A 56,146-nucleotide genomic window follows, 5' to 3' on the forward strand; every position below is an offset into this window, starting at 1 on the left:
CCGGCGGATCATCGCGGGCGCGGACCAGGGAGTCATCGACGCGCGGACCGGCAAGCGGCTGGTGGAGCCGTCCTCCGACATGATCGCGGGTCTGGCGCTGAGCGGGGACGGGCTGCTCGCCGCGGAGGAGAACTCGAAGATCTCGCTCTGGGACGGCAGCACGCTGACCCGCCGCCACGACCTCGGCAAGACGACCGCGACGGCGTTCTCACCCGACGGGCGGCTGCTCGCCGGGAGCGACGGTCAAGGGACCATCCGGTTGTGGGACCACGCGAACAGGCGCCCTTTCGGACCGCCGCTGACCGGCCGTAAAGCCCCGTACAGCACCGGGGCGATCGAGACACTGGCCTTCGCACCGGACGGATCGTCCATTCTCGCTGTGGACGACGCCGGTTACCTCCGCGCCCACCTCATCGACCCGGCCAGAATCAAGACCGAGCTCTGCAAGAGCTTCGGCCCCTTGTCCAAGGCGAATTGGAAGAAGCACATCCCGGAGGTTCCCTATCGCAGGACCTGCTGACGCCTTTCCGTCAGCAGGTGGGTTGCTGGGGCTGACCGGTGCGGAGGGAATTGGCGAAGTTGAGGGACGTTTCGAAGGACGCGTGGATGCTGCCCCTGTGGTCGGCGCCGTCGAACGTCCGGTAGGTGATGTTCGGGTAGCGCTTGCAGAGGTCGTTGACGACGTTCTGCGTCGCGGCGGGGGTGACCGAGGTGTCGGCGGTGCCCTGGGCGACGAGCGTCGGGACCTTCAGGTTGAGGCCGAGCGCCTCCTGCGAGTTGAAGTAGCGCTCGAAGCGGGTGAGGTCGGCGTCCGGGCGGAACACCTTGTTCAGGGGGAGGTTCGCGCCGAGTTGCCGCAGTTGGGCCAGGCAGGCGTTCGTCCGTCCGGCCTTGGCCAGCGGCGCGGCGTCGTCGGTCAGCAGGTCCTCGGGGACGAAGGACGGGTCGGCGGCGTGCGCGCCGTTGAGCAGGACGAACAGGAACGGCAGCGCGGCCTCGGCGCCCGGGTACTGGGCCTTGACGTAGGCGGCGGTCTGGCTCATGTTCGAGCCGGGCGCGATCGACACGGCGCCCTTCAGCCGGACGTCCCGCGGGGTCTGGCCGGCGGCGGCCGTGTAGAACGTCGCCTGGCCGCCCTGGCTGTGACCGGCGACGAACCAGTCGCGTCCGATGCGGCGGTCGGTCTTGCGGGCGGCGCGGACGATGTCGAGGACGGTGTTCGCCTCGCTGACGCCGTGCATGTACGGATGTCCGCCCGGCGTGCCGAGGCCCTCGTAGTCGGTCTGCACGACGGCGAAGCCGTTCGACACCCACTTGTCCAGGTAGGACTCGGTGATCGACAGGTAGTCGTGGGCCGGTCCGGTGGCGGTGTCGGCGGACGGGGCGCACACGTCCGCGGTGCCGGTGGTGCCGTGCGCCCAGCTCAGCACGGGCCAGCCGCCGCGCGGCGGCGTGCCCTTCGGGACGGCGACGGTGCCCGTCACGACGATCCGCTTCCCGCCCACGCCCTCCGACGTGTAGGTGATCTTCCGGTTGGCGGCCGCGGCGGGCAGCGCCGCCGCGTTCGTCAGCGGGCTCACGGAGATCAGCCTGCCGCGCTGATCCGGAGCCGCCGTCGCCTGGGCCGGGGCGATCAGAGCCGTCCCGGCGGTTCCGGCGCAGGTGATGGCCGCGACGGCGATTCCCGCCGTGCGCCGCGTCCTAGTTGAGCTCACGAGTGGTTCCTCCTCATAGCCTGGACGGCGCGGTAGGCGAACGCCATCGCCGTTCCTATCGGAATGCCAGGGCCCGGATAGACGGGTCCGGTGAACGATGCGCTGGTGTTGCCGGCGGCGTACAGCCCGGGGATCGGACGGTCCGCGCCGGAGAGGACGCGGCCGTCCGGGTCGGTGCGGAGCCCGCCCTTCGTCCCGAGGTCGCTCAGGACGATCTCCGCCGCGATGAACGGCGGCCGGTCCACCGGCACGAGGCACGGCTTGCCGCCGGTGAAGTAGAGGTCGTAGGGGTCCTCGCCGCGGTGGAAGTCCTCGTCCAGGTTCTTGGCGGCGAAGCCGTTGAAGCGCTCGACGGTCGAGGCGAGGGCGCCGGCGGGCAGGCCGGTCTTCGCGGCCAGGCCGGCGAGCGTGTCCGCCCGGTGCCAGCGGCCCGCGGCTAGCTGCTCCTCCGGCGCCGCCGTCGGGATCGAGATGGCGGGCAGCCCGTCCGACCGGGAGTCGAAGATCAGGTAGAAGGGGCCGTCGGCGGCGGCGAGGCGGCGTCCCATCCGGTCGTAGGGCAGGGACTCGTTGGCGAACCGGAGTCCCGTCCCGTCGACGATCAGCCCGCCGCGGAAGCCGAGCGTGAACGCGGCCCGCCCGTCCGGCATCGCCAGGCCGGGGCAGAACCACGCCTGGTCGAGCAGGCCCGTGGACGCGCCGATCCGCATGGCGGCGGCGATCGCGTCGCCGGTGTTCGCGCCGTCCGGGGCCATCGTCCAGCCCGCGCCGCCCGGCACGCCATGCGACGCCCGCAGCTCCGCCGACGACTCGAACCCGCCCGCCGCCAGCAGCACCCCGCGTGACGCGCGCAGCCGCACGGGCCCGTCCGCCGTCATCGCCGCCACGCCCACAACTCGCCCGTCCTCGACGATCAGTTCCGTCAGCGCGGTGCCGGTGCGGATGTCGCCATTGCCGGTCGCGGTGATCGCCAGCAGGAGCCGTCCGATCAGCGAACGCCCCTGCGCCAGCGGCCTCCCGGCCGCGTGCCCCCGCCCCGCCCGGTCACGATCCACCGGCGGACGGACGATCCCCGCCAGCTCCCCAAGCCTTTCCAGCGGCAGCTCAAGCGGAACGAACGAACGCCCCATGTCGATGCGTCCCGGCGCGTCGAAATAGTCGGGGAAAGCACGCCATTCGAACTCGACAGCCGGGTCCCGCTCCAGAAACTCCACCAGTTCCGGAGCCGTTTCCAGAAACGCCTCCCGATGCGCGGCATTGCCGTCGTCGCCGAGCAGCGCCCGCAGATAGGCGCGTGCCGAGTCGGTCGAATCGCCGATCCCCGCCCGCTCCTGGACGCGCGTCCCCGGCAGCCAGATCGCCGAACCCGAGTACGCGGACGTCCCGCCGACCAGCGCGGTCTTCTCCAGGACGGCCGTCCGCAACCCGCCCGAGGCCCCCGCGGGCGCGTCCGAGGTCGCCGCCGCGGGCTCGTTCGAGGCGGCGGCGAGCGCGCCCGCCAGCGCCCCGGCCCCCGACCCGGCGACCACCACGTCGTATTCGTCGTCCCACGCCACGTGACTTCCCCTTCAGGTCCGCCGTCCTCGCGCGCCGACAACGTAAACGGGGCGTGCGGCGCGGCGGGGCGGCCCGTCCCACTGACCGGTATCGACGATCGCCGGGGAAGCCGCGACTCCGGATATCGTTCCTTGTCAACACCGGAATGGACCGTGGGGGAGGACCGTGGCGAGGATCGCGTCGGCGAGGCTGTCCGCCGAGCCGAGCTCACCCGAGCAGCACGACCGCCGGCGGCGCATCCTCCGCGCGGCGGCGCGCATCGGCGCGGAGAAATCGCTCGAACGCGTCCAGATGCACGAGGTGGCGAAGGAGGCCGGGGTCGCGATCGGCACCCTGTACCGGTACTTCCCGTCGAAGGTCCACCTCTTCACCGCGGTCATGGCGGCGCAGGTCGACCGGCTCCGCGACCAGGTCCACGAGCCCGCGCCCGGCACCAGCGCCGAGGACGCCGTCGCCGACCTGCTGGTGCAGGCCAGCCGCTATCTGATGGCGCAGCCCGTCCTGTCGACGTCGATGCTGCACGCGTCCAACACCGCCCATGTCGCGACGGTCGCCGACACCGTCCACATCGACAACACCTTCCGCGAGATCCTGCTGCGGACCGTCGGCATCGAGGACCCGACCGTGCAGGACGTGACGCTCGTCCGGCTGCTGATGCAGTGCTGGTACGGGGTGCTGCAGTCGAGCCTGAACGGCCGCGCGTCCATGGCCGACGTCGAGAGCGACATCCGCCTGGCCTGCAAGCTCATCCTCGCGCCCCGCTCCAACGCGCCGAAGCGCTGACGCCGTCCTCCCGGTGATCGGGACGGCGCGGGCGGACGGCGCGGGCCCGCGGCTAGCGTGCCGCCATGAACCGCTTCGACGGCGTGAAAGTGCTGCTCACCGGGGCGGCGTCGGGCATCGGACGGGCCACCGCCCGCCGCCTCGCCGCCGAGGGCGCGGCGATCTACGCGGTGGACGTCTCCGAGCAGGGCCTGGCGGAAACAGCCGCGCAGGCGGCCGCCCAGACCAACGCTCCCGGCGCCATCACGACCCGGGTCGCGGACGTGACCGACGAGCCCGCCGTGATCGCCGCCGCGGCGGACGCGGCCGACACGCTCGGCGGCATCGACGTGCTGGTCAACGTGGCCGGCGTTCACAAGACGACCCCCATCGAGACGCTGACCGTGGACGACCTGAACCGCCTCTTCTCCGTCAACCTCGTCGGAACGGCCCTCTTCTGCCGCGAGGCGCTGAAATTCCTCCCGGACGGCACCGGCGTGATCGTCAACACGGCCTCGCTCGCGGCGACGCAGGGCAACCCGTACATGACGGCGTACGCGGCGTCCAAGGGGGCGGTGCTGGCGTTCTCGCTGAGCCTCGCCGCCGAGCTGACCGGCCGCCGCGTCCGCGTCGTCCCGATCTCGCCCGGCGCCGTCGACACCCCGCTGACCAGGGCCCCGGACATGTTCCCCGACGGCCTCGACGTCGGCTACTTCACCAAGATCCGCTCGTACTTCGGGGCGGCGGACCCGGAGCAGATCGCCTCCGCGATAGCGTTCGCCGCCTCGTCCGACGCGGCCTACTTCACCGGCGCCGACCTCCGCGTCGACGGCGGCGCGCACACCTAGGAAGGGCAAGGATGGCACGCACCATCGCCGTGAGCGGGTCCGCGTCCGGCATCGGCGAATCGCTCGCCGGCCTGCTGCGCGACCAGGGCGACAAGATCATCGGCGTCGACCTGAAGGACGCCGAGGTATGCGCCGACCTGGCCGGCCCCGAAGGGCGGGCGCGGGCGGTCGCGGAGGTCCTCGACCTCTCCGGCGGGACGCTGGACGGCGTCGTCGCCTGCGCGGGCGTCTCCGCCTTCACCGACCTCACCGTCAAGGTCAACTACTTCGGCGCGACCGCCCTGCTGGACGGCCTCCGCCCGGCCCTGGCCCGCGCCGAGCGTCCCCGCGCCGCCGTGGTCGGCTCGATCTCCGGGACGCAGCCGGTGGACGGCGCCGTCGTCCGCGCCTGCCTGGAAGGCGACGAACCCGCCGCGCTCGAAGCATCCGCGCGTGTCGTCAAAGCGGGCGCGGGGAACAAGCTGTACCCGTCGTCGAAGTCGGCGCTCGCGCAATGGCTGCGCCGCGCGTCCGTCACCCCAGACTGGGCGGGCGCGGGCATCCCGCTGAACGCGATCGCGCCAGGCGTCGTCCGGACGCCGATGAGCGCGCCATTGTTCGAGGACGAGCGCATGTTCAAGGCCATGAACGACGCCGTCCCGATGCCGCTGAACGGCTACGCCGACGCGGAGGTGATCGCCGAGGCGCTCCGCTGGCTGATCTCCCCGGCGAACTCCCACATGACGGGCCAGATCATCTACATCGACGGCGGCGCCGAACCGACCCTCCGAGGCCCAGAAGCCTTCTGAACCTTCTGAACCGAAATGGCCGCCCTCTTTCTGCGAAGGGCGGCCATTTCGAATTTCGGGGCTCACATTTGGGTGGTGCCAGTGTTGTCGAGTGCGGCGACGTTGTAGGCCGCATACGTCCGGCGAGGGTCCCGTTCCTCGAAGTAGGGCGTGATCTGCGCGCCGAACTCCTCCGCCGAGAAGACGCCGTCCGCCGCCGTGAACTTCTGCTCCACGGTCGGCGCGGCCAGCAGCGCGACCATGTCGCCGTAGACGACGAACACCTGCCCGCTGATCTTCTCGGACGCGGGCGACGCCAGATAGCTCACGAACGTCCCGACCCGCTCGGGCGCCATCACGTCCAGCCCGCCGGGCGAGGTGCCCGCGGCGAACGACGCCTCGGTCATCGCGGTGCGGGCGCGCGGGCAGATGGCGTTGGCGCGGACCCCGTACCGGGCCAGCCCGGCGGACGTCGACAGCGTCAGCGCCACGATCCCCGCCTTCGCCGCCGAGTAGTTCGCCTGCCCGGCCGATCCGAACAGGAACGCCTCCGACGCGGTGTTGATCACCCGTCCGTACACCGGCCCGCCGGCCGCCTTGCTCGCGCCGCGCCAGTACGCCGCCGCGGCGCGCGACACGGCCGCATGCCCCTTCAGATGGACGTGGACGACGTCGTCCCAATCGGACTCGGACAGGTTGAACAGCATCTTGTCGCGCAGCACGCCCGCGTTGTTGACCACGACGTCCAGCGATCCGAACGTGTCGACGGCGGCCGACACCAGCGTGTCGCCCATCGACCAGTCGCCGACGTCCCCGGTCACCGCGACGGCCTGCCCGCCCGCCTTCGTGATCTCCGCGACGACGTCGTCCGCGGCCGGTCCCATGTCGTTGACCACGACGTTCGCGCCGTTCGCGGCCAGGGCGAGCGCCTCGGCCCGGCCCAGTCCGGCCCCCGCGCCGGTGACGACGGCGGTGCGGCCCGCCAGGGACAGATCAGCGTTCATCGGAGCCTCCGGGTCGGTGTTCTGGACGGCCCGACGGAGGCTAGTACGCATTCTGGCCCGCCCATCCGCCTCGTCCCGCTGAGCGGATGGCGCACGTGAGACGGCCACTGAAACCGCTGAGTGAGACACGCCATGCCCACCTACCAGAATGAATTCTAGTGTTGTCCAGGTTGTCGAGGTCGCGCGGGTTGTCGAGGTCGCGCGGGTCGGCAGGGGCGCGAGGGTCCGAGATGTGTGAAGGAGAGGTGTGATGGCCGAGGCCGTGATCGTTGACGCCGTCCGGACGCCGGTCGGCAAGCGGTACGGGGCGCTGTCGGGCCTGCACCCGGCCCAGTTGCTGGGCCTGACGCAGCGCGCCCTGCTGGACCGGGCCGGAATCGAGCCGGACACGGTCGGGCAGGTCGTCGGCGGATGCGTGACGCAGGCGGGAGAGCAGTCGAACAATGTCACTCGCAACGCGTGGCTCTACGCCGGTCTGCCCTACCGGACGGCGTGCACGACGATCGACTGCGCGTGCGGGTCGTCGCAGCAGGCCGTGCACCTGGTGGCGGGGCTGATCGCGTCCGGGACGATCCACACCGGCATCGGCTGCGGCGTCGAGGCCATGAGCCGCGTGTTCCTCGGCCAGGCGCTCACCCCCGAGACCGGCAGCCCGGTCCCGGACGACTGGACCATCGACTACCCCGACCAGTTCACCGCCGCCGAGCGCATCGCGAAGAAGCGCGGCATCACCCGCGAGGACGCCGACGCGTTCGGCCTGTCGTCGCAGCTCAAGGCGAAGGCGGCCTGGGACGGCGACCGGTTCGCGGGCCAGCTCGTCGAGGTCGAGGCGCCGGTCATGGCGAAGGACGGCCCGACCGGCGAGACCGCCGTCGTCACCCGTGACCAGGGCCTGCGTGACACGTCCGCCTCGGCGCTGGCGGGGTTGAAGCCGGTCGTGCCGGACGGCGTCCACACCGCGGGCAACTCGTCCCAGATCAGCGACGGGGCCGCGGCGGTCCTGCTGATGAGCGCCGACCGGGCCGCTGAGCTGGGGCTTCGTCCCCGGGCCCGGATCGTCGCGGCCGGCATGGTCGGGTCCGACCCGTACTACCACCTGGACGGGCCGATCGAGTCGACCCGGCACGTGCTCGACGCGGCCGGGATGAAGCTTTCCGATATCGACCTGGTCGAGATCAATGAGGCGTTCGCGTCGGTCGTCCTGTCCTGGGCGCGGGTGCACGGCGCCGACATGGACAAGGTCAACGTCAACGGCGGCGCCATCGCCCTCGGGCACGCGGTCGGCTCCACCGGCGCCCGCCTGATCACGCAGGCCGTCAACGAACTGGAACGGTCGGACGCCTCCACCGCGCTCGTCACGATGTGCGCGGGCGGCGCGCACTCCACGGCCACCATCATCGAACGGATCTGAGGGACACATGACCATCGGGCTGACCGAGGAGCATCGCGACCTGCGCGACGCGGTGCGCGCCTTCGCGTCCCGGCAGGTGACGCAGGCGGTCGTCCGCGCGGCCGTGGACGCCGAACGCGAGGAGGCGCCGCCGTTCTGGGACGATCTGGCCGCGCAGGGCCTGCTCGGCCTGCACCTCCCGGAAAGCGTTGGAGGCGCGGGCTACGGTCTGGTCGAACTGGCCGTCGTCCTGGAGGAGTTGGGACGAGCCCTCACCCCGGGCCCGTTCCTGCCGACCGTCCTGGCAAGCGCCGTGCTGCATCGCGCCGGGCACGCCGAGCACCTCCCCGCCCTCGCCGACGGGACGAAGATCGGCGCGGTGGCCCTGGCCACGGGAAGCCTGACCCTCACCCGCTCAGCCGGGACGATCACGGTGACCGGCACGACGCCCCCGATCCTGGGCGCTCCGCTGGCGGACATCCTCGTCCTCCCGGCAAGGCTCGTCCTCCCGGCAAGAGAGGCGGACGCGACCGCCTGGCTGGTCCTGCCCCGGACGGCCGTCACCGTGGAAGAACTCCCCAGCCACGACCTGACACGCCGCCTGGCCAGGATCGAGTTGGAAAACACAACGCTCCCCCCGGAGTCAGTTCTGAAACTCGACTCACAGGAGGTCCACGACCTGGCCGCGGCGTTGTTCGCCGCCGAAGCCTCCGGCCTGGCCGACTGGACGACGTCCACCGCCGCCGAATACGCAAAGGTCCGCGAGCAATTCGGCCGTCCGATCGGACAGTTCCAGGGCGTCAAACACCGCTGCGCCCGAATGCTCGCCCACGCCGAACAAGCCCGCGCCTGCGCCTGGGACGCCGCCCGCGCACAGGACGACTCGACCACCGACCCGCAGGAGATTTCCCTCGCCGCCGCCGTCGCGGCAGCAACCAGCGTGCAAGCCGCATTCCAAACTGCCAAGGACTGCATTCAGACGCTCGGCGGCATCGGCTTCACCTGGGAACACGACGCCGGCCTTTATCTGCGCCGCGCGCAGTCGCTCCGCGTCCTTCTCGGCTCCAAAGGGAAATGGCGACGCCGCGTCGCGCGCCTCACCCTGGACGGCGTCCGCCGCGAACTCCGTGTCGACCTCCCGCCCGAGGCCGACCAGATCCGTGCCGAAATCCGCGCGGAACTGCAACCCGCCCGAGCGCTCGACGGCAAGGAGCGCACCACCTACCTGGCCGACCGCGGCTACACGTCCCCGCACCTCCCGGCGCCCTGGGGCAAGGGCGCCGACGCCGTGACCCAGCTCGTCATCGCCGAGGAGCTGCGGTCCGCCGCCCTCCGCCCCCACGACATGATCATCGGCAACTGGGTCGTCCCGACGCTGATCGCGCACGGCTCGCCCGCGCAGCACGAGCGCTTCTTGCCCCCATCCCTACGTGGCGACATCCGTTGGTGCCAGCTGTTCTCCGAGCCCGGCGCCGGCTCCGACCTCGCCGCACTCACCACCCGCGCCGGAAAGGTCGAAGGCGGCTGGCGGATCACCGGCCAGAAGGTCTGGACGTCCATGGCGCGCGAGGCGGACTGGGGCATCCTGCTCGCCCGCACCGACCCGTCCGCCCAAAAACACAAGGGACTGTCGTATTTCCTGCTCGACATGAAATCGCCCGGCATAGACATCCGCCCACTGCGCGAACTCACCGGCGACACCCTCTTCAACGAGGTCTTCCTAGACGGCGTCTTCATTTCAGACGACCTGCTAGTCGCCGCCCCGGGTGACGGCTGGAAACTCGCCCGCACCACCCTCGCGAACGAACGCGTGTCGCTCTCCAACGACTCGTCCCTCGGCAGCGGCGGCGAGGCCCTGCTCCGCATCATCGAGGACGGCGCGGACGACGAGCGCCTCACCACTCTCGGCGGCATCCTGTGCGACGCCCAGTCCAGCAGCCTGTTCGGCCTGCGCACCACGCTGCGTTCGCTCGCCGGAGGGCAGCCAGGCGCCGAGTCCAGCATCGGCAAGCTGATCGGCGTCGAGCACATGCAGCAGGTCTGGGAGACCGCCGTGGACTGGATCGGCCCGGACGCCCTCACCGGCGAGGGCAGGCGCGCCATGAAGGACCCGACCTGGATGTTCCTGAACTCCCGGAACATGTCGATCGCGGGCGGGACCACCGACGTCCAGCTCAACATCATCGGCGAGCGGCTCCTCGGCCTGCCGCGCGACCCGGTGGCGTCATGACGCTCGACCTGCACGCCGAGGGCCGTGCCTGCGGTGTCGACGGCGCGGCCGCCGCGGCCCGCCGGGTCATCGACGCGCTCGTCCGGGCCGGGGACATCTCGGACGCCGACATGTCCGGCATCGCCGACCGGTTGAACGCCGTCGCCGACGACCTGGAGGCGACGGCCCCGCCCCGGGAGGACCGTCTCGTCGACATGTGGCGCGGCGACGGCAACACGCGACACGACCCGGTGGCCGGCCCCGAGAACCCGATCGCCCCGCCCCTCGAATACACCGCCGTCGACGCGCGGACGATCGAGGCCACGGTGACTCTGGGCCTGCCTTACCAAGGGCCGCCGTCCAGCGTCCACGGCGGCATTTCGGCGCTGCTGCTCGACCACACGCTGGGCGTGGCCAACGGCTGGGCGGGCAAGTCGGGCATGACGGCCGAGCTGTCGCTGCGCTACCACCGCCTCACGCCGCTCTTCGAGCCGCTGACGATCACCGCCCGCCAGGTCGAGGTGGACGGCCGCAAGATCCGCACGGTCGGCCGCATCCAGGCGGGCGGCGAAGACTGCGTCACCGCCGAGGGCCTGTTCATCGCCAAGTACCCGCCCCGTCCTCGCTGACTGGGTAGCGGCAAGCTAGGTAGACTCAATCTACATAGATGAGATCTACCTACCCCGGAGCGATGATGTTCATCGGCAGGAAGACCGAGCTGGCACTCCTCGCCAAGCGCCTTGAGCGGGTCGCCGCCACGGGCGCGGGGACGGCCGTCGCCCTCCGAGGACGCCGCCAGGTCGGCAAGTCGCGCCTCGTCCAGGAATTCTGCGACCAGTCGGCCGTGCCCTACGTGTTCTCCACGGCCACCAAAGGCGCTTCACCCATCGAGGCCGTGTCCGCATTCCTGCGCGACCTCAAAGAATCGGCGTTGCCGGACGACCCCGAACTCGTCCCGCGCCTGGACAACGGCAGTTGGCCCGACGCGTTCCGCGTACTCGCCTCCGCCCTCCCCAGCAGGCCGTCAATCGTCGTCCTGGACGAAATGCCGTGGATCGCCGAGCAGGACCCCCTTTTCGACGGCACGCTGCAAACGGGCTGGGACCGGCTCCTCGCGTCCAAACCCGTCCTGCTCCTGCTCCTCGGCAGCGACGTCCACATGATGGAGCGCCTCACCGCCTACGACCGCCCGTTCTATGGACGCGCCGACAATCTCGTACTCGGCCCGCTGAACCCGGCCGACATGGGCGAGGCCCTCGGGCTGGACGCGGCGGACGCCATTGACGCGCACCTTGTCTCCGGCGGCCTGCCCGGCATCATCCGCACCTGGCCGCACGGAACACCCGCCCTCGAATTCATGGAATCCGAATGCGCCGACCCGGCCGCCGCGCTGTTCAACGTCCCGGAGTCGTCGCTGCTGGCCGAATTTCCCAACCCCGACATCTCCCGCCGCGTCCTGGAGGCCATAGGCGCCGGTGACCGGACCCACGCCAACATCGCCGCAACCGCAGGAAACCGAGACGCAGCCCTCCCCTCCGGAACCCTCTCGCCCCTCCTGCGCCGCCTCACCACCGAGAAGAACGTCCTCGCCGTAGAAGAGCCTCTCTCGACGAAACCGGGAAAGCCCGCCCTCTACCGAATCTCCGACAGCAACCTGCGCCTCTACCTGAGAGCCCTCCGCTCTGCCCACGAACAAGCGCGCCGAGGCCGTCCCGAAGCGGGCTTCCGCATCATTCAACGCCGCTGGCCGTCATGGCGCGGCCGCGCCGTAGAACCCCTCATCCGCCAGGCCCTGGAACTGTCAGATCTCCCTTGGCCGGACGTCGAGACAGTCGGCGGCTGGTGGAACCGCCAGTTCAACCCGGAAATCGACCTCGTGGGCGCCGACCGGGCCCCCATCGCGAACCGCATCTACTTCGCCGGCTCGATCAAATGGCACAACACCCCGTTCGACGCCCACGATCTCGCCGACCTCCGCCGCGCCGCCGCCCAGGTCCCCGGCCTCGATCCCGCCACGACCGGACTCGCGGTCGTCTCCCTTTCCGGGATCCTTTCCGGAATCGAGGCCACCGACCCGATCGCCCTTGCCTGGACGCCCCGCGACGTCCTCGCCGCCTGGCGCCCCTGACGACCAGGCCGCCTGGCGTCCCTGACTACCAGGTCGACGGGAACATGCGGTGCTTCAGCAGCAGGTCGACCTGCTCAGCCGCCGCCTTCACGTCCCCGCAAGGGAAGAGGTAGCCGAACCGCCCGCGCTGCGCCTGGTAGTAGGCCCACCCACCGCCCGGAATGGCGCGGACGCTCACCAGCACGCCGACGTCCTCTGCGACTCCGCTCGCGTAAATCCACAGCAGCGGCACCGGCATCGGAAACTGTTCGCGCTCGTAAAGCTTCACGCAGCGCCATCCGTGCGCCTTCGCCGCGACGGCGAGCACTTCAAGAAGGCGCACCGTGCTCGCGCGATCCCGATGCGTCCGCCATCGCAGCAGAAAGCGTTCCATCAGACCGCCACCTTCGCCCAGACCCATTTGCCATGCGGCTCGGTCTTCACCACGCTGCATTCCATCGAAAGGGCCTGGACGATCGGCAGCCCGCGCCCGCCCGTTCCCGCGTCGTGCCCCTCGTCCAAGGCCCGCGCGTCGGGGACGATGTCGTCCAGCGTCATCTCCACGAGCGGCCGAACCAGCGGCATGTCGTCCGACGAGTCCCAGACGCCCAGCACGACCGCCCCGACCTCCCGGACGACCCGAACCCGGATCTCCAGGTCCGGCGTGCTCCGCACCGCATTGGTGATCAATTCACTGGCGACCAGATAAAGGTCGCCCGCGTCCCCGGCCATGCCCCACTCCTGGAGCCGGAACTCCACCAGCGCCCGCATCATCCCCGGCGCAGTCCGCGCCGCCACAAGCGACATATCCAGTTCGCCCGAATTAAGCGCATTGATCCCCACGATTCCCTCCTTTCGTCTTCGAATTCCGGGGACAAGACTGGTGCCGCTGACTTAATTTGTCATCGTTGTCGAATACGACGGCAACTCGGCCCGCGCACCGAGGGGAATCGATCATGGTCAACCCGTCGCCGGATCCGGAGCTCTCGCTCTACGCGCTCATGGCCTACTACCTGCGGTTCCTCCGCCTCAAGCACAAGATGACCCAGAGCCAGGTCGGCCAGATCATCAACTGCACGAAGGGCCAAGTTTCCAAGTACGAGAGCGGCACCCGGCAACTCGACGAACACGAGTGCGCCGCCCTCGACCAGGCCTGGGACACCGGCGGCCTCTTCACGATCCTGCTCCGCTACGCCAAGCTCGGCGTCGACCCCAACTGGCACGAGAAACTCCGTCGCTACGAACAAGGGGCGGTCACACACCGGATCTTCAGCAACAACGTCATTCCTGTGCCGTTCCAGTCAGAGGGGTACGCCAGGGCGCTGCTGACGGAGGGGCACCTCGCGCGGCTCGTAGACGATGTCGATGCCGCGGTCGCGAGGCGCATGGCTCATCAGGCGGCGATACTTGACGGCGACCCCGAGATCTGGGTGGTGTTCGACGAGGTTGCCCTCCGGCCGATGAGGGATTCGCTCGTCATGGAGGAGCAGCGCGACCTGCTGCTGTCGCTCGGTGAACTCCGCCACGTGTCGCTCCGCGTGATCCCCGAGCGCGCTGTGCCGCACATAGGTATGGACGGCTCCTTCCGGTGCTTTGAACTGCGAAATGGCAATCGAGCAGCGTTCGCAGGAACGGCTCTCGAAGTAGGCCGAGTCATCGATGATCAGGCGGAAGCCGCTCGTGTGGCTGTACGCTTCGAACGGATCGCCGCGCGGTCCTGGAGCGAAGAGCAATCTCGTGAGTGGATAATGGGGATGCGCACATGACGACTTGGCGAAAAAGTAGTTACAGCGGGTCGGGCACGAGCGAATGTGTAGAGGTCGCCCGGATTGCTGATGCCATCGGTCTCCGCGACAGCAGGGCCACCGAGGTCGGTCACCTCACCCTCACTCCCAGAGCCTTCACCGCTCTCCTCACTCACATCAAACGGAGCGAGCCGCGCTAACGACGTCAAACAGTGCGAGCCGAGCTGGAGTGCAATATGACGACCTGGCGAAGAAGCAGCTACAGCGGTGCGGGCGGCACCGACAACTGTGTGGAGTTGGCCCGCCTCCCCACTGGGATCGGCGTCCGTGACAGCAAAGCGCCTGAGACCGGGCGCCTCTCCCTGCCCCCCGAAGCCTTCACCGCCCTCGTGGCGCGCCTGAAGCGGGGCGAGCTTCCCCTCTGACTCCCCAAGCCGTCGTTCGGGCAGATCATGGAGGCGATGACATGAGCCCGGTATGGCGCAAGTCGAGCCGGAGCGACACCGAGGGAGATGAGTGTGTCAAGGTTGCCGACCTGAGCGGAGGCGTCGGCCTGCGTTCGCCGAACTGCTCGACCCCATGAAGCGGGGCGAGCTTCCTCACTGATTCCCCCAAGCCCCTCCTTCGAGCCCCGGTCATCGCCGGGGCTTCTCTAAGTCGGACGCGCCACTATGCCCGATGTACCGCCGCCTCACCTACACGTTCCGACCGGCCGTGGACGCCGCTGTGATCAATGTTGTTGAGGGCTCGTCGGCCTTGGGCTGTGTGTTCGATGTCGGGGGTGGGGGCGGCGCTGCGTACGGGGCCGCCCCTCCAAAGTCAAGGGCGCTTCGCGTCGCTTCGCGATGGGACTCCGTCCCACCCTTGACTTCGGAGCCTCTGCGGCCCCTGGTGCAGCTTTCATCGGGCAGGCTCCGCCTGCCCCGCCCGACGCGCCGCCCCCACCCTCCAGCTCAGCAACCAAGACTGACCCCGTCCAATTAGCTGAGCCTTTTTTGGTTTCGGGTTCTGGTCGGTCTTGACTCCGCCTATCTTGCTGGTTATAGAAGACAGACCCTATTTCGCTGATCGGGGCGGGGTGTCTTCGATAGTATTTGTTTATGAGTTCGGTTTCGCTTGATCTTCGTTCGGCGTCCACCGGGGAATTGGTGGACGCTGTAGCGGTGATCGCTCGCGAACTGGCCGGACGTGACGCGCCCGACTCCGCCGCCGCCTGCATGGAACTCGCCGAAACGCTCGCGCGTGCCTGCGATCAGCAGGAGAGCGCCCTCGCCGCAATGGTCGGACGGGTGGACGCCTCCGGCGAGATGCGCCGCTGGGGCCTTCCGTCCACCCAGGCGTGGCTCCGGTCACGGCTGGGGATGCGTGAGACCCGGGCCCGGGAGCGGGTCACCCTGGCCCGGCAGCGGCACCGGCTTCCACAGGTAGCGAGGATGCTTGCTGGCGGGGAGTTGTCCTATGGGTACGCCTCCACCGTCGCCGACGCTGTCGCCCGGTTGGACGATGCGGATTGCGCGGCCGCTGAGAGCGTGTTGCTCGACCTTGTCGGCGAGGGGTTCTCGGCCGGGAAGGTCGCCTCGTTCGGGCGGCGGATCCGCGAGGTCGTCGCTGAGCGGGACGGGGTCGAGGAGCCCGATGGGGAGTCGCGGCGCGGGTACGAGCGGTCCTGGATCAACTCCACCCGCTCGCTGGACGGCGGCCGCTACGTCAAAGGCTGGCTCAACGCCGAGGACGCCGCCGTCTGGGACGGGACACTCGGACCACTCGCCAAACCAGCCGGAACCGACGATCACCGCGACCTACCCGAACGGACGGCCGCAGCACTCACCAGCGTTCTCGCGGGCGGGCACCGGGCCACCAAGGTCACTGTCGTCCTAGACCTGGACACGCTTACCGGCGGTTCTGCGCCCGGCAGGCTGACCGACGGGTCCCCGATCCCGGCCGCGCAGGCCCGCCGGATCGCCTTGGATGCCGGAGTCTCACCATTGATCCTGGGGCGGGGAAGCATTCCGCTCTACCTCGGCCGCCGTGTCCGGTTCGCCACGGCCGCGCAACGCCAGGTCCTCGAAACCCTGTACTCCACCTGCGCGGTGCAAGGCTGCGAGGTCCCCGGGACCTTGTGTGAAGTCGACCACGTCCAAGGATGGGTCCTGGGAGCGTCCACCGACATTGATCAGCTCGTTCTGTGCTGTGGGTGGCATAACCGTTTCAAGCATGCGAATGCCGATCAGATTCAGATCAGTCATGGCAGCACCGGACGCTATGTCTACCGGATTCTTCCGCCGCCGGACACGCGTACGGTCGATATTCACGGGCCGCCACCAACCGACGAAATCGGTTGGGCCGCCGCATGAGGCGAGACCGTTCTCCCCGGCCGCAAGGGAAGCCGCCGCCGTTCAACAACACCTTGCACTGACGACGAGATGCGGGCGTTGTTCTGCAGCCTGGACGAGCACGTACAAATGAGCGGCGGCGTGGCCATCAACACCGGCTAAGAGGGTGTCTCATGTGGCCAATTGAGCGAGCTTCTTGTAGCAGGTGATGGCGGCTGCGAGGGTGAGGAAGGCGTTGAACAAGTGGCCGTGACGTTCGTAGCGGACGGTCAGACGCCGGTACCCGAACAACCACGCCAGGGTGCGTTCGATCACCCAACGGTGGCAGCCCAGGCGGTCGCCGGGTTCGATGCCGGGCCGGGCGATGCGCGGGACGATCCCACGCCGGCGCAGCCGTGCCAGGTGCTCGGCCGAGTGATACGCCTTGTCCGCGTGGACCTTGACCGGCCGACGACGGCGCGGTCCGCGTCGGGACCGGATCGCCGGTAACGCCATCAGCAGCGGCTTGAGCGCCCGGCTGTCGTGCACGTTGGCGGCCGAGACCGCCACCACCAGCGGCAGCCCGGCGGCATCGGACAGCACGTGGAGTTTGCTGCCCTTCATGCGACGATCGACCGGATTGGGGCCGGTTAGCGTGCCCCCTTTTCGCACGGACGGCGGCGGCGTCCACGATCGCCGACGCCCCGTCCACCTGACTTCGCGCCCCGAGCTCGTCCAGCACCGCCTGATGCAGCCGCGGCCACAACCCCGCGGCGGTCCACGCGGTGAACCGGCGATGCGCGGTCGGCACACTCACCCCGAACTCCGCAGGCAGATGCCGCCACGCACACCCGCTCGTCAGCACATACACGATCGCGATGAACACCGCCCGATCGTCCACCCCACGGTCCCGCCACCCTGCCGACGCGGCCTGCCGCCCACAACTCATCCGGCACCAACCGCATCGCAAGATCCGACGACACGATCCCCGGTCATGCCGCAAGTCACCCACCAGCCACATGAGACATGCTCTAAGGCCGATGCCTACGGTTCGACCGAATCGGGGCCAGGTGCATCGGCCGTCCTGTTTCTGGAACATTGCCGGACTAGTGTGGCGGCATGGTGCAGCGTCCCGGCTTCGGTGTGTTGTTGACGCGGCTCCTCAACTGTCGCCAGGCGGATATCGCTTGGCTTGCATCGGCGTCCAGCATCCCGGAATCGGAGCTTCGCTCGGTGACGGACGGCGCGCCACCCTCTCCGTCTCAGTGTGAAGGCCTGGCCACCGCGCTCGGCTTCCACGCTGCCGACCTTTTCGTGGTTGCTGGGCTGTCGGTACCGGAGTCCTTTCAGCCTTGCGAGCCGGCAACGGGACTCCACCTCACGCGTCTCATCAGCGTCGCGATGGCGTTGCCGGCAGATCAGCGGACCCACATCTATGAATGCGTTGAGCAGTCACCCCAACTGTCCCCTGTACATTCGGCCGATCCACCGCGCACCTACTATCAAGGGAATGGTGGCTTCGGCGAGATGCTCGTCGCCATGCTGTGCGTCAATCGAAACCTGCTTTCCCCGACCTCTGCCGTCCAGACACTGGCCAGGCTGACTCGGGGCGGCATGTACGTGGCCGCATCCACTCTCCATTCCATCGCCGCGGGCCGTGCCCCGCTGAAGGCGACCTGGCTGGTCGGCTTCGCGACCACCCTCGGCATTCCCGTCGCCGACCTCGCGGCCATGACCGGCACCGACCTCTGCGAGCCGGCGCCGCCCGACGATCCGCTGGCGGCCGAGATGGCCACGTTGCTCTGGAACTGCCGACGTCTGACCGTGAACCAGATCGAGAACGTGCTCGCCGAAGCGGAGGCGATGCTCATCGCGGTGCCCGACGACGCTTCCAGGGACGACTGGAACCTCGTCCACCGCAGCAACGACGGGACTTGGTGGGGCGCACCGAGGCGGTAGTTCTCGACCACCGCACACCGACTACCTGCCGTGCGGCATGTCCGCGGCAATTCGCAGGACGTCCGCGGTGAGCAACCCCGTGGTGAAGTCGAGGGTGACTAGGTGTCGGCGGTGAGCATGGTCAGCTCGCCGAGCGTCCGGGGCGCGCGGCGGGCGTTCCGTGTCGGCGTCGCGAGGATCGGCGGACGGTGCCGACCAGACGAATCACGAGAGGCGTGGGCCGGGGACGATCAACCGAGGAGTCTGGCGACGAGTTCGTCTCGTGCGGACACACCGATCTTCCGGTAGATCGATTTGAAGTGGTCGTTGACGGTGTGGGGCGACATCGCCAGACGTCGGGCGATCTGTTTGGTGGCCAGCCCTTCGACGGCGTGATCGATGACCGCGCGTTCCTTGGGTGTCAGGCCGTGCCAGAGCGCTATCGCCTGCAGCAGTTCAGTGCCGGCGGCCGGTTGGATCGTCACGGCCAACGCTCCCTTTTCCCCACCTGACATTGGCTGGGCGCGCAAGGCGATCCATCCGCGCCGCGTGGGGATGCGGGTGAGCGCGGGCGCATTCGTGCGGCGCGCGGCCTGGGTGAGGCTCCAGATGGTGCTTTCCATCGGCATGTGCGGTTCGGCGAGTGCGTGGGCGGGCAGGGTTCCCAGCTCGCAGATCCACTCGCGTACGGATGGTGTGGCCGCCGCGACCGTGTCATCGGCTCCGACGACGAGCACGCCCGGTGGCCGGTCGAGTCTGCTGGGCTCCGGCGGCGCGCCCGTCGTGTAGCGCCTCATCGCGGCGACGACGTCCCGGCCGAGCCGCTGGGCGCGGGCGGCCTCGGCGACTGAGAACGGCCGGCCTCCCCGGGGACGAAGCAGGACCAGCCCGCCCCAGGCTGTTCCCGCGTCGACCAGCGCGACCCGCAACTCGCTGCCGACACCCTGGTCTGCCATCACCGAGCACATCGCGGCGTTGCGGCGCAGGCCGGGAGTGTCGGTGTTGAGGACGCCCACCCGGCACGGACCCTCGACCAGCCGCTCGAAGGGGTAGGGGTGATCGCCGTCCAGCCGGTCGCCCAGGGTGAGTCGGCGGGCGGCCGCCGGGCTGTAGCCGTGTTCCCTCGCCAGGAAACATCCGGCGCCGGTGACCGGGTCCACGGCGGCGAGCATGTACCCGTCGTGCGGTACCGCCCGCCCGATCCACTGCGAGATCACCGTGCCCAGTTCGGCGGTGGAGCCGACCTCGGCGGCGGCCCCGATCGCCGCGGCACGGGACACGCTCTCTCCGGTGCTCACCCGGCCATTATCCGCCACGCAACGCACACTGGCGGGCACATGCTGTCGTCGGCACCGCACCGGCCGCCCGGCAGGACAACCCCCAAGACCTGGGGATACCTGCCCGCCCGCCGCTCGGCGACCGTTGGGGCTGACAGGGCGGATCACCGCCGGCCCGGCGGATGACCCCCAGGACGCGATCGGAGAGCAAGATGCGCAGATCCACGTTGTTGATGCTCCTGCCCGTCATCACCGTGCTCGGCGGGTACTGCACCGTCCAGTCCGCTTCGGCGGACCCCTCACCTCGTCCCGAATCCCAGCGGGCACTCGCCGGGGTCTCGATCAAGCCGAAGGGGGCCGCCGACGTGTGCCTCGAAGTCGCCGACGCCAACACCGGCAACGGCGCCCTGGTCACCTTGTGGCCCTGCACCGGCAACGACAACCAGAAGTGGATCTTCGCCCAGGGAAGGATCCAGAGCGCCCTCCCTGGGAACAACTGCCTGGACGTCCGGGGCGGGAACGCCGGCAACGGCGCCGCGATCAACAGCTACGACTGCAACTCCGGAAGCCCGCAGCAGTGGCGCTTCAGCGGAGACAGGCTGGTCAGCGGGCTCAACGGCATGTGCCTCAGTGTTCTGGACAACAACTTCGGCGGCGGAGGCGCCGTCGTGAACTTCCACTGCAACGGTGGCGCCGGCCAGGCGTGGGAGACCTCCTGACCGGCCCGTCTGCCGACGAGCAACGAACGCCCCGGCCGGGAACAGCCCGGCCGGGGCCCCGCGATGAAGACCGTGACCCACGCCATATGCGGGCTCTGTCAGGGATCGGGGTGCTGTCTCGCTCAACTCACGAAGAGCAGGACGAACGAAGAGCAGGACGGACCGACAGGAGCAACGCATGAAGCACCGCATCGTGGTTCTCGGCGCCGGTTATGCCGGGGCCTACGTGGCCGGGAACCTGGCCCGCCGGTTGTCTCCGGCGGACACCGAGATCACCGTGGTCAACGCCGTGCCGGACTTCGTCCAGCGGATGCGGCTGAACCAGCTGGCGGCCGGGCGGGAGATCGCGGCCCCGCGGCTCGCCGACGTCTTCGCGGGCACGGGGGTTCGGCTGCGCCTGGCCCGTGTCACCGCCGTCGATCCCGAGCGCCGGGTCGTCGTCGTGGCCGACGCGGGCGGCGGCGGCGAGGTCGGCTACGACACGCTGGTGTACGCGCTCGGCAGCCGCGGCGCCGACCAGAGCGTTCCCGGGGTGGCCGAGCACGCCTTCGACGTCGCCGCCCGGCCCTCGGCGCTGCGCCTGCGCGAGCGCCTGGACGGCCTGGACGGACGAGGCGAGGGCGGGAAGGTGCTGGTCGTCGGCGACGGGTTGACCGGCATCGAGACCGCCACCGAGATCGCCGAAGCCCGGCCCGGTCTGTCGGTGGCGCTTCTCGCCCGCGGCGAGCTGGGAGCCCGGCTGTCCGCCGGAGCCCGCGGCCACCTGCGCCGGGCCTGCGACCGGCTCGGCATCACCGTCGCGGAGCACACCACCGTCGAAGCCGTCGAGGCCGCGCGGGTGCGGTGCGCGGACGGCGCCGTCCTGGCCTCCGACGCGACCGTGTGGACGGCCGGGTTCGCGGTCAGCCCCATCGCCGCCGCGGCCGGGCTGGAGGTCACCGGGAACGGTCAGATCGTCGTCGACCGCACCATGCGGTCGGTCTCCCACCCGGACGTCTACGCCGTCGGCGACAGCGTCCACACCCTCGGCGACAACGGCTGCCGGCTTCCGATGAACTGCGGTTCGGCCGGGTACACCGGCCGGCAGACCATCGAGGCGATCGTGGGACGCCTCACCGGCCGCGAGATCGCGAACGTCAAGCTGGTCTACCGCTACAACGCCATCAGCCTCGGACGCAGGGACGGAATCGTGCAACTGATCGACGGCGCGGCGCAGGCGAAGCCGAAGTACATCGGCGGCCGCAAGGCCCTGCGGATCAAGGCGGGCATTCAGAACGGGGCGCTGTGGGCCACCTCGCACCCGAGCTTCGGGCTGCCCAAACGCAAGCGGCGCGTGGCCGCCGCGCCGAACGAGTCCGTCCGGACGACGGTCGCGTAGGCGCCTAGGGTGGGCCGCGTGGACAGCCCCGCCACCGATCGCTTCGACACCGATCGGTTCGAGGCCAGCCGGAACCGGCTGGCCTCACTGGCCTACCGGCTGCTGGGTTCCGCCGCCGACGCCGAAGACGCCGTGCAGGACGCGTTCCTGCGCTGGCAGGCCGCCGACCGGCAGCGGATCAAGGCCCCGGAGGCATGGCTGACCAAGGTCGTCACCAACCTGTGCCTCGACCGGCTCCGCTCGGCGCAGGCCCGCCGCGAACGCACCGCCGGGGCCTGGCTGCCCGAACCGCTCCTGGACGGCGACCCGATGCTCGGCCCGGCCGACACCTACGAGCAGCGCGAATCGGTGTCCCTCGCCGTCCTGACTCTCATGGAGCGCCTGTCGCCCATCGAACGGGCCGTCTACCTCCTGCGCGAAGCGTTCTCCTACACGCACGCCGAGATCGCCGGCATCGTCGAGATCACCGAGTCCGCGAGCCAGCAGCACCTCCACCGGGCCAGGCGCCGCATCACCGCATCGCGCCCACGCGGCGGCGAAGTCGACCCGGCCTCAGCCCGCAGGGTCGTCGAGGAATTCCTCACCGCCGCCGCCTCGGGCCGCACCGAACCGCTGGTGGCGCTGCTCACCGACGACGCGACCGCGATCTCCGACGGCGCGGGCCTGACCGAGACCCTGCTGCGGTACGAGACTCCGCAACGCATCGCCGCCGTCGCGCGGGCCGGGTTCACGCCCACGTCCGCGAAACGGCGATTCGCCGGCGGCACGCTCGCCGTCCATTACGCGCTCGTCAACCGCACCCCCACCATCCTCTTCGTCCTCGGCGACCAGGTCGTCGGCGTCGTGACGTTCGACATCACGGGCGGCAAGATCGCAACCGTGCACGGCATCGCCGCCCCCACCCGCCTCACCCGCCTCGCCCAGGCATGGCGCCAGCACGAACCGGACACCCCGATCATCGCCCGCTGGTAACCCGACCCCGCCCCGGCCAGCCGCGGTCCTGGTGTTTCCCTTTCCGCCATCAGCTGATCATCACTGCCGCGCGGGAGCTCGTAGGCTGATCCGGTGCTTGAGGTGGGTTCGGAGTCCTACTGGAACACCAATGTCGCTCGGCATCCGGGGATTCTTCGCGCCGTTCCTGAAGGATGCGGTGAGGCGCTGGACGTCGGTTGCGGCGATGGTCTGCTCGCGCGGAAGCTGCTCGGCCGGGTCGAGCGTGTGACCGGCATCGACAGCTCGCCGGAGATGATCGCCCGTGCTCGGGAGCACGCCGCCGGGACGCAGGGTCTCACCTTCGTAGAGGGCGACTTTCTCACCGCCGATCTGCCCACGGCGGGGTACGACTTCATCTGCTCGGTGTCGGCGATCCATCACATGGATTTCGAGGCGGCCTTGGCCCGCATGCGCGAGGCGCTGCGTCCCGGCGGGAGGCTCGTGGTGGTCGGCCTGGCCCGCGAAGCGTCCCCGGCCGAGTGGGCGGCGACGATCGCCGCCGCGCCCGCGGTGCGGATCACGAAGGTGCTGCGCCGCGCGCACGGGCCGGACGGGATGCCGGTCGCCGACCCGCAGATGAGCTACGGCCAGGTGCGGGACGCCGCGCGGCGCCTCCTGCCCGGCATGCGCTACCGCCGACACCTTCTCCGCCGCTACTCGCTGACCTGGGATAAGCCCTCTCGTTAGGAGCCTGCGCCCTGACCGCCCGGCGAGGTCAGGGGCGGGTGGCCCAGAAGAGGGTGTGGCCGGTGTCGCCTTCGGGGACGAATTCCTCGCGCTCGATCGTGAGGCCGGACCGCGTGATCCACTCGCGGTTGGTGGCGGCGTCCGCGTGGCTCCACCACATCGAGGTTCCAGCCCCTAGCCAGTCGTCGTCGACGCCCGTCCACGCGCTGTGCCCGGTGGTGGCCACGAACAAGCCTCCCGGCCGCAGCCAGGCGGCGATCCGGTCCAGCAAGGGCGGCTGCTCGGCCACCGGAAGATGGATGAGGGCGTAGAACGAGACGATCGCGTCGAAGGTGGCGGGTTCGTAGGTGACGTCGGTGATGTCGGCGCGGAGGAAGTCCGCCCGGGGCACCAGCCGCCGGGCGCGGCGGATCTGCACGTCGCTGATGTCGATCCCGGTGACCCGGTGACCGGCGGCGGCCAGGGCGCGGGCGACCGGGACGCCGCTCCCGCATCCAAGGTCCAGGACGGTGCCACCGGCCGGGATTCTCCGATTCAGTTCACTGATCCACGGCCGGTACTTCGTCTCGGCGCCGTACGCCTCGTCGTAGTGCAGGGACACCGCGTCGTAGCCGCGCCGGACGATGGCTTTGGGATCTTCCACGTCCGGAGACTAGCCGGTACGCCCGGCCGCACGTCTTCACGTTCTCGCGTCCAACTCGCCCTGTTGCGGCTGGTCGGGCAACTCGTCTCCTTTTCCGGGATCATGGGGGAATGTCGGCCGTTGAGGTTTCCGAGCGTGAGGCCGAGGTGCTGGACGCGGTCGGTCGGCATCTGACGAACACGCAGATCGCGAGCCGCCTGCACATATCCGTGCGGACGGTGGAGAGCCACGTGTCGTCCCTGCTGCGGAAGTACGGGGTGACCAACCGGCGTGAGCTGGCGATTCTCGCGTCCGAGCAGCGGCAGCGGCAGGACGAGCGCGGCGCGGAGACCGGGACGGTCGCCGGGCTGCCCGCGGCGCGCACCTCGTTCATCGGACGGGGCGACGAGCTGGCGGAGATCGAGGCGGCGGCCGGGAAGTCACGGCTGGTGACGTTGCTCGGGCCCGGCGGGGTCGGCAAGTCGCGGCTGGTCGCGGTGGCGGCGGCCGCGTCCCGGCAGGGCGGTGTGTTCGTCGACCTGGTTCCGGTGCGGGACGGGTTCGTCGAGCATGCGGTGGCCGCCGCGCTGGGCGTCACCGAGCGGCCGCAGACCGAGCTGCACACGGTGATCGCCGAACGGCTCGGGCGGAGCCGGACGCTGATCGTCCTCGACAACTGCGAGCATCTGCTGGACGCGGTCGCCGGGTTCGCCGACCGGACCCTGGCGGCCTGCCCCGGCACCCGGATCCTCGCCACCAGCCGGGAGCGGCTTGGAATCGCGGGGGAGCGGATCGTCCGGGTGGGGCCGCTGGCGCTGTCGTCGCACGCCGAGGCGTTGTTCACCGACCGGGCCTTGGCCGTCGACCCCGAGTTCGCGGCGGAGCCCGGCGCGGTGGCGGAGATCTGCGCCCGGCTGGACGGCATGCCGCTGGCGATCGAGCTGGCGGCGGCCCGCAGCGCGGCATTGGGCGCGTCCGGCGTGCTGGCCGCGCTGGACGATCGGCTCCGCCTCCTGGCGGGCGGACGCGGGGCGGACGAACGGCATCGCTCGCTCCGTGCCGTCCTGGCGTGGAGCCACGATCTCCTGGACGAGGAGGAGCGGCGGCTGTTCCGGCGGCTTGCGGTGTTCGCGGGCGGGTTCGACCTGGCCGCGGTCCTCGCCGTGAGCCCGGGGACGGCGGCGGGCGCGCCGGGCGCAGCGGCGGGCGCGGCGGGCGCGGCGGCCGACGTGCTGGGCCGTCTTGTCGACAAGAGCCTGGTCGTCAAGGCGGGGCCGGGGCGCTGGCGGCTGCTGGAGACCGTCCGGGCGTTCGCCAGAGAGCAGCTCGCGCTGGGCGGCGAGGACGCGGTCGTGCGGGATCTGCATCTGGCGTGGGCCGCCGAGGTCGCGGCCGGACTGGTCGGCGGCGACCGGGAGTTCGACGCCGTCGCGGACGATCTGCGCGCGGCGCTGGCCGCCGCCCCCGCCGACGCCGGGGACGTGGCGCACGGGCTCGCCCGGTCTCTGGGACGCCTCGCCTACACGCGACGGTTCGCGCGCGAGGCGTACGGCCATTTCCTGGAGGCGTCCGAGCGGGCGGGGTCGCCGGGGGAGGCGTCGAGGGACCTCAAGAGCGCGGCGGACTGCACGCATGTCCTCCCGACCGGCGGACACCGGCATCTCGAACTGCTGCGCTCGGCGGCCGATCAGGCACGGGACGCCGCGGACGGCGACGCGGAGGCCGTCCTCCTCGCGACGGCGGCCGTCACGACGGCGCGCAATCCCGGCTGGGGTCTGATCCCGCACGAGGAGCTGCGGCGGCTGCTGGAGCGCGCCGAGGACGCCGGTGATCCCGGTGATCCGGTCGTCGCGGGGTGGCTCGCCGCCGCCCGCGCCTGGACGGCCTCGGCCGAGCCGTACAGCACCGATCCCGTCCGGGCGGAGGAGGCCGTGGCGGCGGCGCGCGCGGCCGGCGACCCGGTGCTGCTCAGCGCCGGTCTCGACGCGACGGTCTGCGCCGCGCTGCGCGAGGGGCGCCTGCGGGACGCGCACCGGATCGGCATGTCCCGGCTGGACCTGCTGGACGTCCTGCCCCGCGACGACCCGGCCAGCGCGGTCGAGATCGTCGACATCGTGCACGTGGCGGTGAACTGCGCGACCGCCGCCGGGGACCTGCCCGCGGCGCTCGCCGTGGCGCGGCGGGCGCTGGCGGACGACCTGCTCGAAGACCAGTACTACCTGTCGTCCAACACGATCATCCTGCCGCTGGCGTTGAGCGGCGAGTTCGACGAGGCGCTGCGGCACGCCGACGAGGCGTGGCGGAGCTGGGTGCGGACGGGGCGGCTGGAGAGCGGGTTCATGCTGCCGGTCGCGGTCGGTCCCGCGCTCGTCCACGGCCTGCGCGGCGATCGCGACCTGCACCTGGAGTGGCGGGCCCGCACGCCCGGCACGCCGACCGGGCAGGTGTTCGACCTTCCGACGCTGGCCGGGTTCGTGGACGCGCTGATCGCCGTCCACACCGGGCGGTTCGACTCCGCGGCGGAGCTGGTCGCCGGGCTCTTCTCGGACGCGACGAACCCGATGTACGCCGGGTACTCCCACGCGGTAGGCGCCGAACTCGCCGTCGTGGCGGGCCTGCCGGACGCGGCGGCACGGGTCGCCGCCGCCGAGGCCGCGGCCGCCGAGAACGCGTGGGGCGCCGCATGCCTGGCCCGCGCCAGAGGACGCCTGCACGGCGATCCCGGCGAGCTGGCCGCCGCCGTCGAGGGGTGGGAGCGCATCGGCGCCCGTTTCGAGCGGGCGTCGACGCTGCTGCTCCTGCCCGAGCGGGCGGACGAGGGCTGCGCCGAGCTGGCAACGCTGACGAAATGCGAATAGCGCACCTCGATGAGAAAGGTGCGCCATTCGCCGGTCGGTTGTCAGGTGGAGAAGAACTCGCCCACCGCCGTCCCGATGGACGCGGAGTCGACCTGGCCGTGCGCTTGCCCCTCCAGCCATTCCAGCCGCGCGTCCCCGACCCGCTCGGCCACGGCCTGCGCCGCGTCCCGCATCCGGTCGGAGCTGGCCGAACCCGCCAGCACCAGCGTCGGGACGGAGACCGCCGACAGCCGATCCGGGACCGGCCCCGCGCCCACGACGGCCGCCTCATACGCGAGGGTGTGCGCGACGCTTTCGATGTGAGCCCAGAATGGCTGGGCCTTCATGCCCTCCACCGCCTCCGGCGGCATCTCGGCGCCCTTGGTGAGGAACAACTCGATCGCGTCCCCGCGCCGTCCATTCTCGGCGAGCGCGGCGAGTTCTTGGGCGGACGGCAGCGAGCGGCCCGGCGCGGTCACGTACGGGGGCTCGAACACGGCCAGTTTCGTGATCGGCGCACCGGCCGCCGCGGCCTCCAGCGCCAGCGCGCCGCCCGACGAACCCCCGAAGACCATCGCCGTCCCGCCCGCCGCCTCGATCAGCGCGGCCAGGTCCTCGATCTCCCGCTGGACGGCGTACGGCGCGGTGTCGCCGCTGTCGCCGCGCCCCCGCCGGTCGTAGTTGTAGACCGTGTACTCCGAGGCCAGCGCCCCCGCGATCCCGGTCATGATCGGGTCGTCGCGGCTCGAGAACGCGCCCTGGACGAGAACGACCGCGGGCCCGGCGCCGACGCGCTCATAGGCGATGGACGTCCCGTCCGCCGAGGCCGCCGTGCGGGCCCAGCCCAGCTCGCCGGGCTTCTCGATGACGCCGTCCAGGGTGATGAACTCGGAGACGATGATCTTCCTCATGGTCGTTCCCTTTCTCAGCTGATCTTTCGGGGGAGAGGTGGTCAGGCGGGGCAGGGCTGGTCGCCGCCGGTGCGCGCCCGCTGACGTGCGCCGCCCGTGCCGGCCAGAAGGGGCAGCAGCATCAGCGCGGCCGTCAGCCCGAAGGCCGCCGGGTATCCGGTGTGGACGGCGGCGAACCCGAATCCGGTGGCGCCGAGGCCGATGCCGACGTCGTAGGCGACGTTCCAGAGGGCGCTGACCGTCCCGTACGAGGAGGACGGCACGCGGTCGAGCATCACGGCCATGCTGGCGTTGCCGGTGAGCCCGAACCCGATGCCGAACAACACCATTCCGGCCAGCACGGCGGCCGGGCTGGACACCAGCACCAGCAGCGCGATGCCGCTCGCCGAGATCACCAGTCCCGGGACGAGCTGCCGCGACGCCCCGTACCGGTCGCCGATGCGCCCGGCCCACCAGCGGGTGCAGGTGGCCGCGAGGCCGTGCACCAGCAACGCCCAGGCGGAGACAGAGCCGCCGGCCAGCGGCAGGAAGGTGGCGGTGATGCCCGTCGCCACGGTCGTGGCGGCGAAGAACAGCGACGGGACGAGCAGCTCACGCTTCCGGGCGGCGGCGACGAGGCCGAGCGGCTCCTCGGGCTCGGGGCGCCGTCCCGGCAGGTCCCGCACCGCCGCCAGCCCGGCCAGCGCGGACACGCCGGCCAGCACGAACACCGCCTCGTACCCGACCAGATCGCCCAGCCACAGGCCCGCCGGAAGGGCGAGCATGGCCGGGACGCCGCAGGCGATCCCGTACACGCCCAGCCCCTCGCCGCGCCGCTCCGCCGGGACGATCGACGCCACCAGCGCGCCGCCCAGCACCACCGCCACCGCGAACCCGGTGCCCCGCACCAGGCAGGCCATCAGGATCATCGCCATGCTGCCCGAGGCCGCCAGCGCCAGCGCCGGGATCCCCAGGAGCGCCAGCCCGGCGCCGAACACCCTCCGGTACCCGAACCGGGCCGTCAGCCGCGGGACCGCCAGCTCGGTGGCCACGGTCGCGAGCATCATCACGCCGGTGGTCAGCCCGGCGCCCACCCCGCCCGCCCCGGTCGCGTCCGCATACCGGGGGAGCGCGGAGAACAGCAGGTAGAAGCTGGTGGACGAGCCCACACCTGCCAGGAGCACCAGCGCGAACCCGCGGCTCATCAACCGCGGCCGGGCCGCCTCGTCTGTCGTGCTCCGCGCCGTCGTGCCCAGCGCCGTGGTGGTGGTCATCGGGTCCTCCTCAGCAGGTGTCCAACTGCTGAGAAGCGTCGCGTCCAGGACCACTGACCCACATCCGTGCCCACCACGGATCCACCACCGAGACCCGCTCAACCCACCGTGGGACGGTTGTGGCTACATGGGGCGCTGCTGCCCGTAAACGTGGACGGTCTGGCCCCGGTATTCGGTGTCGTACAGGTAGCGGTGGCCGATGCGTTCGGCCACGGCGATGGAACGGGCATTGCCGGGCAGGATCAGCGAGATGACCTTCTCGGCCGCCAGCTCGTTGAAGCAGTAGGCGAGCGCTGCGCGACCGGCCTCGGACGCGTATCCCTTCCCCCAATGGAGGCGGGACAGGCACCAGCCCACTCCCAAGCCGGGGAAGCCGTGCGGTTGCCAAGGCCCGGCGCGTCCGACGAAGCTTCCCGTCGCCTTTTCGACCACCGCCCAGTGCGAGTAGCCGCGGATCTCCCGGTGGCCGATGAACGTGGCGAGGCTGCGCCAGGCGTCCGCCCGGCCGGTGCCCACGCTCTCCGCGAGGCCCGAGGCCACGTCCGGGTCGGCCAGCATTTCCGCGTAGTCGTCGAAGTCCTCGCCTGTCAGAGGCCGCAGGACGAGCCGTTCCGTCTCCAGCACCATCATGATTCACAGTGTGCCGTCCCCGGCAAGAGGGACGCGTTTTCTCATCCGGCCGAGGGACGACGCCGCGCGAGTCGTCTCCGTAGCGTGCGGGGCATGAAAATGACCCGCTGCTCTCCGGGCCTGGGAATGGTCACGATCACGCTCGCCGCGATGGGCGTCGTTAGCGCGTGCGGTGGTGGAGGCACCGCCGGTATCGGCTTGAAGGGGGCGGATCAGAATGTGCGTGAGCGCATTGATCCGTCCATCCAGAGTTTTCTGGAGGGGGCTCTGCCGAAGGGACCAGGCGGGACGGTCGCCGCCGCCCATGACGGACGGCTTGTGCACTGCGGCGGCTTCGGATTCGCCGACCGGGAGAGGAAAATCCCGGCGCGCTGCGACACCGTCTACGACGTCATGTCCATCACCAAGCAGTTCACCGCCGCCGCCATCATGAAGCTGGAAATGGCAGGCAAGCTGCAAGTAACCGACCGCCTCAGCAGATTCCTAGGCCCGGTACCCGCAGACAAGCGCAAGATCACCCTGCACCACCTCCTCACGCACACCGCAGGATTGGACGACGAGGAAATCGGCGGCGGCGACTACGACCCGGTCTCCCGCGACGGCATGCTCAGCGCCGCGCTGAAATCGAACCTGCAGTCGGCTCCGGGCGCCGAGTTCCACTACTCCAACGTGGGATACAGCGTCCTGGCGGCGATCGTCGAGAAGGTCTCGGGTGTCGGCTACGAACGCTTCCTGCGCGAGCACCTGTTCGCGCCGTCAGGCATGACACAGACCGGCTACGTCCTGCCCCGATGGGAACGCGACCAGGTCGCGGTGGAGTACGACGAGCACGGCAAGTCGCAGGGACGCCCATACGACCACCCGTGGGCCGCCGACGGACCCTACTGGTATCTGCGCGGCAACGGCGGCCTGCTGTCAACGCCCCGCGACATGTTCCGCTGGCATCGCGCGCTAGAAGGCAACAAGGTCCTTTCCGGACGCGCCAAACGCAAAATGTTCAAACCGCATGTCCTCGTCGGAGTGCGAAACGGCGACAAGTTCTACTACGGATACGGCTGGGGCGTCGTCCAAACCAACGACGGCCGGCGCGTACTAGAGCACGACGGCGGCAACGACTGGTCGTTCGGCGAATTCGCCCGCTTCCCCGACCACCGCGTGATGGTGTTCTGGATCACCAACCACGCCTACCGCGACGGGAAATGGAACCTCGAAGAACAGAACACGGAACTGACCCTAGGAATCGAGAAACACGCCCGCGACTGACCCAAGTCCCGCAGATCAGCCGAAGACGACTCGCTCCGCCTTTTGGACAAGAGCGACCAGCTCATCGGCCTCCGCCGTGCCGAGAACCGCGAAAGCGGGGGCCATCAAGTCGTCGGTGAGCCGTTCGGCGTCGTCGCGGCGGCGCCGGATCTCGTCCGTCACCTCGGGATACGGACGCGGCCAGCCGAAGTACTCGGCGTTCGGCTCGCCGTCGCGAAGGATCGCCGAGTGACCGCTCAGCACCGCCTCCAGCGGGCTCAATCCGCTCGCCAGGACCGCGACGATATGCAGCCCGCCGCGCAACTCCCGGACGACGTGCGCGAGCTGGATCACCCTGGCCCGGTCGTCCTCCGGCAGCGGCATCGCCCGCCACCCCGCGAAGAGCGGCGCGGCGACCACGGGCCCGCCGTCCACGACGCGCTGGAGCAGGTCGGCCAGCCGCGCCGATTCCGCGAAGTCGGCCAGCTTGCGGCGGCCGAAGTCCTGCGCCACGGCGGCGTACCGGGCGGCGGCCGTCGCCGTGGGGAGACCGGCGCCCTTCGCCCACGCCTTCCGCACCGCCTCGACAGGGAAGAAACCGGCCGCAGCCGCGACGACGTCAGCGTCAGCGTCCCCCAGGACACCGCAACGACCCCGGAAATAAGGCGTCCAACCAGTGAGGCCCGTCTCCACCGAGAAGGCCTTCGCCTCCCGCGAGCGCATGAACGCCCCGCCCAGCCGCCCGATCGGCTCCGCCACCGCCGCCGCGATCTCGCGCATCCCAGCCGTCCCCTCGCCGAAAACCGAACCAAATTCTACAGTTCGCCGGACGACGGCCCGCGACCGGGGTGTCAGGGCTTGCGGGCGACGCCGCCCGCGCCGGGCACTGCCGGCGGCTCGTCCCAGGGGCTCGGCTCGGGCCGCCACCGCGACACGAGGACGACGCCCGGCTCCAGCCCCTCCAGGCCGTCGAGATAGCGGGCGATCTGGTCGACGCCGCGCGGCGTGTAACGCACCGCACCGCTTACCGGCCGATGGCCTCCAGATAGGCCGGGTCGGTGTCGGTGAGATCGAGGATCTCGGACGCCCGCGCAAGGACGGGTCCCGCTCGTGGACGTCCGCCTGAAGGCGATCACACGACCCGGGACTCCGGCGCGATCCGCTGCGCCACCTCATGCGTGTCGTCGACGGTGGGCAGCCCGGTGCCGACATCCAGGAGGAATCTCCGGATGCCCGCCTCTTCCGCCAGGTACCGGACGACCCGCGCCAGCATGATCCCGGGCGGTCGCGACCGATGCTGTCAGGCGGAGCGCCCCCGTCACCAGGCCCGCGGGCCTATAGGTACGGTCTCGGCATGGACGTCGCCGAGTTCGATCTGAAGGTGGACGGCGGTCGCACCCTGCACGTCTACGACACCGGCGGCGCAGGCCGGCTGCCCGTCTTCTGGCACCACGGGACGCCGAACATCGGCGCGCCACCCCGCCCCCTCTTCCCGGCAGCCGCGCGACAAGGGATTCGCTGGGTGTCTTATGACCGTCCCGGATTTGGCGGTTCCAGCCCGCTTCCCGGACGGGACGTGGCCTCGTCCGCCACCGACATCACCACCGTCGCCGACGCGCTCGGCATCGACCGCTTCGCGGTGATGGGGCACTCCGGAGGCGGGCCGCACGCCCTGGCCTGCGCTGCGCTGCTGCCCGACCGCGTCCTCGCGGTGGTCAGCGTCGCCGCCCTGGCCCCGTTCGGCGCCGAAGGGCTCGACTGGTTCGCCGGAATGGGCCCGTCCAGCGAGGCGTCGCTGCGCGCCGCCGTCGCAGGACGCGCAGCGAAAGAGAACTACGAGGCCACCGCCGAATACGACCCGGACATGTTCACCCCGGCCGATCACGCCGCGCTCGCGGCCGAATGGTCATGGTTCGACGACGTGGTAGGCCCGGCCGTCGAGAACGGCATTGGAGGGCTGGTCGACGACGACCTCGCATATGTCGCGCCGTGGGGATTCGACCCGTCCAGGATCACCGCGCCGCTCCTAGTCCTGCACGGCGAGCAGGACCGCATCGTCCCCGCCTCCCACGGCCGATGGCTCGCCCAGCACTGCCCCACGGCCGACCTACGCCTTACCGCGGCCGACGGCCACATCTCCGTCCTCAACTCCGCCCCATCAGCCCTGACCTGGCTCAGCCCACACCCGGAATAGCCCACCCCGTCGCCAGGCTGAAGCGGTGCTCGGAAATTGGGTCGTGGGGGGTGGGGGGCGCGTTTTAGAGTGCCCGTGTGAGGGATCTTGCGGTGGACGCGGCGGTGACGGGTGGGGACGGGCGCTACGCAGCCGAGCTGGTGTCCGACTGGTCAGCGTGGGGTCCGGTCGGTGGTTACGTGGCCGCCATTCTTGCGCGGGCGGCGCTGGCGCACGGATCGCTTCCTCGGGTGGCGTCGCTGTCCTGCCATTTCCTGTCGGTCGGACGGTTCGCGCCCGTCGACGTGGAAGTGACGACTCTGCGCCGGTCGAAACGGGCCGAGTCGGTGCGGTGCTCCATGAGCCAGGACGGGACGGCCGTCGCGGAGGGCCTGATCTGGCTCGCCTCCGACCACCTGGACGGATTGCGCCATGACGCCGCGACAATGCCGGACGTGCCCGCGCCGGAAGAACTCCGCTCGTTCGCCGAACTGAACCCCGATCCGGATCCTCCAGTGCCGCCGATGTGGAACAGCATCGAGGGCAGGCCCCTTGTCTGGCATGACAAGCAGGAAAGCCGTCCGGGCGGGGAGCCGTACTACGGAGCGTGGTACCGATTTCCCGGGCACACCACCGATGACATGGCGCGGCAGCTCGTCATCCTGGACACGATCGCCTGGGGCGCGGTTTGGCACGCGCACCCGCCGGACAGCGGATTCATCGCCCCGAACCTCGACCTGAACGTGCAGTTCCATCGTCCCGCCGCGGAGTCGGAATGGCTGTTCGGGGAGGGCACCGCGGAGGTGGCGGAGAACGGGCTCATCGGCTTCCGCAATCGGATCTGGTCGGACGGGCGGGAACTGCTCGCCTCGGCGTCCGGTCAGCTGATCTGCCGCCCGGACCGAACCATCCCGCGCTGACCTGGACGCGTGCCCCGGCTCAGGCGGTCTCCGTGCGGAGCATCCGCAGGAACGCCTTGATCCCGGCGATGACCTCCTGGTTGTCGGTGAGCCGCGTCACGGTCTCCTCGAATTGGCGGCTCATCGCGTCCAGCCGCCGGTCCAGTTCACCGGCGCGCTGCGAGGCGGTGACGGACAGGTCCGCGAGGCTCCGTTCCGCCGCCAGGTCCGCCGAATGGAGTTGCTCGGTCGTGGCCCGCAGATTCTCCGCCTGGACTTCCAGAAACTCGACCCGTTCCGTGAGGCCGAGGACGTCGTCGCGCGGGTAACGCACTTCCTTCAGCATCGTGTTGAGTCGGCGGCGCAGATGCGCGAACCACGCGCCGGCGGGCCGGAATGACGTGCTGACCAGGTAGAACGCGGCGAAGTAGTATCCGATGTCGGCGCCGGAGAAATAGGTGACGGCGGCGACCAGCGCGGCGGAAAGGACGTGCGCTCCGACCGCCGCCGTCTTCATCCGCGCGGCGATCCGGCGGGCCTCGTCGTTGCTGCCGGACGGAACGTCCAATCCCCGCTCCTTGCTGACGCGGATCTCCTCAAGAAGGCCGACAGCCTGGAAATACACGTTCCACGGGACGGTCAGCAGCAGGACGAGCCACGCCAGGCACAGCGCACCCGCCCCCACGGAAAGCGCCACCGACAGCGAGACGTCCTTGACGAAGAGCAGGACGACCGCCGAGACGACGGCGACCAGAATGGCGAGCGACAGAAGGTTCTTGGACACGTCCAGGCTCCTGGAATGGCGAACGTCGCGGAACGTGCTGAAGACCACCACGGTCGCTCAGTCAGGGGCTCGCGGGCATCCGCGCGCCTACTCAATTGCCGGTTGAGTAGGCGTCCGCTCAGGGAAGGCTGGTTTCGATCTGCTTGCGCAGCACCTTCCCCGTCGCGTTCCGGGGAAGCGGATCGGTCGTGATGTGCCAGCGGGACGGGACCTTGAAGTACGCGAGCTGCTCGCGGGCGTAGGCCGCCAATTCCGCTGGCGACGGTGACGGCGACGCGTCCGCGACCACGACGACCGCCGCGACCTCCTGCCCGAGGTCCGGGTGCGCGACGCCGAGGACGATGCACTCCCGCACCCCCGGATGCTCGGCCAGGACGTTCTCGATCTCGGCCGGGTAGACGTTCTCGCCGCCGCGGATGATCAGGTCGGAGCGGCGGGTGGTGAGCCGGAGCCTGCCCTGCTCGTCGAGCATCCCGATGTCGCCGGTGTGCAGCCAGCGGTCCGCGTCGACGGCCCGCGCGGTCGCGTCCGGGTCGCGCCAGTACCCGACCATGTTGTAGGCGCTGCGCGTGCACACCTCGCCCTCGACGCCCACCGGGACGGGCTTGCCGTCCGGGTCGCGGATCTCCAGCTGGACGCCGAGCGTCGGGCGTCCCAGCGTCCCGGGCGACTCGGCGAGGTCGGCGGGCGTCGCGACGGAGACGCCGGTGCATGACTCGGTGAGGCCGTAGCTGTCGACCAGCGCGTTCTTCGCGGGCGGGAACACCGCGCGCAGCCGCTCCTTGAACGCGGGCGAGGACGGCGCCGTGGCCAGGGCGAACGCCGTCAGCGACGAGACGTCGTACCTGGACAGGTCGCCGTGCTCGACCAGGCGGTGCGCCATCGTCGGGACGGCGCCCCAGTTCGTCACCCGCTCGCGCTCGATCAGGCTCAGCACCTCGTCCACGTCGAAACCGCCCTCGTGCATGATCACGGCGGTGCCGGTGGCGAGGCGCGGCACGGCCAGGTTGTGCAGGCACGCGATGTGGAACAGCGGCAGCGCCAGCAGGTAGCGGCGGGACGACGGGTCGACCGGGTCGCCGAACGCCCGCGTCATCGCGTCGTTGAACCGGTGGTACTCGATCACCGAGGTCAGGTTCCGGTGCGAGTGGACGGCCCCCTTCGGGCGTCCCGACGTGCCGCTCGTGTAGAGGATGACCGCCGGGTCGTCCTCGGCGGCGTCCGGGACGTCCAGGTCCGCGCCTGGATAGCGGGAGGTCAGGGACGGCACGTCCGCCTCGACCGTCAGGACGGCGGCGACGGAGTTCCCGGGGGGCGTCAGCGCCGCGCGCTTCGCGTCCGCGATGACCAGCTTCGGCTCGGTGTGGCCGAGGGCGTACTCCACCTCCCGCGGCGCCCACCAGGCGTTGTAGCCGACCGCGACGCCGCCCGCCGCGATCGCCGCCCAGAACGAGATGATCCACTCGGGGCTGTTGGCCGCGTTGATCGCGATGCGGTCGCCGGGGCGGACGCCCAGGTCGTCCCGTAGCGCCTTCGCCATCGACGCGACGGCCGCCGCGTGCTCGGCGAAGGTCAGCCGCCGTGACGCGGTGACGAGGTAGTCGCGGTCGCCGTAGGCGGACGAGCGGGCCAGCACTTCGCCGAGGCCGCGGGCCCGGTTCGCGAAGACCGGCAGCCGCGCGCCGAGCACGTCCTCGTCCCGCAGCTCGAACTCGCCGCCGGGCCCGGTCAGCTCCCGGACGATCTCCATAGGACTGGACACCCGCATCCTCCTCGTCGCCGACGGCTCATTGTCGGCCCGCGCGTCCCGGCTCCACCAGGGCTTTCCGCTCAGCGGGACCGTCTCGGACGCGCATTTCCGAACCAGTTCCCGGTGAGCGGGACTGGGCCGATGGCGTGGGCCGGGTCACATCACGATGACCCCACCAGGACTGAGCAGACCGGGCCGACCAGGCGCGAACCGTCGAACCGTCGTCGGATCGCCGAAGGGGCGGATCGCCGAACCGTCGGATCGCCTCGCCGAACCGTCGGACCGGGCTGGGCGCGCAAGCAGGACTGAGTAGGAGTAGCCATGGGAAGCCTCAGCGGCAAGGTCGCGATCGTGACCGGCGCCGGCCAGGGCGTCGGGCAGGGCATCGCGCTCGCGCTGGCGTCGGAGGGCGCGGCGGTCGCGGCGCTCGGCCGGACGAGGGCCACGCTCGACGCGACATGCGAGCAGGCCCGCGCGAGGGCCGCGAAAGCGGACGCGTTCGTGTGCGACGTCGCCGACACCGAAGCCATTCCCGGCGTCGTCGACGCGGTCGCGGAATCGTTCGGCGGCATCGACATCCTCGTCAACAACGCCTATTCGGGCGCTTACGGCCCGCTGCTGTCGATGAGCGACGCCAAATTCCAGAAAGGCTTCGTCACCGGACCGTTCGCCGCGTTCGCGTTCATGAAGGCGTGCCATCCGCACATGAAGGCGCGCGGCGGCGGCAGCATCGTCAACCTGGTCACGTCCGCGATGGTCCGCTGGGACCCGGCCACCTACGGCGCCTACGCGGCCGCGAAGCAGGCGCTGCGGTCGCTGACCCGGACGGCCGCCGCCGAATGGGGACCGGACGGGATCCGCGCCAACAACATCGCCCCGCACGCGCTCTCACCAGGGCTGAAGGGGTGGGCCGAGCGGAACCCCGAAGCGGCCGAGGAATTCCGGAAGACGATTCCGCTCGGCTATATCGGCGACTGCGAGGAGGACATCGGCCGGGCCGTCGTGGCGATCGTCCAGCCCGCCATGCGCTATCTCACCGGGGCGACGGTGCCTCTCGACGGCGGCCAGGCCAATTTCGGCTGACCGGCCGGGACGCCTCCTGCTTCAGGTGCGATCCGCGTCCGCGCACCCCGCATCGAATCGGCGCTCAGGCGGGCGCCGTCCATTCCCAGAGGCGAGCCCCCCGCCGTCCCACCCCAACCACCATTCGCCGCCCCGCGCGGCCGGTGAAAGGAGTACGACCGGATGAAGGTCGACAAGATCGGGCGTCTCGCCGCAGGCGCCTTGGCGGTCGCGCTGGTGACCGCGTCCTGTGCCAGCGACCGCTCGGGCACCGACGGCATATCGGACGGAAACGGCGGGAACGGCTCGGACGGCGGCAAGACCGCGGCGAGCAAGACGTTCGGGACGATGCCGTCCCCCTGCGGCCCCGGCGACGCCAAGGGCAAGACCGAGCAGGGCGTCACCGACGAGCAGATCACGATCGGCTTCGGCGACGACCGCGGCTTCGCGTCCGCGCCCGGCCTGTCCAAGGAGATGGGCGACGCGGTCGGCGCGATGATCGACTGGTGCAACGAGCAGGGCGGCATCAACGGCCGCAAGCTCAAGGGCAACCAGTACGACTCCGCGATGACGCAGTCGGTGAAGGCCGTGCAGGAGTCCTGCAAGCAGGACTTCATGCTGGTCGGGCAGGGCTTCGCGCTGGACGACGCCGCCGAGCAGTACCGGGTGGCGTGCAAGCTGCCGACCGTCGCCGGGTTCACCGTCGGGCCGAACTCCGCGATGGGCCCGATGAAGTACGAGGCCGTCCCGTACCCGGTGGACCTGATGAACATCGGCGCGCTCCGCATCGCCGAGAAGCAGTTCCCCGACTTCAAGACCAAGACGGACGTCCTGCTGTCCACGTCGCCGGCCACCACCCTCGGCACCAGCAAGATCACCGGGGCGATGAAGGGCGTCGGGATCGCGCCGATGGGATGCGGGGTCCGGCTGAACGACAAGGGCGAGAGCAGCTACATGCCGTTCGCCGAGAAGGTCAAGGACTGCGGCGTCAAGTACCTGTGGACGTCCGACACGCCAGACCCGGGCCAGTTCAGCTTCCTGGAGTCGATCGACCGCGCCGGGGCGAAGCCGACCTACGTGTTCGAGGCGACCTGGTACAGCACGCTCGTCTCCAAGTGGAACACCTCCGGCGCCGGGAACAACCTGCACATCGGGATGATCTTCCAGCCGCTGGAGAACGCCGCGAAGGTCCTGGCGGTCAAGCAGTACACCGACATCGTCGGCGCCAAGAAGGGCAAGGTCGCGCTGCTCGGCATGCAGGCCACCTCGTCCTTCCTCCTGTGGGCGCAGTCCGCGCAGAAGTGCGGCTCGGACCTGACCCGGCAGTGCGTGATCAACGAGTTGTCCAAGGTGCACGAGTGGACGGGCGGCGGCCTGCACGCGCCCACCGACCCCGGCAACAACAAGCCCGCGTCCTGCTCGCTGATGGTGAAGCTCAACGGCACGAAGTTCGAGCAGGTCTTCCCGAAGAACGTCGGCGAGTTCGAGTGCGGCGGCGACTTCGTCGTCAAGACCGACCCGAAGACCTGGGGGACGACCCTCAACGGGGACCGCACGTCCACCAAGTTCCTGACCGGCGACGTCATCAAGCCGCAGGCCGGCTGATCCGGAGATCGCATGACGACGTTCCTGACCTACACGATCCTCGGCCTCGTCCTGGGGTCGGTGTACTCGATCGCGGCCTCCGGGCTCGTGCTGACGTACAACACGTCCGGGATCTTCAACTTCGCGCACGGCGCCCAGGCGATGTTCGGCACGTTCCTGTACTGGCACGTCACCGAGCGGTGGGGCTGGCCGGTGTGGCTCGCGCTGATCGTCGTGGTCGGGCTCGCCGGCCCCGCGATGGGCGCCGCGCTGCACGCCGTGATCATGAAGGGGCTGCGCGGCACCGCCGACGTCACGAAGATCATCGTGACGGTGGCGGTGCTGCTCGGCACCGTCTACCTGGCGCAGTGGATCTGGAACCCGGACGAGGCGCACACCGTCGACATGTTCTTCGGCTCCGGCTCGAAGATCACGGTCGGCGGGGTGGTGGTCCGGTACCACGAGATCGTCTGCCTGGTCGCCGCCGTCGTCATCGCGGTCGGGCTGCGGGTGCTGTTCACCCGCAGCCGGACGGGCGTCGTCATGCGCGGATCCGTCGACGACCCCGACCTGCTGCGGCTGAACGGCCACGACCCCGAGCGGGCGGCGATGCTGTCGTGGGCGCTCGGCTCGACGCTCGCCGTCCTCGCCGGGGTGCTGATCGTGCCGATCAGCGGCGGCGGCCTGGACGCGAACGCCCTCACCCTGCTGGTGATCGACGCGTTCGCCGCCGCCATGTTCGGACGCCTCCGCAGCATCCCCCGCACCTTCGTCGGCGCGATGGTCCTCGGCCTCGCCGCCAACTACGTGCTCGCGTACCTGCCGTCCGCGGGCACGTTCACCGGCAACCTGCGCGTCTCGCTGCCGATGATCATCCTGTTCGCGGTCCTCGTCCTGCTGCCCCAGGACCGCCTCCGCGGCGCCGCGATCCGGACCCGCGAGCGGTACCGTCCGCCGACCGTCCGCGCCGCGGCCGGGTGGGGCGTCGCGCTCGTCGCGATCGTGTACCTGTACAGCCTGCTGCTGTCGGACGCGGGCGTCACCACGTTCGCGCTCGGCATGAGCTTCGCGATCATCGCGCTGTCGCTGACCGTCCTGACCGGCTACGCGGGCGAGCTGAACCTCGCGCCGCTGGCGTTCGGCGCGGTCGCGACGGTCGTCGCGTTCCACTTCGGCGTGCGGGGGAGCGGACTCGACGCGCACCTGAACGTCCAGGGCCTGCTGCTCGCGGTCGCGGCGGCGGCGCTGGTCGGCGGGCTGGTCGCGCTGCCCGCACTGCGGCTCCGCGGCCTCTACCTGGCGCTCGCGACAATGGCGTTCGGCGAATTCCTGTCGAACATGGTGCTGCGCGACACGACCCAGCACGAATGGTTCGGCGTGAAGTTCACGCTGTTTCCCAACGGCTCGCTCATCGTCCCTCCCCTCAAGGTGGGTCCGCTCGACCTGCGGGACGGGACGTCGTCCTTGATGACGGCCACCGTCCTGTTCACGTTGATCGCCATCGGCCTCGCCGCGCTCCGCGGCAGCGGATACGGGCGGCGGCTCGCCGCGATGAAGGACAGCCCGGCGGCGGCCGCGATGCTCGGGCAGAACCTCGTCCGGCTGAAGCTGAGCGTCTTCATGATCTCCGCGGCGATCGCCGGGCTCGGCGGGGTGCTGATGTCGTCCGCGACCGGGACGGTGGCGCAGGAGAACTTCTCCTTCGTCGGCAGCCTGGCGCTGCTCATGCTCGTCGTCGTCGCCGGGATCGGCTACATCAGCGGCGCCCTGTTCGGCGGCCTGATGGCGGGCGTCGGGTCGGCCGTCCTGGTGTCGACGTTCAGCGACCTGGCGCTGGAGAGCGAGGGCATGTCGAACGTCTACAGCGCGCTCGGCCATCTCGTCCTGGTCGGGACGGCGCTGGTCGGGATGGGCGTCGGACGGAACCCGAGCGGCTTCGTCCACGACATCGTCGAGGGCTACCGCACGCTGCGCGGTTCGCGGCCCGTCCTGCTGGGGGCGGGCGCGTTCGGCGCGGCCCTGTACGTCCTGGCGCTCAACGGCGTGATCGGGGCCTGGACGTTCTCGCTGATCGCCCTCTGCACGATCATGCTGCTGCCCGTCGTCGGCCGCCTCTACACGGAGGAGCGGCGGGCCCGTCCGACACCCCTGGAACTGATCGGCGTGGACGAGCCCTACACCGACGAGCTCCGCACTCGCCTCGACCGCGACCTCGGCCTCGGCCGCGACCTCAGCCTCGACCGCGACCTCGGCCCGAAGGAAGGTGCCCATGCCTCTGCTTGAAACAGTGTCTCTGCTTGAAACACGGGGCATCACCGTCCGGTTCGGCGGCAACACCGCCGTGGACGACGTCGGCGTCACCGTCGGCGAAGGAGAGATCACCGGACTGATCGGCCCGAACGGGGCGGGCAAGACCACGCTGTTCAACACCGTCACCGGCCTGCAGAAACCCGCGTCCGGCCAGGTCCTGCTGGACGGCGACGACATCACGAGACTGTCCCCGGCCCGCCGTGCCCGGCGCGGCATGGCGCGGACGTTCCAGCGCCTGGAACTGTTCCTGTCGCTGTCGGTCCGCGACAACATCCGCGTAGCGGGCGACATCCAGCACAGCTCCACCCGTGAAGAGGACACGGACAAGATCCTCGAACGGACGGGCCTCACCGACATCGCCGACCGTGACGTCTCCGACATCCCCATCGGACGGGCCCGCGTCGTGGAGGTGGCCCGCGCGCTGATGACGTCACCGCGCGTCCTGCTCCTGGACGAGCCCGCGTCCGGCCAGACCGACCGCGAGACGGACGCGTTCGCCGAGATGCTCACCGGCCTCGCCGCCGAGGGCCTCGCGATCTGCCTGGTCGAGCACGACCTGCCGCTCGTGATGCGGCTCTGCGCCACCATCCACGTCCTCGACTACGGCGCGCTGATCGCGTCCGGCACCCCGGCGGAGATCAAGGAGTCGCCCGAGGTCATCGCCGCCTACATCGGCACAGAGGAGGGGGCGCGATGACCGAGCCCCTGCTCGAACTGGCCGGCGTCCGCGCGGGCTACGGCGCGATCGAGGTCCTGCACGGAGTGGATCTGGCCCTCCGTCCGGGCTCCCTCCTGGCCCTGCTCGGCCCGAACGGCGGCGGCAAATCCACCACGATGCGCGTGTGCGCGGGCCTGCACGCCCCGTCCAGCGGCGAACTGCGCTTCGCGGGACGCAAGGTGAACGGCATCTCCGCACAGGACGCCGCCCGCCTGGGCGTGTGCTCCATCCCCGAGGGCCGCGGGATCTTCCCGAATCTGACCGTCCGGGAGAACCTGTGGGCCGCCACCGGCACCGGCGCCCGCCTGGAGGACCTGGAGGAAAAGGCGTACGCCCGCTTCCCCATCCTCGGCGAACGCCGCCGCCAGCTCGCCGGCTCACTCTCGGGCGGCGAGCAGCAGATGCTCGCCCTGTCCCGCGCCCTCGGCGCCGACCCGGCGGTGCTGCTGCTCGACGAACTGTCCATGGGCCTCGCACCCATGATCGTCACACGCATGTACGAGACGGTCGCCGAACTGGTCGAGGGCGGCCTTTCGGTGCTGGTCGCCGAGCAGTTTGCCCGAGCCGTCCTGCCGATCGCCGACACCGCCGCCCTGATGCTGAACGGCCGCATCGTCGCGGCCGGGCCGCCCGACGAAATCGAAGACCGGTTGTCCAGCGACTACCTGGGAGGTTGACCCACGATGCTCACCGAAGAACGGCGCCAGCAGTTCAAGGACGACGTCGCACGCCAAAAACTAAAAACAGACCAGTCGAGATATGACGGCGTCCTCCGCATAATCGGCGCCGTCGCCATGGTGGCCGGAGTCGTAGGCGTGTTCATCGCCTACAACGTCTCTCTCACCAAGGACGACATGCGAGATGTCGGCTCACTCCAGACACTCGCGGTGGGCTTTCTGGCGCTGACCGTCGTAGGCGCAGCCCTGTACCTGGCCGCCGCGATAACCCGCGTCCTGCGCCTTTGGCTCCTGCGCCAACTAGTCGAATCCCAGTCCCACACCGACCAGATCAGCGAGTCCCTGAAGAACAGGACATAAAACGACAATAGACTGCCCTCCTTCCCCCCGGCTCGTCATCTGGGGCGAGCCGACAGGGAGCAGTCGATGGATCCCGTGCGTGTCGATGAGTTCGGCGACGAGGTCGTCCGCGTCCGCGGTTACACCTCGTGGCTGGGCGCGCTGCTCTATCCCGCCTCGGTGGCCGTCCTGTTCCTCTTGGGCCTGACCTCGTCCGGCACCTTGTTCTGGACGGTCTGGTGGGTCGCGACGGCGGGGCTCACGGTGAGCGGGGTGGTGACCCAGATCCGGGAGGCGCGCGGCCTGACATTCAACGCGGACGGCATCACCTGGCACCGGATCGAACTGTTCGTCCCGTGGACCCAGGTGACCGAGCTGGACGTGGACAGCGGCATCAAGGGCACCGAAAAGCTCCGCCTGATCGTGCGCGTGATCGACCCGCAGGAGTCGCCGCGCGGCCACCGCGAGATCGCCCGATCCATGATCACGGGAAACGTCAGGGCGTTCGGCGGCCCGATCGCTCTCCCCGTCCACCGCCTGGCGGTTCCCCCCGAGTCGCTCATCGCCACCGCCGACCGCCTGCAGCCCGCCGCGCCCGCTCCGTCCGTCCCCGGCGTGCGGGAACGCCAGGCACGCCGAGCCCGCGCCCACCGCACGTCCCGCCTCTGGGGCTACGCCGGCGCCACCGCATTCGGCCTCATGCTGGTCGCCACCTTCATCCTCTGACTCGCCCAACGTCGGTCCACACCGGCAGGACAGAGCCTGCTGGAAAGAACTGCACCCCACGCGGGCCGGCGGCTCCTGGCCGCCCTTTCCACATCAACCGCCCCTCTCACTAGTCGACCCAGCGAGGCTTGGCCGCAGCCGTCGGGATGGCGACGTCGGGGGCCGCCATTCTGCATCGTGTGCTGTTCGGAGTCTGGGTGAATTGCTTCGGCCTCGGGGTTCTAGCGTTTTGTTCGATGTTGTTATGTTCTTATGTTCTAGGGTTCGGGTGGGGTGGCGCTGCGTACGGGGCCGCCCCTCCAAAGTCAAGGGCGCTTCGCGTCGCTACGCGATGGGACTCCGTCCCACCCTTGACTTTGGAGCCTCTGCGGCCCCTGGGAGCAGCTTACGTCGGGCAGGCTCCGCCTGCCCCCCGCCCGACGCGCCACCCCACTTGTCCAGTTCCCTGAATTCGAAGATCCAACAAAAGAGGGGCAGGCTAACCAACCGGTGATAAAAGTCCAACCCCAGTCGGCCACGAATAGAAGACCGCCCCTGATATCATTCGAATATGAGTTCGATTGAAGTTGATCTCGGAGCGGCGTCCACCATGGAATTGGTGAACGCCATCGCCGCGATCACACGCGAACTCGCCGGACGCGCCGCACCCGAATCACCCGCAGCGTGTTTGGAAATCGCCGAGACTCTCGCAGCGGCCTCCGATCAGCAGGAAAGCGCACTGGCGGAACTGATCGGCCGGGTGGACGCCTCCGGAGAGATGCGCCGCTGGGGCCTACCGTCCACCCAAGCCTGGCTCCGCTCCCGCATGGGCATGCGCGAAACCCGCGCCAAGGAACGCATCACCCTGGCCCGGCAACGGCACCGGCTGCCCCGGGTCACACAGCTTCTGGCCACCGGCGAACTGAGTCACGGTCATGCCTCCACCGTGGCCGATGCCGTCGCCCGCTTGGACGACGAGGATTGCGCAACCGCTGAGAAGGTCCTGCTCGACATGGTCGACCAGGGCTTCTCCGCCGGGAAAGTCGCCACCTTCGGCCGCCGCATCCGAGACGTCATCGCCGAACGCGACGACACCGAAACACCCGACCAGGACACTCAACGCGGGTACGAGCAGTCCTGGGTCACCTCCACCCGCTCCCTGGACGGCGGCCGCTACATCAAAGGCTGGCTCAACGCCGAAGACACCGCCATCTGGGACGGCACCCTGGCCCCACTGGCCAAACCCGCCGGACCCGACGACCGCCGCGACCTGCCCGAACGCACCGCCGCCGCCCTCACCAGCGTGCTCGCGGGCGGGCACCGCGCCACCAAGGTCACCGTCATCTGCGACCTGAACACCCTCACCGGCGGCACCACCCCCGCCCGCCTCACCGACGGCACCCCCATCCCCGCCGCCCACGCCCGCCGCATCGCCCTGAGCGCCGGAGTCTCACCGCTCATCCTCGGACGCGGACACATCCCCCTCTACCTCGGACACCGCGCCCGGTTCGCCACCCCCGGCCAACGCCAAGTCCTCGAAACCCTCTACCCCACCTGCGCCGTCCAAGGATGCGAAGTCCCCGCCACCCTCTGCGAAGTCGACCACGTCACCGGCTGGGCCCTCGGCTCCCCCACCGACATCGACCAACTCGCCCTCTGCTGCGGATGGCACAACCGCTTCAAACACACCAACGCCGAACAGATACACATCATCCGCGACACCACCGGACGACACATCTACCGCGTCCTCCCGCCACCGGACGCCAACGCCCCACCCACCCAACCCACCCAACCCACCCAACCCACCGAACTCGCCCAAGCCGCCTAGGTGGTGCGGTTGGTCATGGTGTCAGTCGACGCCGGGGCATGGGACGGGGCCGTCGTTGCCCAGCACGAGCCAGGCCTCGCCGTGAAGGGAAACACTTGGAAGCTCATGTGGGGCTGCACGACGGCTTGCCTGCGAAGCGGACCACGACCCACACAGCATTGACCCGCTCCGTCAGCCCGCCCCACTCACATGGGCGCAATCGGCGAGCGTGTCCCGGGAGAGTGCGGCAGGTCACCGACATCAGTCGATCTCTCTGATCGGCGGGTAGGTGAGAGTGCGCCCGTGTCCAAGTTCCAGCCGCCACGTGTCCCCAAGGCTGGCTTTGAGCGCCAGGTGCCAGTGATTGGAGAAGACGATCCGCTGATTCCCGGTGTTGAACACGACCCAGGACAGTGGCTTCGAAAACAGCAGGCTCGACAATTCGTGCTCCGCGAGTTCGGCAAGGTCCTTCCCCGGGTTCTCTTCGGTTCTGGCCCCGGTCGTGTGCAGTACGCGGCCGCTGAACTCCAGACAGACGTCACCGGTGAGACGAAGCACGAGATGCGGAATCACGTGGACTTCGATGACTTCACACTGCCTCGCCTGCAAGATCTTTCGATCTTCCCTCTCGACGTACTGCACCATGAGATCCGCCACCTCGACGCTAGTCACCGGGTCCCGCCGCTGCGGCTGCTCTTCCGCCAGTTTCCGAGTCCAGGTGTTGTCCGTCGTCCTGGTGTGGGCTGGGGGCCGGTGGGTCCCTGCTGTCGCGGACGGCGACACCCGGTCGAGGTCGCCGACCTCGACCCATTCGCCGCCGTTGTCGCCGCTGCGCGGCCGTCAAGCACCCAGCCCGTCGCGAGAGTTCCGGCGCTCAGAGCGTGTCACGCATCGTCGTGCATCGCCAAGCCTCCGTGAAGAAGATCAGCTTGGGTCCACGCGGATCTTTGGAGTCGCGAACCGCTACTCGAGCTGGGAGGGCCGCGACCTCCACGCAGTCGCCGTTCTGACCCCTCCGTGCCCCTTTGTGCCATGTGACGCGGGAGAGCCTTACGTGTCAGGCGGTGGGGCGGTGGCGGGTCGTCCTGGTGTGGCGGACGTGGGTCGGCCATGACGCGGCGGTGCGGAGGCTGGAGTTGCTCCGGGTCGCCCCTTCTGCCTATGGGATGGCGGTGTGTGGGGCTGTACGGCAAGCGGGAGTTCCGGTTTCCGGTTCCGTTGTTGTGGGTCTACGCGAGTGGGGCGGCGGACGACATCGGGGCCGTGGTCAGCGTCCGGGCGTTGCCGGGCCGGGCGTGGGGTATTCCGAGGCGGGAGACGGGCGTGGTGGGTTCGTGTCGCCGTGCGGGGACGTGAAGGTGGCGGCCGAGGTGTTGGACCTGATCTTGAAGGGGCGGATGTTTCCGGGTGGGGTTGGGGGTGATCGTTGCTCCCAGTCAGCGGGATGTGCGGTGTGGGCGGGCGGTTCGCTGATTAACGTCGGGTCCGGATGGAGGACCTGGATGAAAGACCCGATACCCGACGTACTGGCCCCGGCGAAGTTGGGGCCCGTCACGCTGCGGAACCGCATCGTCAAGGCGGCGACGTATGAGGGGCTCAGCAAGAAGAGTCTCGTCACTGACGAGCTGATCGAATTTCATGTGCGGCATGCTGCTGGTGGCGTGGGGATGACGACCGTTGCGTATTGTGCGGTCGCGCCGGATGGGCGGACGGATCGCAAGCAAATTCTGTGGACGGACGAAGCGCTCCCCGGCCTGCGGAAACTTACCGAGGCCGTGCATGCTGAGGGTGCCGCCGTCGCTGCCCAGATCGGGCATGCTGGGCCGGTTGCGAATCCGAAGGGCAATGGGCTGCCTGCCATTGCGCCCAGTCGGCATTTCCATGCGACGACCACTAGTTTCACCAAGGCCGCGACGCGTGCTGACCTGGAGCGGGTTGTTCAGGGGCATGCGCATGCTGGGCGGATGGCGATTGAGGCCGGGTTCGACGCCGTCGAGATTCACCTCGGGCACAACTATCTGGCCAGCTCGTTCCTCAGTCCGAAGATCAACCACCGGAAGGACGAGTACGGCGGGTCGCTGGCGAACCGGGCCCGGCTGTCGCGGGATATCGCGCGGGCCGTGCGGGACGCGGTGGGGGATCGCATCGCGATCACCGCCAAGCTCAACATGGACGACGGCGTGCCCGGCGGGTTCTGGCTGGACGAGGCCATTCAGGTCGCCCGGTGGCTGGAGGCGGACGGCTCCCTCGACGCCCTCGAACTCACCGCGGGCAGCTCGCTCCTCAACCCGATGTACCTGTTCAAGGGCGACGCGCCGCTGCACGAGTTCGCCGCCGTCATGCCGCAGCCGATCAAGCTCGGCGTGAAGCTGGTCGGACGCCGGTTCCTGCGGGAGTACCCGTACGAGGACCTCTACCTGCTCAGGGACGCCCGCCAGATCCGCGCCGCCGTGAAGATGCCGCTGGTCCTGCTCGGCGGCGTCACGGACAAGGCCGGCATGGACACCGCCATGGCGGAGGGCTTCCAGTTCGTCGCGATGGCGCGGGCGCTGCTGCGTGAACCCGACCTGATCAACCGCATCAAGGACGAGCCGGACACGAAGTCGCTGTGCATCCACTGCAACAAGTGCATGACGGCGATCTACGGCGGGACGCGCTGCGTCCTCGTCCAGCCCATGTGAGCCTGCCGGGAGGGGTGTGCGAGTGCGAGACGAGACGATCGCCGGGATGCTGCTGGCCAGGCTGGGTGACGACCGTCCCGGCCTGCGCAGCCGTGAGCGGACGTGGACGTGGGACGAGGTCGTCAGGGAGAGCGCCGCCCGCGCGTCGCTGGTGCGCGGGCTTCGCCGGGAGGGACCGTTCCATATCGGGGTGCTGCTGGAGAACGTCCCCGAGTATGTGCTCTGGCTCGGCGCGGCGGCGTTGAGCGGCGCGACGGTCGTCGGGATCAACTCCACCCGGACCGGGTCCTACCTGGAGCAGGAGGTCCGCCACACCGACCTTCAGCTCGTCGTCACCGACCGGGAGGGGCTGCAGCGCCTCGACGGCCTCGACGTCGGTGTCCCGCGCGACCGGTTCCTGCTCGTCGACGATGACGGCTACGCGGCGGGGGTCGAGGCGCACGCCGCCCGCGAGCCCGAGGCCGATCCGTCCGTTACTCCTAAAACGCAGATGTTGCTGCTATTCACGTCCGGGACGACCGGTGCGTCGAAGGCGGCACGCTGCTCGCAGGGCAGGCTCGCCGAGCTGGGGCGCAACAACAGCGCCAAGTACGACATCAAGCGGGACGACATCAGCTACTGCTCGATGCCCCTGTTCCATGGCAACGCGCTCATGGCGCTATGGGCTCCGTCGCTGGCCGTGGGCGCGACCGTCGTCCTGGGCAAGAAGTTCTCCGCTTCCGGATTCATGCCGGACGTGCGGTTCTACGGCGCGACGTTCTTCACCTACGTCGGCAAGGCGATCGGCTACGTCCTCGGCACTCCGGAGCAGCCGGACGACGGCGACAACACCCTCACGCACGGGTTCGGGACGGAGGCGTCTCCCGAGGACAAGCGCGAGTTCCTCCGCCGTTTCGGTGCGAAGCTCCTCGAAGGCTACGGGTCCAGCGAGAGCGCCGGGATGATTAAACGGGTGCCGGGCACTCCGGCTACCGCGTTCGGAAAGCCTGCCCGCGACGGCGTCCGGATCGTCAATCCGGAGACGCGCGAGACGTGCGCGCCCGCCGTCCTGGACGAGCACGGACGCGTCACCAACGCCGAGGCCGCCATCGGCGAGATCGTGGACGTGGACGGCGCCGACCTGTTCGAGGGCTACTACAAGAATCCCGAGGCCGACGCCGAGCGTGTAAGGCACGGCTGGTACTGGACGGGCGATCTCGGCTACGTCGACGGCGACGGGTTCCTGTACTTCGGCGGACGGTCCGGCGACTGGATCCGCGTCGACTCCGAGAACATCTCCGCGCTGCTCACGCAGAACATCGTCCGCCGCCATCCGAAGATCGTGGACGCGGTCGCGTTCGGCGTCCCGGACCCGCGTTCGGGCGACCAGGTGATGGCGGCGATCGAGATCCCCGACGGCGTGGAGTTCGAGGATCTCGACTTTCCCGCGTTCCTCGCCGTCCAGGACGATCTCGGCACCAAGGGCGCGCCGCGGTTCGTGCGCGTCTCGCACGCGCTGCCGACGACCGGCTCCGGCAAGCTCAGGAAGAAGGAGATGCAGCTCGAAGGGTGGCGCACCGCCGACCCCGTCTACCGGTGGGCCGGCCGGGGCGCCCCCGGGTACGCCCTGATGACCGAGGCCGACAAGGCGGCGCTCCGCGCGGAGTTCGCCGCCGCCGGCCGCGAGCGCTTCCTTCCGTGAGGGGTCGACATGGATCTGCGTGAGTCCGCGGCGCACCGCACGCTGCGCGCGGAACTGAGGGCGTACTTCGCGGGCCTGCTGCCCCCGGACGTGCGGCGCCGCGCCGGTGAGCAGGGCGTCGGCGGCGAGCGGTTCCGCGAGATCGTCAAGATGCTCGGCAACGACGGCTGGCTCGGCTACGGCTGGCCGGAGGAGTACGGCGGGCAGGGCCGGTCGATCGCCGAGCAGTTCGTGTTCTTCGACGAGGTGCAGCGGGCGGGGCTGCCGTTCCCGTTCGTCACCGTCAACACGGTCGGCCCGACCCTCATGCGGTACGGGACGGACGAGCAGAAGCGCCAATTCCTGCCCGGCATCCTGTCCGGCGACATCGTGTTCGCCATCGGATACACCGAGCCCGACGCCGGAACCGACCTCGCGTCGCTGCGCACGAGGGCCGTCCTCGACGGCGACCAGTTCGTCGTGGACGGCAGCAAGGTGTTCACCAGCGGCGCCAACACCGCCGACCACATCTGGCTCGCCGCTCGCACGAACCCGGACGCGCCGAAGCACAAGGGCATCTCCATCCTGATCGTCCCGACCGACGCCGACGGGTTCTCCTGGAGCCCGATCCAGACCGTCGGCGGAATGATCGTCACGGCGACCTACTACAACGGCGTCCGGGTGCCCGCGTCCTCGGTCGTCGGGGACGTCGACGGCGGCTGGACGCTCATCACCACCCAGCTCAACCACGAGCGGATCGGGCTCGCCGCGCTCGGCGGACGGATGATCCGCCTTTGGGAGGACGTCCGCGACTGGGCCCGCGACAACGGCGCCCTCGACCTGCCGTGGGTGCGCGCCGACCTCGCCCGCACGCACGCCAGGCTGGAGGCGATGCGGCTGATGAACTGGAAGATGACGATGGCCGTGGAGGCGGGCACGCTGACCGGCGCGCAGGCCGGGGCCGCCAAGTCGTACGGGACGGAGACGCACATCGACGTCCAGCGCACCCTCACCGGAGTCCTCGGCACGGCGGGACGGATCCGTCCCGAATCGCCGGGAGCCGTGCTCTACGGGCAGATCGAGCAGCTCTCCCGGCAGGGCATCGTGAACACGTTCGGCGGCGGCGTCAACGAGGTGCTCCGCGACATGGTCGCCGTCCAGGGCCTCGGACTTCCCAGGTCGAGGCGCTCATGACCGACGCCTACGAGGACAGGCTGCGGGCCTGGGGCGGACGCGAGCTGGTCGCCCGACGTCTGGGGCAGGACGCGGTGAACGTCCCCATGATCCGCCACTGGGTCGAGGCCATGGGCGACGACAACCCCGTCTACCTGGACGACGACGCCGCACGCGCCAGCGGACGTGACGGCATCGTGGCGCCCGCGTCGATGATGCAGGCGTGGACGATGCGCGGATACGCGGCGTCCGTCCGTCCGGATTCTGAGCCCTCTGCGCCGGATCGGCTGAACGCGCTGCTCGCCGAGGGCGGCTACACGTCCGTCGTCGCCACCGACTCGGAGTTCGAGTTCCACCGCGAGCTGACGCCGGGCGACCACGTCAGCGTCGAGGAGACCGTCGAGTCGATCTCCCCGGAGAAGCAGACGGCGCTGGGCGCGGGACGCTTCATCAGCACCATCAAGACGTACCGAGACGAGGCGGGCGAGGTCGTCGCCACCCAACGCTGGCGAACCCTCCGCTTCCGTCCGGCCGAGAAGCCGGCCGAGGCACCAGCCCAGCCGGAGCCGGGGACGGAGCCGAAGGCATTGCGGCCGCGACCCGCGATCAACCCGGACAACGCCTTCTGGTTCGAGGCCGCCCGCGAGCACTGCCTGGTCATCCAGCGCTGCGCCGACTGCAAATCGCTGCGGCATCCGCCCGGCCCCGCCTGCCCGCAGTGCGGCTCGTTCGGCTGGGACGCCGTCGAGTCGACGGGCAACGGCCACGTCTACACCTACGTCGTCAACCATCACCCGCGCCATCCGGCCTTCGACTATCCGCTGATCGTCGCCGTGATCGAGCTGGCCGAGGGGACCCGCCTGATAGCCGACATGGCGGACGCCGCCCCGGAGGACATGGAGATAGGCATGCCGGTCGTCCTCGGCTGGATCGACCCGGACCCCGACCTGTCCCTGCCGGTGTTCCGCCCGGCGGACGCCAAGGAGCGCTGATGGACTTCACTCTCGGCGAAGAGCTGGAGGCCGTCCGGGACCTGGCCCGGCAGATCTTCACCGACCACGCCACGCAGGAGCGGATCAAGGCGGCGGAGCAGTCCCGCGCCGGCCTCCTCGACGCCTCCTTGTGGACGGCGCTCGCGGACGCGGGCCTGCTCGGCATCGCCCTGCCCGAGGACGCGGGCGGCGCGGGTCTGGGCGTCGGCGGGCTCGCCGTCCTGCTGGAGGAGCAGGGCCGTGCCGTCGCGCCCGCCCCGATCTGGCCGGTGCTCGTCGCCGCGCTCACCATCGCCGAGCACGGCACACCTGAGCAGCGGGAACTCCTGCCCGCCGTCGCGGACGGAACCGAACGCCTGACCATCGCCCTGGAGGAATTCGCGCCCGCCGACCCCGCAGAACCCCGCTGCACGGCCGTCCGCGACGAAGACGGCTGGCTCCTGACAGGCACCAAAGCGGTCGTCCCCACCCCATCCGGTGCGAACCGCATCCTCGTCGCGGCCAGTTCGGCAGCGGACGGCCCCGGCCTCTACCTGCTCGACGCGTCCGCGCCCGGCGTCTCCTGGGAGCACACCCAGACCACAACCCACGACAGCGCCGCGCACCTCACCCTGGACGCGACTCCGGCACAGCCCGTCAACGATGGCGACGGCGACGGCGCCCTCGCCACCGCGCTGCGCCTCGCCCGCGTCGCGCTCGCCGCCGTTCAGGTCGGCGTGGCGGAGGGCGCGCTCCGCCTGGCCGCCGAGTACCTGGCAGGACGCGAGCAGTTCGGCCGCCCGCTCGCCACCTTCCAGGCAGTGCAGCACCAGCTCGCCGACTGCTACATCGAGATCGACGCGCTCCGCGTCTGCCTCTGGCACGCCGTCTCGCTGATCGCCGCGGGCGACGACGCCGACTCCGCCGTCCTGGTCGCCAAATGGTGGTCGGACGAAGGCGGCCTGAACGTCGTCCACCGCGTCCAGCACCTACACGGCGGGATCGGCGTGGACGTCGACTACCCGGTCCATCGCCATTTCCTCTGGGGCAAGCAGATCTCCGGCACGCTCGGCGGCGCGTCCCACGACCTCGAACTGCTGGGAGCCGCCCTGTGAACCTGAACCGCCGGTTCGAGGACGTGGCGGTCGGCGAGGACCTCCCCGAGCTGAGCGTCCCGCTGACCCGCACGATGATCGTCGCGACCGCGCTGGCGAGCCGCGACTACCAGGACGTCCACCACGACCCGTCCCTCGCGGTCGAGCGCGGCTCCAAGGACGTCTTCATGAACATCCTGACGACGAACGGCCTCGTCGACCGGTACGTCACCGCCTGGGCGGGCCCCGCCGCCGTGGTGAAGGCCATCAGGATCCGCCTCGGCGCGCCGAACTACCCCGGCGACACCATGGTCCTGACCGGGACGATCACCGCCAAGCATCCCGAGGACCGCCGCGTCGAGATCGCGGTGCGCGGCGCCAACGCCATCGGCCCGCACGTGACCGGCACCGTCGTCGTCCAGTTGAGGGCCGTCCAGTTGAGGGCCGTCCAGTCGGAAGGGCGCGGCGCATGAGCGTGCTGCCGGGCGCCGCCGCGATCGCCGGGATCGGCGCCACCGAGTTCTCCAAGGCGTCCGGACGCAGCGAGCTGCGGCTCGCCTGCGAGGCCGTGCTCGCCGCCGTCATCGACGCCGGGCTCGAACCGTCCGACGTGGACGGCATGGTGACGTTCACCGCCGACTCCAGCTCGGAGATCCACATCGCCCGCAATCTCGGCATCGGCGAGCTGAGCTTCTTCTCCCGCGTCGGATACGGCGGCGGCGCGGCCTGCGCGACCGTCCAGCAGGCCGCGATGGCCGTCGCCACCGGAGTCGCCGACGTCGTCGTCTGCTACCGCGCCTTCAACGAACGCTCCGGCATCCGCTACGGCCTCGGCCAGGCCGACCGTCCCATGGACGTCAGCGCCGACCGCGCCGCCTACTCGTGGATGACGCCGTTCGGGCTCGCGACGCCCGCGCAGTGGGTCGCCATGTTCGCCCGCCGCTACATGCACGAGTACGGCGCGACCAGCGAGGACTTCGGCCGGATCGCCGTCGTTGACCGCAGGCACGCCGCGCGGAACCCGGCCGCCTGGTTCTACGGCCGTCCCATCACCCTCGAAGACCACCAGGCGTCCCGCTGGATCGCCGAGCCGCTCCGGCTGCTCGACTGCTGCCAGGAGAGCGACGGCGGCCAGGCCCTCGTCGTCGTGTCCGCCGAACGCGCCCGCGACCTGCCGCACCGTCCCGCCCTGATCTGGGGTGCCGCGCAGGGGTCCGGCAACGACCAGCAGATGATGACCAGCTACTACCGCTCCGAGATCACCGGCATCCCCGAAATGGGCCTGGTCGGACGGCAGCTCTACGCGCAGTCACGCCTGACGCCCGCCGACGTCCAGGCCGCCATCCTCTACGACCACTTCACGCCTCTCGTTCTGCCGCAACTAGAGGAACTGGGCTTCTGCGCGAAAGGCGAAGGCAAGGACTTCGTCGCGGACGGCAACCTCGAACTGGACGGCCGCCTCCCCTTCAACACGCACGGCGGACAACTCGGCGAGGCGTACATCCACGGCATGAACGGGATCGCGGAGGGCGTCCGGCTCGTCCGGGGCAGCTCGGTGAACCAGCCGGGAGATGTGCACAACGTCCTCGTCACCGCGGGGACGGGCGTCCCGACGAGCGGCCTGGTCCTGGGCGCCGACACCTGAGCGGACGCCACGACCGGACCTTTGGCGCCCGGACCATCCCGTACAGGACGCGTTAGCAGGCTTTTCACCGGCCGGCCGCGCCCGCGTACCGCCGCCTGCCGAAGCCGTCGCCGCAGGTCACGCCACATGCGACGGGGGAGTCGACGGCAGCATCCGCCCAAGGCCGCCCGCACCTTGGGCAATCCGTGACATTTAAGACACTTACGGTGAAATGCCACGGTCGCTGTGCCGCCGTTCCCGTCCCGTCAGGAGCCACCGGTCCCGGCCGGGAACGGCCGCAGGAGGGCGATCCCCATGCGACGACCGTTCCTGTTCCTGCTGCCCGCCGTGCTCGGCGCGGCGCTGATCGGCGTCCTCGGAACGCCGGCGTCCGCGACGCCGCCCAACATCCCGTCCGCCGCCACGGCCGCCGCCCGGCTGGCCGAGCTCACCGTCGCCGCCGAGTCCCATGCCGACACCTACGACCGCGACCTGTTCCCGCACTGGATCACCATCTCCGGAACGTGCAACACCCGCGAGACCGTCCTGAAGCGGGACGGGACGAACATCGTCACCGACTCCGCGTGCTACCCGACGTCCGGCTCCTGGTACTCGCCCTACGACGGCGCCACCTGGACCCTCGCCTCCGACCTGGACATCGACCACATGGTGCCGCTCGCCGAGGCGTGGGCCTCCGGCGCCTGGGCCTGGACGACGTCCCGCCGCCAGGCCTACGCCAACGACCTCGGCGGCCCGGAGCTGTGGGCCGTCACTGACAACGTCAACCAGGCCAAGAGCGACAAGGACCCGGCCGAGTGGCAGCCGCCGCGCACCGCCTTCCGCTGCACCTACGCCCGCGCCTGGATCCAGGTGAAGTGGTACTACGGCCTCACCGTCGACAGCGCCGAGAAGAGCACCCTGAACTCGATGCTCGACACCTGCTGACCCCCACCCCGGCCCGCCATCGCCGCGTGGCGGGCCGGGCGCGCGGGGGCCGAGGTATCGGTGAGCGGGACGGACGTGGCCCGAATGACCGGCCGCGCCCATGATGGACGGCTATGAACGAATGGCGCGGCCGCGCACTCGGCACCAAAACCGTGTCGTACGACGAAACGCAGGCCATCCTCTATGCCCTCGCCGTGGGCGCGGACGCGTCCGACCTCGACCTCGTCTTCGAGGAACGCCTTCGCGTCCTGCCGACTTTCGCGCTGACCCTCGCCCAATGGGCCCCG

55 protein-coding genes and 2 pseudogenes (2 of these 57 only partly in view) are annotated in these 56,146 nt (G+C 70.1%); 39 read left to right on the forward strand and 18 right to left on the reverse strand.

Annotated features, from left to right (window positions below; all coding sequences use genetic code 11):
* On the forward strand, nt 1-520 hold the 3' portion of the coding sequence (locus ACH35V_RS08170; RefSeq protein WP_395970995.1) for a protein kinase. 3,023 nt of this gene lie to the left of the window's left edge; 520 of the gene's 3,543 nt are visible here — the last part of the coding sequence; the start codon falls outside the window, past its left edge; the stop codon is at nt 518-520.
* Between the two features lie 10 nt (nt 521-530).
* Here the strand turns inward: ACH35V_RS08170 and ACH35V_RS08175 are convergent, their stop codons facing one another.
* Nucleotides 531-1,715 (reverse strand): alpha/beta hydrolase family protein, encoded by a 1,185-nt coding sequence (locus ACH35V_RS08175; RefSeq protein ID WP_395970996.1) that lies wholly within the window; start codon nt 1,713-1,715, stop codon nt 531-533.
* On the reverse strand, nt 1,712-3,271 hold the full coding sequence (locus ACH35V_RS08180; protein WP_395970997.1) for an FAD-binding protein: 1,560 nt from the start codon (nt 3,269-3,271) through the stop codon (nt 1,712-1,714). The genes ACH35V_RS08175 and ACH35V_RS08180 overlap by 4 nt, the downstream gene beginning before the upstream one ends.
* A 166-nt stretch (nt 3,272-3,437) precedes the next feature.
* Between ACH35V_RS08180 and ACH35V_RS08185 the strand changes: the two genes are divergently transcribed.
* The 3 genes from ACH35V_RS08185 to ACH35V_RS08195 all read left to right on the forward strand — a co-directional run bounded on the left by ACH35V_RS08185 (nt 3,438) and on the right by ACH35V_RS08195 (nt 5,670).
* Entirely contained in the window at nt 3,438-4,055 is a 618-nt protein-coding gene (locus ACH35V_RS08185) for a TetR family transcriptional regulator (protein ID WP_395970998.1), read from the forward strand.
* A gap of 65 nt (nt 4,056-4,120) precedes the next feature.
* Nucleotides 4,121-4,882 carry an SDR family NAD(P)-dependent oxidoreductase gene (locus ACH35V_RS08190; protein WP_395970999.1) on the forward strand — a complete coding sequence of 254 codons (762 nt, stop codon included), beginning with the start codon at nt 4,121-4,123 and terminating at the stop codon, nt 4,880-4,882.
* An 11-nt stretch (nt 4,883-4,893) separates the two neighbouring features.
* On the forward strand, nt 4,894-5,670 hold the full coding sequence (locus ACH35V_RS08195) for an SDR family oxidoreductase (RefSeq protein ID WP_395971000.1): 777 nt from the start codon (nt 4,894-4,896) through the stop codon (nt 5,668-5,670).
* Nucleotides 5,671-5,732: 62 nt separating this feature from the next.
* On the opposite strand, the gene ACH35V_RS08200 is transcribed toward ACH35V_RS08195, so the two are convergent.
* Nucleotides 5,733-6,653, reverse strand: a complete 921-nt coding sequence (locus ACH35V_RS08200; RefSeq protein ID WP_395971001.1) for an SDR family NAD(P)-dependent oxidoreductase — start codon at nt 6,651-6,653, stop codon at nt 5,733-5,735.
* Nucleotides 6,654-6,903: 250 nt separating this feature from the next.
* Between ACH35V_RS08200 and ACH35V_RS08205 the strand changes: the two genes are divergently transcribed.
* The 4 genes from ACH35V_RS08205 to ACH35V_RS08220 are packed head-to-tail and all read left to right on the forward strand — an operon-like array spanning nt 6,904 to nt 12,380.
* A complete protein-coding gene (locus tag ACH35V_RS08205; protein ID WP_395971002.1) occupies nt 6,904-8,064 on the forward strand; it encodes a steroid 3-ketoacyl-CoA thiolase in 1,161 nt (386 codons plus the stop codon).
* Between the two features lie 7 nt (nt 8,065-8,071).
* Nucleotides 8,072-10,273: an acyl-CoA dehydrogenase gene (locus ACH35V_RS08210; RefSeq protein WP_395971003.1), complete on the forward strand. Its 2,202-nt coding sequence runs from the start codon at nt 8,072-8,074 to the stop codon at nt 10,271-10,273.
* Nucleotides 10,270-10,881: a PaaI family thioesterase gene (locus ACH35V_RS08215; protein WP_395971004.1), complete on the forward strand. Its 612-nt coding sequence runs from the start codon at nt 10,270-10,272 to the stop codon at nt 10,879-10,881. Before ACH35V_RS08210 ends, ACH35V_RS08215 begins: the two co-directional genes overlap by 4 nt.
* A 38-nt stretch (nt 10,882-10,919) precedes the next feature.
* Nucleotides 10,920-12,380, forward strand: a complete 1,461-nt coding sequence (locus tag ACH35V_RS08220; protein WP_395971005.1) for an ATP-binding protein — start codon at nt 10,920-10,922, stop codon at nt 12,378-12,380.
* A gap of 25 nt (nt 12,381-12,405) precedes the next feature.
* Here ACH35V_RS08220 and ACH35V_RS08225 read toward each other — a convergent pair whose 3' ends face one another.
* Both ACH35V_RS08225 and ACH35V_RS08230 read right to left on the reverse strand, forming a co-directional pair.
* The gene (locus ACH35V_RS08225) at nt 12,406-12,753 is read right to left on the reverse strand and encodes a hypothetical protein (protein WP_395971006.1); all 348 of its coding nucleotides are present in this window, start codon (nt 12,751-12,753) and stop codon (nt 12,406-12,408) included.
* Nucleotides 12,753-13,202 carry an ATP-binding protein gene (locus ACH35V_RS08230; protein WP_395971007.1) on the reverse strand — a complete coding sequence of 150 codons (450 nt, stop codon included), beginning with the start codon at nt 13,200-13,202 and terminating at the stop codon, nt 12,753-12,755. Before ACH35V_RS08230 ends, ACH35V_RS08225 begins: the two co-directional genes overlap by 1 nt.
* Before the next feature lie 113 nt (nt 13,203-13,315).
* On the opposite strand from ACH35V_RS08230, the gene ACH35V_RS08235 reads away from it, so the two are divergent.
* The 5 genes from ACH35V_RS08235 to ACH35V_RS08255 all read left to right on the forward strand — a co-directional run bounded on the left by ACH35V_RS08235 (nt 13,316) and on the right by ACH35V_RS08255 (nt 16,458).
* Entirely contained in the window at nt 13,316-14,125 is an 810-nt protein-coding gene (locus ACH35V_RS08235; RefSeq protein ID WP_395971008.1) for a helix-turn-helix transcriptional regulator, read from the forward strand.
* Entirely contained in the window at nt 14,122-14,304 is a 183-nt protein-coding gene (locus ACH35V_RS08240; protein ID WP_395971009.1) for a DUF397 domain-containing protein, read from the forward strand. Before ACH35V_RS08235 ends, ACH35V_RS08240 begins: the two co-directional genes overlap by 4 nt.
* Before the next feature lie 36 nt (nt 14,305-14,340).
* Complete coding sequence (locus ACH35V_RS08245; protein ID WP_395971010.1) at nt 14,341-14,529, forward strand: DUF397 domain-containing protein; 189 nt, start codon at nt 14,341-14,343, stop codon at nt 14,527-14,529.
* A 41-nt stretch (nt 14,530-14,570) separates the two neighbouring features.
* Entirely contained in the window at nt 14,571-14,687 is a 117-nt protein-coding gene (locus tag ACH35V_RS08250) for a DUF397 domain-containing protein (protein ID WP_395971011.1), read from the forward strand.
* Nucleotides 14,688-15,204: 517 nt separating this feature from the next.
* Nucleotides 15,205-16,458, forward strand: a complete 1,254-nt coding sequence (locus ACH35V_RS08255; RefSeq protein ID WP_395971012.1) for a DUF222 domain-containing protein — start codon at nt 15,205-15,207, stop codon at nt 16,456-16,458.
* 150 nt (nt 16,459-16,608) lie between these two features.
* Here ACH35V_RS08255 and ACH35V_RS08260 read toward each other — a convergent pair.
* A pseudogene (locus tag ACH35V_RS08260) lies at nt 16,609-17,381 on the reverse strand (IS5 family transposase).
* Nucleotides 17,382-17,535: 154 nt separating this feature from the next.
* On the opposite strand from ACH35V_RS08260, the gene ACH35V_RS08265 reads away from it, so the two are divergent.
* Nucleotides 17,536-18,375, forward strand: a complete 840-nt coding sequence (locus ACH35V_RS08265) for a hypothetical protein (RefSeq protein ID WP_395971013.1) — start codon at nt 17,536-17,538, stop codon at nt 18,373-18,375.
* Nucleotides 18,376-18,605: 230 nt separating this feature from the next.
* On the opposite strand, the gene ACH35V_RS08270 is transcribed toward ACH35V_RS08265, so the two are convergent.
* Nucleotides 18,606-19,652 carry a response regulator transcription factor gene (locus ACH35V_RS08270; RefSeq protein ID WP_395971014.1) on the reverse strand — a complete coding sequence of 349 codons (1,047 nt, stop codon included), beginning with the start codon at nt 19,650-19,652 and terminating at the stop codon, nt 18,606-18,608.
* Between the two features lie 191 nt (nt 19,653-19,843).
* On the opposite strand from ACH35V_RS08270, the gene ACH35V_RS08275 reads away from it, so the two are divergent.
* The 4 genes from ACH35V_RS08275 (at nt 19,844) to ACH35V_RS08290 (ending at nt 23,408) form a co-directional block, all read left to right on the forward strand.
* Nucleotides 19,844-20,350, forward strand: a complete 507-nt coding sequence (locus ACH35V_RS08275; protein WP_395971015.1) for an RICIN domain-containing protein — start codon at nt 19,844-19,846, stop codon at nt 20,348-20,350.
* A 178-nt stretch (nt 20,351-20,528) separates the two neighbouring features.
* Entirely contained in the window at nt 20,529-21,728 is a 1,200-nt protein-coding gene (locus ACH35V_RS08280) for an NAD(P)/FAD-dependent oxidoreductase (RefSeq protein ID WP_395971016.1), read from the forward strand.
* Nucleotides 21,729-21,746: 18 nt separating this feature from the next.
* Nucleotides 21,747-22,700 (forward strand): sigma-70 family RNA polymerase sigma factor, encoded by a 954-nt coding sequence (locus ACH35V_RS08285; RefSeq protein ID WP_395971017.1) that lies wholly within the window; start codon nt 21,747-21,749, stop codon nt 22,698-22,700.
* A 93-nt stretch (nt 22,701-22,793) separates the two neighbouring features.
* Nucleotides 22,794-23,408 carry a class I SAM-dependent methyltransferase gene (locus ACH35V_RS08290; RefSeq protein WP_395971018.1) on the forward strand — a complete coding sequence of 205 codons (615 nt, stop codon included), beginning with the start codon at nt 22,794-22,796 and terminating at the stop codon, nt 23,406-23,408.
* A 28-nt stretch (nt 23,409-23,436) separates the two neighbouring features.
* Here the strand turns inward: ACH35V_RS08290 and ACH35V_RS08295 are convergent, their stop codons facing one another.
* Complete coding sequence (locus tag ACH35V_RS08295) at nt 23,437-24,051, reverse strand: class I SAM-dependent methyltransferase (protein WP_395971019.1); 615 nt, start codon at nt 24,049-24,051, stop codon at nt 23,437-23,439.
* 110 nt (nt 24,052-24,161) lie between these two features.
* On the opposite strand from ACH35V_RS08295, the gene ACH35V_RS08300 reads away from it, so the two are divergent.
* Complete coding sequence (locus tag ACH35V_RS08300; RefSeq protein WP_395971020.1) at nt 24,162-26,888, forward strand: LuxR C-terminal-related transcriptional regulator; 2,727 nt, start codon at nt 24,162-24,164, stop codon at nt 26,886-26,888.
* Between the two features lie 41 nt (nt 26,889-26,929).
* Here ACH35V_RS08300 and ACH35V_RS08305 read toward each other — a convergent pair whose 3' ends face one another.
* The 3 genes from ACH35V_RS08305 to ACH35V_RS08315 are packed head-to-tail and all read right to left on the reverse strand — an operon-like array spanning nt 26,930 to nt 29,661.
* The gene (locus tag ACH35V_RS08305; protein ID WP_395971021.1) at nt 26,930-27,778 is read right to left on the reverse strand and encodes an alpha/beta fold hydrolase; all 849 of its coding nucleotides are present in this window, start codon (nt 27,776-27,778) and stop codon (nt 26,930-26,932) included.
* Nucleotides 27,779-27,819: 41 nt separating this feature from the next.
* Complete coding sequence (locus ACH35V_RS08310; RefSeq protein ID WP_395971022.1) at nt 27,820-29,133, reverse strand: MFS transporter; 1,314 nt, start codon at nt 29,131-29,133, stop codon at nt 27,820-27,822.
* Between the two features lie 21 nt (nt 29,134-29,154).
* Nucleotides 29,155-29,661, reverse strand: a complete 507-nt coding sequence (locus ACH35V_RS08315) for a GNAT family N-acetyltransferase (RefSeq protein ID WP_395971023.1) — start codon at nt 29,659-29,661, stop codon at nt 29,155-29,157.
* 219 nt (nt 29,662-29,880) lie between these two features.
* Between ACH35V_RS08315 and ACH35V_RS08320 the strand changes: the two genes are divergently transcribed.
* Complete coding sequence (locus ACH35V_RS08320; protein ID WP_395971024.1) at nt 29,881-30,924, forward strand: serine hydrolase domain-containing protein; 1,044 nt, start codon at nt 29,881-29,883, stop codon at nt 30,922-30,924.
* Between the two features lie 15 nt (nt 30,925-30,939).
* Here ACH35V_RS08320 and ACH35V_RS08325 read toward each other — a convergent pair whose 3' ends face one another.
* From ACH35V_RS08325 to ACH35V_RS08335, 3 genes are all read right to left on the reverse strand, one after another.
* A complete protein-coding gene (locus tag ACH35V_RS08325; protein WP_395971025.1) occupies nt 30,940-31,683 on the reverse strand; it encodes a hypothetical protein in 744 nt (247 codons plus the stop codon).
* Nucleotides 31,684-31,754: 71 nt separating this feature from the next.
* On the reverse strand, nt 31,755-31,919 hold the full coding sequence (locus ACH35V_RS08330) for an SAM-dependent methyltransferase (RefSeq protein ID WP_395971026.1): 165 nt from the start codon (nt 31,917-31,919) through the stop codon (nt 31,755-31,757).
* A gap of 116 nt (nt 31,920-32,035) precedes the next feature.
* Nucleotides 32,036-32,176, reverse strand: a complete 141-nt coding sequence (locus ACH35V_RS08335; protein ID WP_395971027.1) for an SAM-dependent methyltransferase — start codon at nt 32,174-32,176, stop codon at nt 32,036-32,038.
* Nucleotides 32,177-32,257: 81 nt separating this feature from the next.
* On the opposite strand from ACH35V_RS08335, the gene ACH35V_RS08340 reads away from it, so the two are divergent.
* Both ACH35V_RS08340 and ACH35V_RS08345 read left to right on the forward strand, forming a co-directional pair.
* Complete coding sequence (locus ACH35V_RS08340) at nt 32,258-33,097, forward strand: alpha/beta fold hydrolase (protein WP_395971028.1); 840 nt, start codon at nt 32,258-32,260, stop codon at nt 33,095-33,097.
* 77 nt (nt 33,098-33,174) lie between these two features.
* A complete protein-coding gene (locus ACH35V_RS08345; protein ID WP_395971029.1) occupies nt 33,175-33,996 on the forward strand; it encodes a thioesterase family protein in 822 nt (273 codons plus the stop codon).
* Between the two features lie 19 nt (nt 33,997-34,015).
* On the opposite strand, the gene ACH35V_RS08350 is transcribed toward ACH35V_RS08345, so the two are convergent.
* Nucleotides 34,016-34,759 carry a hypothetical protein gene (locus ACH35V_RS08350; RefSeq protein ID WP_395971030.1) on the reverse strand — a complete coding sequence of 248 codons (744 nt, stop codon included), beginning with the start codon at nt 34,757-34,759 and terminating at the stop codon, nt 34,016-34,018.
* Between the two features lie 118 nt (nt 34,760-34,877).
* Nucleotides 34,878-36,521 (reverse strand): class I adenylate-forming enzyme family protein, encoded by a 1,644-nt coding sequence (locus tag ACH35V_RS08355; RefSeq protein ID WP_395971031.1) that lies wholly within the window; start codon nt 36,519-36,521, stop codon nt 34,878-34,880.
* 309 nt (nt 36,522-36,830) lie between these two features.
* On the opposite strand from ACH35V_RS08355, the gene ACH35V_RS08360 reads away from it, so the two are divergent.
* The 8 genes from ACH35V_RS08360 (at nt 36,831) to ACH35V_RS08395 (ending at nt 45,732) form a co-directional block, all read left to right on the forward strand.
* On the forward strand, nt 36,831-37,592 hold the full coding sequence (locus tag ACH35V_RS08360) for an SDR family NAD(P)-dependent oxidoreductase (protein ID WP_395971032.1): 762 nt from the start codon (nt 36,831-36,833) through the stop codon (nt 37,590-37,592).
* A 162-nt stretch (nt 37,593-37,754) separates the two neighbouring features.
* The gene (locus tag ACH35V_RS08365; RefSeq protein WP_395971033.1) at nt 37,755-39,176 is read left to right on the forward strand and encodes an ABC transporter substrate-binding protein; all 1,422 of its coding nucleotides are present in this window, start codon (nt 37,755-37,757) and stop codon (nt 39,174-39,176) included.
* Nucleotides 39,177-39,188: 12 nt separating this feature from the next.
* Nucleotides 39,189-41,438, forward strand: a complete 2,250-nt coding sequence (locus ACH35V_RS08370; RefSeq protein ID WP_395971034.1) for an ABC transporter permease — start codon at nt 39,189-39,191, stop codon at nt 41,436-41,438.
* A gap of 4 nt (nt 41,439-41,442) precedes the next feature.
* Complete coding sequence (locus ACH35V_RS08375) at nt 41,443-42,162, forward strand: ABC transporter ATP-binding protein (RefSeq protein WP_395971035.1); 720 nt, start codon at nt 41,443-41,445, stop codon at nt 42,160-42,162.
* On the forward strand, nt 42,159-42,860 hold the full coding sequence (locus ACH35V_RS08380) for an ABC transporter ATP-binding protein (protein WP_395971036.1): 702 nt from the start codon (nt 42,159-42,161) through the stop codon (nt 42,858-42,860). The genes ACH35V_RS08375 and ACH35V_RS08380 overlap by 4 nt, the downstream gene beginning before the upstream one ends.
* A 6-nt stretch (nt 42,861-42,866) precedes the next feature.
* Nucleotides 42,867-43,220 (forward strand): hypothetical protein, encoded by a 354-nt coding sequence (locus tag ACH35V_RS08385; RefSeq protein WP_395971037.1) that lies wholly within the window; start codon nt 42,867-42,869, stop codon nt 43,218-43,220.
* A 66-nt stretch (nt 43,221-43,286) separates the two neighbouring features.
* Nucleotides 43,287-43,925: a hypothetical protein gene (locus ACH35V_RS08390; protein WP_395971038.1), complete on the forward strand. Its 639-nt coding sequence runs from the start codon at nt 43,287-43,289 to the stop codon at nt 43,923-43,925.
* Between the two features lie 550 nt (nt 43,926-44,475).
* Nucleotides 44,476-45,732: a DUF222 domain-containing protein gene (locus ACH35V_RS08395; RefSeq protein ID WP_395971039.1), complete on the forward strand. Its 1,257-nt coding sequence runs from the start codon at nt 44,476-44,478 to the stop codon at nt 45,730-45,732.
* Nucleotides 45,733-45,972: 240 nt separating this feature from the next.
* Here ACH35V_RS08395 and ACH35V_RS08400 read toward each other — a convergent pair whose 3' ends face one another.
* A complete protein-coding gene (locus tag ACH35V_RS08400; protein ID WP_395971040.1) occupies nt 45,973-46,356 on the reverse strand; it encodes a hypothetical protein in 384 nt (127 codons plus the stop codon).
* A 229-nt stretch (nt 46,357-46,585) separates the two neighbouring features.
* A pseudogene (locus ACH35V_RS08405) lies at nt 46,586-46,735 on the reverse strand (DUF397 domain-containing protein); the annotation flags it as partial.
* A 478-nt stretch (nt 46,736-47,213) separates the two neighbouring features.
* Here ACH35V_RS08405 and ACH35V_RS08410 point away from each other — a divergent pair.
* The 9 genes from ACH35V_RS08410 to ACH35V_RS08450 all read left to right on the forward strand — a co-directional run.
* On the forward strand, nt 47,214-48,392 hold the full coding sequence (locus ACH35V_RS08410) for an NADH:flavin oxidoreductase (RefSeq protein WP_395971150.1): 1,179 nt from the start codon (nt 47,214-47,216) through the stop codon (nt 48,390-48,392).
* A gap of 22 nt (nt 48,393-48,414) precedes the next feature.
* Nucleotides 48,415-50,073 carry an AMP-binding protein gene (locus ACH35V_RS08415; protein WP_395971041.1) on the forward strand — a complete coding sequence of 553 codons (1,659 nt, stop codon included), beginning with the start codon at nt 48,415-48,417 and terminating at the stop codon, nt 50,071-50,073.
* A gap of 9 nt (nt 50,074-50,082) precedes the next feature.
* Nucleotides 50,083-51,246: an acyl-CoA dehydrogenase family protein gene (locus ACH35V_RS08420; RefSeq protein ID WP_395971042.1), complete on the forward strand. Its 1,164-nt coding sequence runs from the start codon at nt 50,083-50,085 to the stop codon at nt 51,244-51,246.
* Nucleotides 51,243-52,217 (forward strand): bifunctional MaoC family dehydratase N-terminal/OB-fold nucleic acid binding domain-containing protein, encoded by a 975-nt coding sequence (locus ACH35V_RS08425; RefSeq protein WP_395971043.1) that lies wholly within the window; start codon nt 51,243-51,245, stop codon nt 52,215-52,217. Before ACH35V_RS08420 ends, ACH35V_RS08425 begins: the two co-directional genes overlap by 4 nt.
* The gene (locus tag ACH35V_RS08430) at nt 52,217-53,311 is read left to right on the forward strand and encodes an acyl-CoA dehydrogenase family protein (protein ID WP_395971044.1); all 1,095 of its coding nucleotides are present in this window, start codon (nt 52,217-52,219) and stop codon (nt 53,309-53,311) included. Before ACH35V_RS08425 ends, ACH35V_RS08430 begins: the two co-directional genes overlap by 1 nt.
* Nucleotides 53,308-53,763: a MaoC family dehydratase gene (locus tag ACH35V_RS08435; protein WP_395971045.1), complete on the forward strand. Its 456-nt coding sequence runs from the start codon at nt 53,308-53,310 to the stop codon at nt 53,761-53,763. The genes ACH35V_RS08430 and ACH35V_RS08435 overlap by 4 nt, the downstream gene beginning before the upstream one ends.
* Nucleotides 53,760-54,935, forward strand: coding sequence for a lipid-transfer protein (locus ACH35V_RS08440; RefSeq protein WP_395971046.1), 1,176 nt, complete (start codon nt 53,760-53,762; stop codon nt 54,933-54,935). The genes ACH35V_RS08435 and ACH35V_RS08440 overlap by 4 nt, the downstream gene beginning before the upstream one ends.
* A 294-nt stretch (nt 54,936-55,229) precedes the next feature.
* The gene (locus ACH35V_RS08445) at nt 55,230-55,859 is read left to right on the forward strand and encodes an HNH endonuclease family protein (RefSeq protein ID WP_395971047.1); all 630 of its coding nucleotides are present in this window, start codon (nt 55,230-55,232) and stop codon (nt 55,857-55,859) included.
* Nucleotides 55,860-55,972: 113 nt separating this feature from the next.
* Nucleotides 55,973-56,146, forward strand: partial view of a MaoC/PaaZ C-terminal domain-containing protein gene (locus ACH35V_RS08450; protein ID WP_395971048.1) — the start only. It continues 618 nt past the right edge of the window; only the first 174 of its 792 coding nucleotides appear in the window; its start codon is at nt 55,973-55,975; its stop codon lies beyond the right edge, outside the window.

It is taken from the genome of Actinomadura sp. 1N219, from assembly GCF_044326405.1.
Taxonomy (GTDB): Bacteria; Actinomycetota; Actinomycetes; order Streptosporangiales; family Streptosporangiaceae; genus Spirillospora.

Coding starts and splice junctions, on each gene's coding strand:
- ACH35V_RS08190 (WP_395970999.1), top strand. CDS start 4,121: ATGAACCGCTTCGACGGCGTGAAAGTGCTGCTCACCGGGGCGGCGTCG.
- ACH35V_RS08195 (WP_395971000.1), top strand. CDS start 4,894: ATGGCACGCACCATCGCCGTGAGCGGGTCCGCGTCCGGCATCGGCGAA.
- ACH35V_RS08200 (WP_395971001.1), bottom strand. CDS start 6,653: ATGAACGCTGATCTGTCCCTGGCGGGCCGCACCGCCGTCGTCACCGGC.
- ACH35V_RS08205 (WP_395971002.1), top strand. CDS start 6,904: ATGGCCGAGGCCGTGATCGTTGACGCCGTCCGGACGCCGGTCGGCAAG.
- ACH35V_RS08210 (WP_395971003.1), top strand. CDS start 8,072: ATGACCATCGGGCTGACCGAGGAGCATCGCGACCTGCGCGACGCGGTG.
- ACH35V_RS08215 (WP_395971004.1), top strand. CDS start 10,270: ATGACGCTCGACCTGCACGCCGAGGGCCGTGCCTGCGGTGTCGACGGC.
- ACH35V_RS08220 (WP_395971005.1), top strand. CDS start 10,920: ATGAGATCTACCTACCCCGGAGCGATGATGTTCATCGGCAGGAAGACC.
- ACH35V_RS08225 (WP_395971006.1), bottom strand. CDS start 12,753: ATGGAACGCTTTCTGCTGCGATGGCGGACGCATCGGGATCGCGCGAGC.
- ACH35V_RS08235 (WP_395971008.1), top strand. CDS start 13,316: ATGGTCAACCCGTCGCCGGATCCGGAGCTCTCGCTCTACGCGCTCATG.
- ACH35V_RS08240 (WP_395971009.1), top strand. CDS start 14,122: ATGACGACTTGGCGAAAAAGTAGTTACAGCGGGTCGGGCACGAGCGAA.
- ACH35V_RS08245 (WP_395971010.1), top strand. CDS start 14,341: ATGACGACCTGGCGAAGAAGCAGCTACAGCGGTGCGGGCGGCACCGAC.
- ACH35V_RS08250 (WP_395971011.1), top strand. CDS start 14,571: ATGAGCCCGGTATGGCGCAAGTCGAGCCGGAGCGACACCGAGGGAGAT.
- ACH35V_RS08255 (WP_395971012.1), top strand. CDS start 15,205: ATGAGTTCGGTTTCGCTTGATCTTCGTTCGGCGTCCACCGGGGAATTG.
- ACH35V_RS08265 (WP_395971013.1), top strand. CDS start 17,536: ATGGTGCAGCGTCCCGGCTTCGGTGTGTTGTTGACGCGGCTCCTCAAC.
- ACH35V_RS08275 (WP_395971015.1), top strand. CDS start 19,844: ATGCGCAGATCCACGTTGTTGATGCTCCTGCCCGTCATCACCGTGCTC.
- ACH35V_RS08280 (WP_395971016.1), top strand. CDS start 20,529: ATGAAGCACCGCATCGTGGTTCTCGGCGCCGGTTATGCCGGGGCCTAC.
- ACH35V_RS08300 (WP_395971020.1), top strand. CDS start 24,162: ATGTCGGCCGTTGAGGTTTCCGAGCGTGAGGCCGAGGTGCTGGACGCG.
- ACH35V_RS08305 (WP_395971021.1), bottom strand. CDS start 27,778: ATGAGGAAGATCATCGTCTCCGAGTTCATCACCCTGGACGGCGTCATC.
- ACH35V_RS08315 (WP_395971023.1), bottom strand. CDS start 29,661: ATGATGGTGCTGGAGACGGAACGGCTCGTCCTGCGGCCTCTGACAGGC.
- ACH35V_RS08325 (WP_395971025.1), bottom strand. CDS start 31,683: ATGCGCGAGATCGCGGCGGCGGTGGCGGAGCCGATCGGGCGGCTGGGC.
- ACH35V_RS08335 (WP_395971027.1), bottom strand. CDS start 32,176: ATGCTGGCGCGGGTCGTCCGGTACCTGGCGGAAGAGGCGGGCATCCGG.
- ACH35V_RS08340 (WP_395971028.1), top strand. CDS start 32,258: ATGGACGTCGCCGAGTTCGATCTGAAGGTGGACGGCGGTCGCACCCTG.
- ACH35V_RS08360 (WP_395971032.1), top strand. CDS start 36,831: ATGGGAAGCCTCAGCGGCAAGGTCGCGATCGTGACCGGCGCCGGCCAG.
- ACH35V_RS08365 (WP_395971033.1), top strand. CDS start 37,755: ATGAAGGTCGACAAGATCGGGCGTCTCGCCGCAGGCGCCTTGGCGGTC.
- ACH35V_RS08370 (WP_395971034.1), top strand. CDS start 39,189: ATGACGACGTTCCTGACCTACACGATCCTCGGCCTCGTCCTGGGGTCG.
- ACH35V_RS08380 (WP_395971036.1), top strand. CDS start 42,159: ATGACCGAGCCCCTGCTCGAACTGGCCGGCGTCCGCGCGGGCTACGGC.
- ACH35V_RS08385 (WP_395971037.1), top strand. CDS start 42,867: ATGCTCACCGAAGAACGGCGCCAGCAGTTCAAGGACGACGTCGCACGC.
- ACH35V_RS08390 (WP_395971038.1), top strand. CDS start 43,287: ATGGATCCCGTGCGTGTCGATGAGTTCGGCGACGAGGTCGTCCGCGTC.
- ACH35V_RS08395 (WP_395971039.1), top strand. CDS start 44,476: ATGAGTTCGATTGAAGTTGATCTCGGAGCGGCGTCCACCATGGAATTG.
- ACH35V_RS08400 (WP_395971040.1), bottom strand. CDS start 46,356: ATGGTGCAGTACGTCGAGAGGGAAGATCGAAAGATCTTGCAGGCGAGG.
- ACH35V_RS08410 (WP_395971150.1), top strand. CDS start 47,214: ATGAAAGACCCGATACCCGACGTACTGGCCCCGGCGAAGTTGGGGCCC.
- ACH35V_RS08420 (WP_395971042.1), top strand. CDS start 50,083: ATGGATCTGCGTGAGTCCGCGGCGCACCGCACGCTGCGCGCGGAACTG.
- ACH35V_RS08425 (WP_395971043.1), top strand. CDS start 51,243: ATGACCGACGCCTACGAGGACAGGCTGCGGGCCTGGGGCGGACGCGAG.
- ACH35V_RS08430 (WP_395971044.1), top strand. CDS start 52,217: ATGGACTTCACTCTCGGCGAAGAGCTGGAGGCCGTCCGGGACCTGGCC.
- ACH35V_RS08440 (WP_395971046.1), top strand. CDS start 53,760: ATGAGCGTGCTGCCGGGCGCCGCCGCGATCGCCGGGATCGGCGCCACC.
- ACH35V_RS08445 (WP_395971047.1), top strand. CDS start 55,230: ATGCGACGACCGTTCCTGTTCCTGCTGCCCGCCGTGCTCGGCGCGGCG.